Source organism: Micromonospora cabrerizensis (assembly GCF_022230955.1).
In the GTDB taxonomy this organism is placed as follows: domain Bacteria; phylum Actinomycetota; class Actinomycetes; order Mycobacteriales; family Micromonosporaceae; genus Micromonospora; species Micromonospora cabrerizensis.
The window spans coordinates 57,099-105,165 of the sequence record NZ_JAKKFI010000079.1 but is presented as its reverse complement, the minus strand read 5'-3'; the positions used below and the strand labels follow the sequence as shown (position 1 = coordinate 105,165).

At 72.5% G+C, this 48,067-nt stretch carries 46 protein-coding genes (1 of these 46 running past the window's edge); 25 read left to right on the top strand and 21 right to left on the bottom strand.

Annotated features, from left to right (window positions below; genetic code table 11):
* Together LADH09A_RS20805 and LADH09A_RS20800 are read left to right on the top strand one after the other, a co-directional pair.
* A partial coding sequence (locus LADH09A_RS20805; protein WP_238647152.1) for an ALF repeat-containing protein occupies positions 1–2,088 on the top strand: 2,088 nt, incomplete at its 5' end.
* Positions 2,089–2,095: 7 nt separating this feature from the next.
* Complete coding sequence (locus tag LADH09A_RS20800; RefSeq protein WP_238647151.1) at positions 2,096–2,584, top strand: hypothetical protein; 489 nt, start codon at positions 2,096–2,098, stop codon at positions 2,582–2,584.
* A gap of 10 nt (positions 2,585–2,594) precedes the next feature.
* Here the strand turns inward: LADH09A_RS20800 and LADH09A_RS20795 are convergent, their stop codons facing one another.
* A complete protein-coding gene (locus LADH09A_RS20795) occupies positions 2,595–3,113 on the bottom strand; it encodes a hypothetical protein (RefSeq protein WP_238647150.1) in 519 nt (172 codons plus the stop codon).
* Between the two features lie 125 nt (positions 3,114–3,238).
* The gene (locus LADH09A_RS20790; RefSeq protein ID WP_238647149.1) at positions 3,239–3,433 is read right to left on the bottom strand and encodes a DNA repair protein; all 195 of its coding nucleotides are present in this window, start codon (positions 3,431–3,433) and stop codon (positions 3,239–3,241) included.
* Positions 3,434–3,604: 171 nt separating this feature from the next.
* On the opposite strand from LADH09A_RS20790, the gene LADH09A_RS20785 reads away from it, so the two are divergent.
* A complete protein-coding gene (locus tag LADH09A_RS20785) occupies positions 3,605–4,267 on the top strand; it encodes a GNAT family N-acetyltransferase (protein WP_238647148.1) in 663 nt (220 codons plus the stop codon).
* Positions 4,268–4,486: 219 nt separating this feature from the next.
* On the opposite strand, the gene LADH09A_RS20780 is transcribed toward LADH09A_RS20785, so the two are convergent.
* From LADH09A_RS20780 to LADH09A_RS20765, 4 genes are all read right to left on the bottom strand, one after another.
* Positions 4,487–5,185, bottom strand: coding sequence for a TetR/AcrR family transcriptional regulator (locus LADH09A_RS20780; RefSeq protein ID WP_238647147.1), 699 nt, complete (start codon positions 5,183–5,185; stop codon positions 4,487–4,489).
* Positions 5,148–5,642 carry a thiol-disulfide oxidoreductase DCC family protein gene (locus LADH09A_RS20775; RefSeq protein ID WP_238647146.1) on the bottom strand — a complete coding sequence of 165 codons (495 nt, stop codon included), beginning with the start codon at positions 5,640–5,642 and terminating at the stop codon, positions 5,148–5,150. The genes LADH09A_RS20780 and LADH09A_RS20775 overlap by 38 nt, the downstream gene beginning before the upstream one ends.
* Positions 5,639–6,220, bottom strand: coding sequence for a hypothetical protein (locus tag LADH09A_RS20770; RefSeq protein ID WP_238647145.1), 582 nt, complete (start codon positions 6,218–6,220; stop codon positions 5,639–5,641). Before LADH09A_RS20770 ends, LADH09A_RS20775 begins: the two co-directional genes overlap by 4 nt.
* A gap of 134 nt (positions 6,221–6,354) precedes the next feature.
* Entirely contained in the window at positions 6,355–7,809 is a 1,455-nt protein-coding gene (locus LADH09A_RS20765; protein WP_238647144.1) for a glycoside hydrolase family 3 N-terminal domain-containing protein, read from the bottom strand.
* A 169-nt stretch (positions 7,810–7,978) separates the two neighbouring features.
* Between LADH09A_RS20765 and LADH09A_RS20760 the strand changes: the two genes are divergently transcribed.
* On the top strand, positions 7,979–9,154 hold the full coding sequence (locus tag LADH09A_RS20760; RefSeq protein WP_238647143.1) for an ROK family transcriptional regulator: 1,176 nt from the start codon (positions 7,979–7,981) through the stop codon (positions 9,152–9,154).
* 121 nt (positions 9,155–9,275) lie between these two features.
* Here LADH09A_RS20760 and LADH09A_RS20755 read toward each other — a convergent pair whose 3' ends face one another.
* Positions 9,276–10,292 carry an ABC transporter permease subunit gene (locus LADH09A_RS20755; RefSeq protein WP_238647142.1) on the bottom strand — a complete coding sequence of 339 codons (1,017 nt, stop codon included), beginning with the start codon at positions 10,290–10,292 and terminating at the stop codon, positions 9,276–9,278.
* Positions 10,289–11,290: an ABC transporter ATP-binding protein gene (locus LADH09A_RS20750; protein WP_238647141.1), complete on the bottom strand. Its 1,002-nt coding sequence runs from the start codon at positions 11,288–11,290 to the stop codon at positions 10,289–10,291. The genes LADH09A_RS20755 and LADH09A_RS20750 overlap by 4 nt, the downstream gene beginning before the upstream one ends.
* A gap of 131 nt (positions 11,291–11,421) precedes the next feature.
* On the opposite strand from LADH09A_RS20750, the gene LADH09A_RS20745 reads away from it, so the two are divergent.
* A complete protein-coding gene (locus LADH09A_RS20745; protein ID WP_238647140.1) occupies positions 11,422–12,264 on the top strand; it encodes an ABC transporter ATP-binding protein in 843 nt (280 codons plus the stop codon).
* Between the two features lie 24 nt (positions 12,265–12,288).
* Positions 12,289–13,185 (top strand): ribokinase, encoded by an 897-nt coding sequence (locus tag LADH09A_RS20740; RefSeq protein ID WP_238647139.1) that lies wholly within the window; start codon positions 12,289–12,291, stop codon positions 13,183–13,185.
* Positions 13,186–13,273: 88 nt separating this feature from the next.
* Here the strand turns inward: LADH09A_RS20740 and LADH09A_RS20735 are convergent, their stop codons facing one another.
* The 4 genes from LADH09A_RS20735 to LADH09A_RS20720 form a co-directional block, all read right to left on the bottom strand.
* Positions 13,274–14,002, bottom strand: a complete 729-nt coding sequence (locus LADH09A_RS20735; RefSeq protein WP_238647138.1) for a hypothetical protein — start codon at positions 14,000–14,002, stop codon at positions 13,274–13,276.
* A 47-nt stretch (positions 14,003–14,049) separates the two neighbouring features.
* Positions 14,050–14,439: a DoxX-related protein gene (locus tag LADH09A_RS20730; RefSeq protein WP_238647137.1), complete on the bottom strand. Its 390-nt coding sequence runs from the start codon at positions 14,437–14,439 to the stop codon at positions 14,050–14,052.
* On the bottom strand, positions 14,436–14,918 hold the full coding sequence (locus tag LADH09A_RS20725; RefSeq protein WP_238647136.1) for a DUF6232 family protein: 483 nt from the start codon (positions 14,916–14,918) through the stop codon (positions 14,436–14,438). Before LADH09A_RS20725 ends, LADH09A_RS20730 begins: the two co-directional genes overlap by 4 nt.
* A 173-nt stretch (positions 14,919–15,091) precedes the next feature.
* Positions 15,092–15,571: a DUF6232 family protein gene (locus LADH09A_RS20720; RefSeq protein ID WP_238647135.1), complete on the bottom strand. Its 480-nt coding sequence runs from the start codon at positions 15,569–15,571 to the stop codon at positions 15,092–15,094.
* Positions 15,572–15,669: 98 nt separating this feature from the next.
* On the opposite strand from LADH09A_RS20720, the gene LADH09A_RS20715 reads away from it, so the two are divergent.
* Positions 15,670–16,443: an enoyl-CoA hydratase/isomerase family protein gene (locus LADH09A_RS20715; protein ID WP_238647134.1), complete on the top strand. Its 774-nt coding sequence runs from the start codon at positions 15,670–15,672 to the stop codon at positions 16,441–16,443.
* 117 nt (positions 16,444–16,560) lie between these two features.
* Positions 16,561–18,183 (top strand): acetolactate synthase, encoded by a 1,623-nt coding sequence (locus LADH09A_RS20710; protein ID WP_238647133.1) that lies wholly within the window; start codon positions 16,561–16,563, stop codon positions 18,181–18,183.
* 79 nt (positions 18,184–18,262) lie between these two features.
* Here the strand turns inward: LADH09A_RS20710 and LADH09A_RS20705 are convergent, their stop codons facing one another.
* The 3 genes from LADH09A_RS20705 to LADH09A_RS20695 are packed head-to-tail and all read right to left on the bottom strand — an operon-like array spanning position 18,263 to position 19,401.
* A complete protein-coding gene (locus tag LADH09A_RS20705) occupies positions 18,263–18,679 on the bottom strand; it encodes a PLD nuclease N-terminal domain-containing protein (RefSeq protein ID WP_238647132.1) in 417 nt (138 codons plus the stop codon).
* A 27-nt stretch (positions 18,680–18,706) separates the two neighbouring features.
* Entirely contained in the window at positions 18,707–19,012 is a 306-nt protein-coding gene (locus LADH09A_RS20700) for a DUF202 domain-containing protein (protein ID WP_238647131.1), read from the bottom strand.
* On the bottom strand, positions 19,009–19,401 hold the full coding sequence (locus LADH09A_RS20695) for a YidH family protein (protein WP_238647130.1): 393 nt from the start codon (positions 19,399–19,401) through the stop codon (positions 19,009–19,011). The genes LADH09A_RS20700 and LADH09A_RS20695 overlap by 4 nt, the downstream gene beginning before the upstream one ends.
* 41 nt (positions 19,402–19,442) lie before the next feature.
* On the opposite strand from LADH09A_RS20695, the gene LADH09A_RS20690 reads away from it, so the two are divergent.
* The 4 genes from LADH09A_RS20690 (at position 19,443) to LADH09A_RS20675 (ending at position 22,592) form a co-directional block, all read left to right on the top strand.
* Positions 19,443–20,240, top strand: coding sequence for a GNAT family N-acetyltransferase (locus tag LADH09A_RS20690; protein ID WP_238647129.1), 798 nt, complete (start codon positions 19,443–19,445; stop codon positions 20,238–20,240).
* Positions 20,241–20,242: 2 nt separating this feature from the next.
* Positions 20,243–20,650 (top strand): hypothetical protein, encoded by a 408-nt coding sequence (locus LADH09A_RS20685; protein ID WP_274529852.1) that lies wholly within the window; start codon positions 20,243–20,245, stop codon positions 20,648–20,650.
* 187 nt (positions 20,651–20,837) lie between these two features.
* The gene (locus LADH09A_RS20680; RefSeq protein ID WP_238647127.1) at positions 20,838–21,617 is read left to right on the top strand and encodes an electron transfer flavoprotein subunit beta/FixA family protein; all 780 of its coding nucleotides are present in this window, start codon (positions 20,838–20,840) and stop codon (positions 21,615–21,617) included.
* Positions 21,618–21,632: 15 nt separating this feature from the next.
* Positions 21,633–22,592, top strand: coding sequence for an electron transfer flavoprotein subunit alpha/FixB family protein (locus LADH09A_RS20675; RefSeq protein ID WP_238647126.1), 960 nt, complete (start codon positions 21,633–21,635; stop codon positions 22,590–22,592).
* A gap of 96 nt (positions 22,593–22,688) precedes the next feature.
* Here the strand turns inward: LADH09A_RS20675 and LADH09A_RS20670 are convergent, their stop codons facing one another.
* Both LADH09A_RS20670 and LADH09A_RS20665 read right to left on the bottom strand, forming a co-directional pair.
* Positions 22,689–23,618 carry an anti-sigma factor gene (locus LADH09A_RS20670; protein ID WP_238647125.1) on the bottom strand — a complete coding sequence of 310 codons (930 nt, stop codon included), beginning with the start codon at positions 23,616–23,618 and terminating at the stop codon, positions 22,689–22,691.
* On the bottom strand, positions 23,572–24,174 hold the full coding sequence (locus LADH09A_RS20665; RefSeq protein WP_238647124.1) for an RNA polymerase sigma factor: 603 nt from the start codon (positions 24,172–24,174) through the stop codon (positions 23,572–23,574). The genes LADH09A_RS20670 and LADH09A_RS20665 overlap by 47 nt, the downstream gene beginning before the upstream one ends.
* A gap of 231 nt (positions 24,175–24,405) precedes the next feature.
* Here LADH09A_RS20665 and LADH09A_RS20660 point away from each other — a divergent pair, with 231 nt between their 5' ends.
* The 7 genes from LADH09A_RS20660 (at position 24,406) to LADH09A_RS20630 (ending at position 30,932) form a co-directional block, all read left to right on the top strand.
* Positions 24,406–25,236, top strand: coding sequence for a DUF4397 domain-containing protein (locus LADH09A_RS20660; RefSeq protein WP_238647123.1), 831 nt, complete (start codon positions 24,406–24,408; stop codon positions 25,234–25,236).
* The gene (locus LADH09A_RS20655) at positions 25,233–25,886 is read left to right on the top strand and encodes a class F sortase (protein WP_238647122.1); all 654 of its coding nucleotides are present in this window, start codon (positions 25,233–25,235) and stop codon (positions 25,884–25,886) included. The genes LADH09A_RS20660 and LADH09A_RS20655 overlap by 4 nt, the downstream gene beginning before the upstream one ends.
* Positions 25,887–25,993: 107 nt before the next feature.
* Positions 25,994–27,169: a cysteine desulfurase family protein gene (locus LADH09A_RS20650; protein ID WP_238647121.1), complete on the top strand. Its 1,176-nt coding sequence runs from the start codon at positions 25,994–25,996 to the stop codon at positions 27,167–27,169.
* Between the two features lie 205 nt (positions 27,170–27,374).
* Positions 27,375–28,448 (top strand): tRNA 2-thiouridine(34) synthase MnmA, encoded by a 1,074-nt coding sequence (mnmA, locus tag LADH09A_RS20645; protein ID WP_238647120.1) that lies wholly within the window; start codon positions 27,375–27,377, stop codon positions 28,446–28,448.
* A 37-nt stretch (positions 28,449–28,485) separates the two neighbouring features.
* A complete protein-coding gene (locus tag LADH09A_RS20640; protein ID WP_238647119.1) occupies positions 28,486–29,490 on the top strand; it encodes a methionine synthase in 1,005 nt (334 codons plus the stop codon).
* 36 nt (positions 29,491–29,526) lie between these two features.
* Positions 29,527–29,892 (top strand): VOC family protein, encoded by a 366-nt coding sequence (locus LADH09A_RS20635; RefSeq protein ID WP_238647118.1) that lies wholly within the window; start codon positions 29,527–29,529, stop codon positions 29,890–29,892.
* Positions 29,893–29,921: 29 nt separating this feature from the next.
* Positions 29,922–30,932, top strand: coding sequence for an ADP-ribosylglycohydrolase family protein (locus LADH09A_RS20630; protein WP_238647117.1), 1,011 nt, complete (start codon positions 29,922–29,924; stop codon positions 30,930–30,932).
* A 753-nt stretch (positions 30,933–31,685) separates the two neighbouring features.
* Here LADH09A_RS20630 and LADH09A_RS20625 read toward each other — a convergent pair.
* Positions 31,686–32,222 carry a type II toxin-antitoxin system PemK/MazF family toxin gene (locus LADH09A_RS20625; protein WP_238647116.1) on the bottom strand — a complete coding sequence of 179 codons (537 nt, stop codon included), beginning with the start codon at positions 32,220–32,222 and terminating at the stop codon, positions 31,686–31,688.
* 364 nt (positions 32,223–32,586) lie between these two features.
* Between LADH09A_RS20625 and ligA the strand changes: the two genes are divergently transcribed.
* From ligA to LADH09A_RS20595, 6 genes are all read left to right on the top strand, one after another.
* A complete protein-coding gene (gene ligA, locus LADH09A_RS20620) occupies positions 32,587–34,722 on the top strand; it encodes an NAD-dependent DNA ligase LigA (RefSeq protein ID WP_238647115.1) in 2,136 nt (711 codons plus the stop codon).
* 157 nt (positions 34,723–34,879) lie between these two features.
* A complete protein-coding gene (locus tag LADH09A_RS20615; RefSeq protein WP_238647114.1) occupies positions 34,880–37,594 on the top strand; it encodes a bifunctional diguanylate cyclase/phosphodiesterase in 2,715 nt (904 codons plus the stop codon).
* 157 nt (positions 37,595–37,751) lie between these two features.
* Positions 37,752–38,057 carry an Asp-tRNA(Asn)/Glu-tRNA(Gln) amidotransferase subunit GatC gene (gene gatC, locus LADH09A_RS20610; protein ID WP_088946529.1) on the top strand — a complete coding sequence of 102 codons (306 nt, stop codon included), beginning with the start codon at positions 37,752–37,754 and terminating at the stop codon, positions 38,055–38,057.
* Positions 38,054–39,529, top strand: a complete 1,476-nt coding sequence (gatA, locus tag LADH09A_RS20605; RefSeq protein ID WP_238647113.1) for an Asp-tRNA(Asn)/Glu-tRNA(Gln) amidotransferase subunit GatA — start codon at positions 38,054–38,056, stop codon at positions 39,527–39,529. Before gatC ends, gatA begins: the two co-directional genes overlap by 4 nt.
* Positions 39,530–39,542: 13 nt before the next feature.
* Positions 39,543–41,042: an Asp-tRNA(Asn)/Glu-tRNA(Gln) amidotransferase subunit GatB gene (gene gatB / locus LADH09A_RS20600; RefSeq protein ID WP_238647112.1), complete on the top strand. Its 1,500-nt coding sequence runs from the start codon at positions 39,543–39,545 to the stop codon at positions 41,040–41,042.
* A 122-nt stretch (positions 41,043–41,164) separates the two neighbouring features.
* Positions 41,165–43,522 (top strand): thiamine pyrophosphate-binding protein, encoded by a 2,358-nt coding sequence (locus LADH09A_RS20595; protein ID WP_238647111.1) that lies wholly within the window; start codon positions 41,165–41,167, stop codon positions 43,520–43,522.
* Between the two features lie 309 nt (positions 43,523–43,831).
* Here LADH09A_RS20595 and LADH09A_RS20590 read toward each other — a convergent pair whose 3' ends face one another.
* From LADH09A_RS20590 to LADH09A_RS20580, 3 genes are all read right to left on the bottom strand, one after another.
* Positions 43,832–45,397 carry a metallophosphoesterase gene (locus LADH09A_RS20590; protein WP_238647110.1) on the bottom strand — a complete coding sequence of 522 codons (1,566 nt, stop codon included), beginning with the start codon at positions 45,395–45,397 and terminating at the stop codon, positions 43,832–43,834.
* 61 nt (positions 45,398–45,458) lie between these two features.
* Positions 45,459–46,631, bottom strand: coding sequence for a PQQ-dependent sugar dehydrogenase (locus tag LADH09A_RS20585; RefSeq protein ID WP_238647109.1), 1,173 nt, complete (start codon positions 46,629–46,631; stop codon positions 45,459–45,461).
* Positions 46,632–46,723: 92 nt separating this feature from the next.
* On the bottom strand, positions 46,724–48,067 hold the 3' portion of the coding sequence (locus tag LADH09A_RS20580; RefSeq protein ID WP_238647108.1) for a SpoIIE family protein phosphatase. Its footprint extends 474 nt past the window's final position; the window shows 1,344 of its 1,818 coding nt (coding positions 475–1,818); its start codon lies beyond the right edge, outside the window; its stop codon occupies positions 46,724–46,726.

Genomic DNA, 48,067 nt, shown 5'->3' with positions numbered 1-48,067 from the left:
CGGGCCCGCGCGGCAGCCGAGGCGGCACAGCGCAACGCCGCCGCGGCGACCCGTGCGGCCAACCAGGCGGAACGGTTCGCCCGGCAGTCGGCGCAGGCAGCAAACCAGGCGTACCAGGCGGCGATGGACGCGGCAGCGCACGCCACCGCGGCGGCGGCCGCGGCGGACGACGCCGCGGCGCACGCCGGTGACGCCGCGACCGCAGCGGCCAAGTCCACCCAGCACGCGGCGGGCGCGTTGGCCGCGGCCAACACCGCCACGACGGCGGCGACCCAGGCCGCAGCGGTGGAGGAAGCCGCGCGGGTCGCGGACGTGGAACGGCTGGCGGCCCAGACGGAGGACGGCATACAGCTTGCGAAGGAGGCCCGACTCGCCGAGCAGGCGGAGCTGGCCCAGGCTGCGGACGACGCGGCCGAGGAGGCCCGGCTGGACGCGCAGACGCAGCAGTGGCTGGCCGAGGCGAGCGCAGCCGGGGCACCCTCGGCAACCGTCCTGTCCAGTGGCCGTCTCGCCGCCGCGCGACTCGCCCGCACCGGCGGTAAGTGGACCCAGAAGGCGGCCGCAGAGGCCCTCGCGGGTTCCGAGGCCGACCTGCGAGCCTTCCTGGCCACCGGTCGCGCCGTGGCGGCGGACGAGGACGACCGCGCACGGGTACGGCACATCGGTGCCCTGGGCAAGCCCGCCCTTCTCGACGCGGCCAAGGCAGCTCTGGCCGGTGACCACGACGATGTGGTCGAGTTCCTCAGGACCCGGAACTACGTGGGTAAGGAGCAGGACGACCGCATCCAGATCGGCCAGTTGATCACCGCAGGTGGGCCGACCATGAAGGCCAGGGGACAGGCGGCGCTCAACGGCACGGAGGCCGACCGGCACGCGTTCCTGATGACCGGGCGGTACGCCGCGGCCGAGATTGACGACCGGATCAAGGTCGGCCAGATCATGTCCGCCGGTGGCCCCGAGGTGAAGTCAGCGGCTCAGGTGGCCCTGGAGGGGTCCCGAGCGTTCCTGACGGACTTCCTCACCGACGGGCAGTTCCGGGCGCAGCGTCGTGATCTGGAGGCGGTCACCCACGTGGCACGGGTGCGTGGCCTGGTCGCGGAGGCGGCCGGTTACGCCGCCAATGCGCGGAGGGACGCCGCCGAGGCGGCACGGGTCGCGGCGGTGGCCCGGAAGGCGGCCGAGGACGCGGCGCGCTACGCGCAGGAAGCCCAGCAGGCGGCCAGCCAGGCTGCCGGCTACGCCACGCAGGCGCTCCAGTCGGCTCAGGCAGCAGCGGCATCGGCGATCCAGGCGGCGCAGTCGGCCCAGGTCGCCAAGGCGGCCGCCGCCTCCGCGAGGCAGAGCGCACGAAACGCTGCCGCGTCGGCTGCCCAGGCCAGCGACGCCGCGGCACGGGCGAGCGCCTACGCCAGCGCTGCGTACGACGCCGCCGACCGGGCCCGCGCCTCGGCGCTGGCCGCCGGCCGCAGTGCCGACCAGGCCGCCGCGGAGGCTTCGGCGGCGCTTGCCGCAGCGGTCACCCTGCAGCGTCAGGAGGCGGCACAGAACCCGGGCGGGCCGGCGGACGGACCGCCGCTGGACCAGCCCACCGGCGAGGACCCGAGGCGGTTGGGAAATCAGGTATTGGGCAACAACGGCCTCGCCCAGGCGGCATTGCTTCTCTGGGGAGGCGAGTGCTTCACCGGAGCGAAGCAGATCATCTGCACAGGTGTGGATACGCCGAATGAGCGTACGATGACGATCGGCGATTACATGCTCTACCACGACTCCCGCGAGCAGCTCAGGCTCGACTTGAAAGAGGAGGAGTGGGATCGGGACCTGTTGCGGGCAAGGGGCGTGGATGCCAGCACCTACGGCCCTGACCTACTCGAGCACGAGGCACGACACTCCGATCAGTGGCAGTGGCTGCCACCCGGCCAATTCCTTACCTTCTACGCCCTCGGTAGCGGCGCCTCTTGGCTGCTCACGGGTGATGACAGTAATGGCAACCCTTGGGAGGTCGGAGCCAACCCGTACAAGGGCGAGTACTGGTACTACGGCCAGTCATATGTTGACAGGTCCAAGTGCTGGCTCATTGTTTGGTGTTGAGCGGAGAATGTCGAACCGACTGAGTATTCGTGCGGCGAGCGTCCTGGTGACGCTCGCCGCCCTGGCGGGGCTCTCCGCCTGTAGCCCTGCAGACAAACCAGTGATCGCGGTGAGCGAGATCGACGGTCAGCCGACGCTGGTCCTGGCCGAATGCGCTGCCTTCACTCCGACGAGGATCAGTGTCTTCACCCGTGGCGCGACGCCGGCTACGAATTGGACGATCTACCGCGACGGCGGGGAGAAGCTCACGGCGGTGACCATGTTGCAGCCACCACTCGGCTGGGCGATTGATACGGATTCACCACTCGTTGCCTTCCAGGCCGACGTTCAGTATTCGGTTGTCGCCTACGGCATCGAGCACAACTCCCGAACCGTCGATTTCACCCTGGATGAGGTGACTCGGCTCGGCGTGAAGCAGGTCCTCGTCGGCTCGGGGGACGATCGGAAGGCGGTCACCGAGACCGCCTTCCGCGACAAGGCGAAGAAGGCCTGCTGACGCAGTTGGGTCAGGAGACGTCGGGGAAGCCGTAGCGCAGGGCGTGCTCCGGATCGGCTGGGTCGATCTGGCGCACGCCCGCGTCGGCGAGGCGCTTGTTGACCTCGTCGAGCTGCTCGCGAACCAGCCGGGCCTCCTCTTCGGTGACCCGTCCCCGGTGCGGTTTGCCGGCGTTTTCCAGAGTGCCGTAGTCGATCTTTTCTACGCTCTTGCGGGCCTTGGGCGGTCGGACCCGCTCGGCGGTCTTCAGCAGCTGCGCCATCGGCACGTCGGTGGCCATCGCGTCGAACTCGCTGGCGGTCAACACCACCCGGCGGGGCTCGCCGCCGCCGTGCCGGTCATGGATCTCCACCACCGCCACGTCCAGCGCGGCGTCGTCGAGGTTCTCCACCTCGGTCGGGGTGGCGTCCAGCTGCACGGGCCCGGCGACCAGGTCCGGGTGCTCCAGCACGACGACGCGGACCACCTCGTCGTCCTGCTGTAGGACCGTGCCGCTGAAGTCGGAGACGTGGATCGTCTTCTTGCCCATGCGCGGAGCTTCTCCTGTCGGTGGCCGGAAGTCGGACCACAAGAAATTACCCGACAGGTGTGCGAATGCCCTCGCTGGACCTCCCCGGTGTGTCGCCCCGCGCAAACGTCAGAGGCCGCTCTGCGTCAGTGGGTGTTCAGGCGGTGCCTGCCGGAGCTGCCGACGGACAGCTTGTTCAGCCCGGACCAGGACAGGGTGCCCCGGCCGACCGCCCGGGGGTTCCGGTAGCGCGGCTGGGGCGGGACGCCGCCGACGGTCTCCGCTGCCTGCCAGAGTCGCTCGGGGTCCTGCTGGTAGCGGTCGTTCGGCTGAATCGGCATGCGTTCACCGTCCCAAATAAAGGTGTCCAGGTATGGAAATACATATGACGGTCGATAGGTGAGGCTGGTTCCCCCGGCGCTCGGCCGGCTCGGCCCTGACGGTTCGTCCGCCCGGCCGGGCCGCCGGGCGTACGGTGATCCACGACGGGCCGGGCGACGGGGGAGGTCTGCATGCTCGACCGGCGGCTCCAGCTGCACCTGGCCACGTGGCTCGGGCAGTGGCCGGCTGGGCCGGGGCTGCACGTGGTCGCCTCGCATCGGCGGGCCAGGCCGGCCTGGGACGGCCGACTGCGCCCCGCGCTCGCCGTGGACACCGGGCGGAGCGGAGTGCTCTCCGTGGCGCCGGAGCGGGTGGCGGCGATCCGCTCGCTGGTCCGGCGTACACCGGATCGGCTGCTCGCCGCGCTGCCGGAGGCCGTCGGGCTGCCCGACTGGTGCGTGCACGACGGCCCCTTCCGGTGGAGTGTCGCCCCCGCGCCGCTTCCCGACGTGGGGGAGTGGACCGAGTCGACGGCTCCCGGGTTGCCGCCCTGGCTGCGGCTCTTCGACCGGCCCGTGCTGGTGGTCCGTGACCCGGACGGCAGCTACCTGGCGGGTGCCGGGATCAAACGGCACGACGCGTACGGGCACGAGCTGGCTGTGGGCACCGCACCGGCCGCCCGGGGTCGCGGCCTCGCCCGCCGACTCGTGGCGCAGGCGGCACGCAGGGTCCTCGACGAGGGGGCGGTGCCGACCTACCTGCACGAGCGGGACAATCACGCCTCCGCCCGGGTCGCTGACGCGGCCGGTTTCCCCGATCGGGGCTGGCGTGCGTACGGGGTCTATCCGCGCTGAACCGGCAATGGGCGCGGACCGTGGACCCCGGGCCGGATCCACGGTCCGCAACCTCCCCCCAGGTCCCGGTTCCGGTGTACCGGTAGCGCTCTGCGCGGGCCGGGACATGTCGATCACGCTACGTATCGAACAGGCGTGGGGCAAGGGTCGAGCTGTCGGTTCGGAGTGTCTAAAAGTGGACTTGACCTGCTTCTTCGCGGTCGAGCGGTGCCGGCCGGGTCAGTGACGGAGCGTGCGAATCAGGTCGAGCACCTGTCGGGTCACCGGCCGCAGGACCCGGAGCCGGGACAGCGCCACGAGCCGGTCGACCAGTGGTACGGCCCCGTCGATCAGCTGGCGGGTCTTGGTCTGGCCGGGCGATCGGTCGTGCACCCAGTAGAGGATCACGCCCATGTACGCGAGCCAGAGCAGCTCGGGCAGCTGTGGGCGCAGCTCGGCGTCGACCTTGGCCGTCGAGCCCGTCAACACCTCGCCGAAGAGGTCGATGGCCGCCTCCCGGGGCCCGGAGGACTCCGCGGAGAAGGGGCTCAACGGGGAGGTGGGCTCCGCCGCTGTCTTGAAGAAGGTCGCCGCGAATTCGTGCGAGGGCGTCAACACGTCGATCCCCGCGTGCAGCACTCCGGCGAGCCGCGGACCGAACGCCTCCTCCCGGTCGAGCACGGGCTGCGCGGCGGCCCGGTGCTCGATCTGTGCCTGGGCGTAGAACTCCTGGATCAGGTGGTCCTTGGAACCGAAGTAGTAGTAGGCGTTGCCGACCGCCACGCCGGCCTCCTGCGCGATCGCCCGCATGGTGGTCTGGGCGTAGCCGCGTTCGCGGAACAGCCGCAACGCGGTGTCCCGGATCAGCTGCCGGGTCTGCTCGCCTCGGGCGGTGGCAGGGTCACCCGCAGTGGTCGTCTGCGCAGGCTGCTCGGTCATCGGGGCCACCGTATCCCGCCGTTTCGTCGGTCGGCTCGGCCGACGGGTCGCGGATCCGTTCCCGCATCGCCGAGGCGGCGGCCACCGTCTGCCGGGCGAGGGGCAGCAGGGCCGGCCGGGCCAGCCGCTCGGCCATGGACCGATGGTCGGCCAGTGCCCAGAGGCAGGCGAACCAGGCGCCGTCGCCCGCGTACACCTCGCCGGTGTCGGCGATCACGGTGAGGTCGCGCAGCGTCGCGTCGTGGTCCAGGCCGGGGAAGCGCCGCCGGGCCTCGGCGGACCCGGCCGGCACGAACTCCAGGGGTACGAGTTGGGCGCGGGACGACAACCAGCGGCGGGCGGCCCGGCAGAGTGGGCAGGCCGCGTCGAACAGGACGGTGAACCCCCGGATCCCACCGCCGGCGTGAGCGGTGGGATCCGGGAGCCGGCCGACGCCCTCGGTCGGGGGCACGGTCATCGGGTCGGCGGGTTGCTCGTCGGTCCGGCCTGCTGCGGTCCGGCCTGCTGCGGTCCGACCGGCCGTGGACCGGTTGGCTGGGGTCCTGCCGGGTACGCGCCGGTCGGCTGTGGTCCCGCCGGGTACGCGCCGACCAGCTGCGCCCCGGGTGGGGCGGGCGGCATGGGGAGTCGACCGATCGGGGCGAGCGGGGGATGGGTGGCGAGCTGGCGAAGTCGGTTGCGGCGGTAGCGGCCGAGTGCGAAGACGTTGAAGAAGTGCAGCGCGCCGAGCACCAGCAGCACCAAGCCGATCTTGAGTGACAGCTCCTCCATGGCCTGGCTGGTCGATTCCACCGGGTCGGAGTGCTTCATCGCCACCGTGACGTAGCCGAGGTTGAGCAGGTAGAAGCCGACCACCAGGAGACTGTTGACCGCTCGGGCCAGCCGTTCCTCGGCGAACACCTCCTCCAGGAAGACCTGCCCGTTGCGGGCTAGTGCCCGAGCCACCCAGATGGTCAGGCCGACGCTGACCGCGAGGTAGATCACGTACATCCAGACCTTGATGTCCATGTGGACGCCCTTCTTGAACGTGTTCAACTACCGACGCCATCAGCCTAGGGCGAATATTGAACATGTTCAAGAACGGGCGACCAGTGACTGTGGACACTGTGGCGGAGGTTGCGGCGCGCCGATCCGGCCGGGCCTGGAGCCCGGCCGGAGGACGTCGTGGCTCAGTCGGTCAGGCCGAGCGCCTCGGCAGCCGCGCGGCCGTTGGCGTGGCTCGCGCCGTACGTGGTGACGAAGGCGCGTACGCCCTGCGGGCGCCACTGTGCCGGCCACCCCATCTCCACCACGGTCACCGGATGCTCGGCGGCCAGGCCGGCGATCAGCTCGGGACCGCCGGGCAGCCGGTGCAGGTGCCGCCCGACCAGCACGATGGGCCGGTCGCCGGCCAGCCCGCGCAGCCTCGACGGGTCGGTCTCGGTGGCGATCACCCGGAGCTCCTGCACCCCGTTCAGATGTGGACCGAGACCCCACGGCACGCGCCCCTCGGCCATCGTCGACTCGGTGTGCAGTTGCACCACCAGTGGTCGGTCCAGGCCGTTGAGCACGCCGTCCACCCGGACCGCGCGGCGCGCTGCCGCGTACCCCAGGTCGGTGTCGCTGGCGGCCGTCGACCCGACGGCGGCCCGGGTCCAGGCGGCGAGGTCGGCGGCCCGGCCGGCTGCCTCCTCGACCCGCGCGGTCGCCAGCCGGCCGTCGGTGAGGGCGTCGACGATCTCGGCGGCGACCTGCTCGACCAGGTGGGCGTCGACCTTCGCGCCGATGCAGAGCAGGTCCGCGCCGGCGGCCAGGGCCCGGACCGCGGCCGGCCCGACGCCGCCGGCGGCCACCGCCGCCCCCTTCATCTCCAGGGCGTCGGTGATGATGGCGCCGGTGAAGCCGTACTCGGTGCGGAGCAGGTCGACCAGGACGGCTCGGCTGAAGGTGGCCGGGTCGGTGCCGGTCAGCGCCGGTACCCGGATGTGCGCGGTCATCACGGCGCGGGCCCCGGCGGCGACGACCGCCGCGAACGGCGGCAGGTCCCGCTGCCGCAGCAGGGCCAGCGGGGCGTCCACGGTGGGCAGCTCGTGGTGGGAGTCGGTGACGGTGGCGCCGTGCCCGGGGAAGTGCTTGGCGCAGGCGGCGACGCCGGCGGCCTGCAACCCGGTCACGGCGGCGGCCGAGTGGGCGGCCACCCGCACCGGGTCCGCCCCGAAGGACCGGGTGCCGATCACCGGGTTGTCGTCGGCGGTGTTGACGTCCACCGTCGGGGCGAGGTTGACGGTGATGCCGAGCGCGGCCAGCTCGGCGCCGATCGACTGGTAGACCCGTCGGGTGAGCGCCACGTCGCCGATCGCGCCGAGAGCGGCGTTGCCGGGGTACGGGCTGCCGGTGGCGTGCGCCAGCCGGGTCACGTCGCCACCCTCCTCGTCGATCGCGATCAGCACGTCCGGCCGGCCGGCGCGCAGCGCGGCGGTGCTCGCCGCCACCTGCGCGGGGTCGTGCACGTTGGTGCCGAACAGGGTGTGCCCGGCCAGCCCGTCGGCCAGCAGGTCGACCGCCCAGTCCGGCGGGACGGGCCCCGGGTACGCGGCCAGCAGTGTGCCGAGCGCCAGCCGGCGCAGTCCTGGATCCAGCCCCACGTGATCTCCCCCTTCGGTGCCCCAGCGGGTACGAAACGTCGTACCGGTGGGGGTGTTCGCCCTGCCGAGTCGGCCGAGCGCCCCACTGTCGGGTGGCCGTTACGCTACGGCTACCCGTTCGCAGGTCGGTTTACAGTTAGCAAAGTTTACTAAAACTAGAGGACGTGTCATGAGTGCGACCCGGCTGCCCGGCACCCCCCGTCTGTTGCGGGCGCTCAACGACCGTGCCGCGCTGGAGCTGCTCCTCGAACGCGGCCCGCTGACCAGGGCCCGGCTCGGCGAGCTGACCGGGCTGTCGAAGGTCACCGCCTCCCAGCTGGTCGAGCGGTTGGAGGAGCGCGGCCTCGTCACCCGGGTCGGCGAGCAGGCCGGCGGGCGGGGGCCGAACGCCCAGCTCTACGCCGTCCGCCCGAGCAGCGCGCACGTGGTCGGCGTCGACGTCGGGCCGGATCGGGTCGTTGCCGCCTGCGCCGACATCACCGGCGCGGTCATCGGCCGGGTCGAGCAGTCGACCAGGGACACCGACGACCCGGTGGGCGTGGTGCACAACGCCGTGGTGCAGGCCGCGAGCAGCGCCCAGGCGCAGCTGAGCAGCGTACGGCGGATCGTGCTCGGCACGCCGGGCCTGGTCGATCCCGGCACCGGCGACATCACCTTCGCCTTCAACCTGCCGCGCTGGCACAGCGGTCTGCTGGCCGCGCTGCGCGACGACCTGCACACCCCGGTGGTGTTCGAGAACGACGTCAACCTGGCCGCGGTGGCCGAGGCGCAGTCCGGCGCCGCGCAGGGGGTGGCCGACTTCGTCCTGGTCTGGGTGGGCGCCGGTGTCGGTCTGGCGATCATGCTGGGCGGCCGGCTGCACCACGGCAGCAGCGGTGCGGCCGGTGAGATCGGCTACCTGCCGGTGCCCGGCGCGCCCATTCCGCGCGACGTCTCCCGTCGTGCCAAGCCGGCCTTCCAGCAGTTGGTCGGCGCGGACTCGGTGCGCGCGGTGGCCCGTGAGCACGGGTACCCGGACGCCGACGCCGCCGAGGCGGTTCGCGCGGCCGTCGCAGCCGGCCCGGACGGCGGCCCGATGCTCGACGAGTTGGCCCGCCGGCTCGCCCTCGGTGTGGCCAGCACCTGCGTGGTGCTCGACCCGCCGCTGGTCGTGCTCGCCGGCGAGGTGGGTCAGGCGGGCGGCGCGGCGCTCGCCGACCGGGTGCAACACGAGGTCGCGGCGATCACCCTGGTGCAACCCCGGGTGGTGCCGACCGGGCTGACCGAGGAGCCGATCCTGCGCGGCGCGCTGCGTACCGCGCTGGACGCCGTACGCGACGAGGTGTTCGGCTCCACCGTCGGCTGAGCCCGCTGCGGCGGCCACGTGAAGGAATATTTCACCGCCAGTCGGCTCACTGCAAGCCCTTGCCGAAAGCGCTCCGGATCCGGCGGGCCGCCCGTGTCACGACGGGCGGCCCGGTGAGACCTCAGATCAGGTCGCGTCGGCGGAACACGGCGAACGCCGCCGCGGTCAGCCCGCCGGTGATCCCGAGCAGCACCAGCAGCGACGGCAACCAGGACAGCGTGTAGAACCCCTGGCAGTTGAAGCCGATGTCGCCGCCCCGGCAGATCTGTTCGTCGTAGAAACGCGCCTCGCCGTTGAGCCACGCGCCGACGTGGCTGGTGAGCATGAACAGGTCCGACTGTGGGGCGTCAACGATCTCCAGGACCAGCCGGGCGCCCAACTCCCAGACCACCACGTACGCGGCGAGCGCGCCGAGAGCCGCCGAGGTGTGCCGACCCAGCGTGGCGATGGCGAAGCCCACCGCGGTGGCCAGCAGCACCAGCACCAGGCCACGCCCGTGCACCGCACCCAGCTCGCGCCAGAACTCACCGCTCAACTGGCCGGCCAGCCCGGCGGTCTGCCCGATCACCCAGAACGTGGCGAGGTAGGCCACCGACGCCAACAGGGCCAGGACCAGCACCGTGCCGAGCAGGGTGCCCAACTTGGTCGCGAGCACCGTCAACCGGCGTGGTCGCCAGAGCAGCAGGTTCACCACGCCGCCGGAATTCAGGTCGGCGCCGATGTAGGAGGCCCCCACCAGGAACCCGAACAGCACCAGGAACGCGATGAGGAAGAAGAGCAGCGGCCGCGCCTGCTGGGCGAAGCTGAACACCCCCGGCAGGAAGTCGGCGGCGATCGGCAGCCGATCCTGAAGGACCGGGTCGATCTGGGAGCAGTCGTCGGGCAGGAACGACCCGCCGTCCTCCGTCGGCTGCGCGCCGTCCCGGCGGGCCACGCACTCCTGGAACGCGGTCTCCATGCTCTGCCGGGCCTCGGTGGCCTGCTGCCGCGCCGAGTTCAGCTCACTCGCGCTCGGCTTGTGGGAACCCGCGAGGGTGGTCGCCGCCGTCACCGCGAACGCAAACGCCAGCAGGACGACCATGAGTTGCACGAAGCGACGGGCGGCCAGTCGCTCCAACTCGGCACGGACCAGGTTCACGCGTCCACTCCCCGATCGAGATCGATCACCGCATCGCCCTGAGCGGCGTACGGCAGCGCCGAGTCGTCGACCTGCCGGGGCACCGACGGGTGCGCACCCGTCAGCTCCAGGAAGACGCTCTCCAGATCCGGCCGCAGCGGCGTCAGCTCGCCGACCCACAGCCCCTGCTCGCCGAGCACCCGACTGATCACCGTCGGGTCGCTCGCCCCACTCACCACCAGCGCCTCGCCGTCGACGACCGCCGTCAGCTCGGCCGCGTCCAGCAGCTCGGCCGCGCGCTGCGGGTCGGCCACCCGCACCAGGAACTCGTGCCGGTCGTAGCCCGCCAGCACCTCGTCCACCCGGCCGGACGCCACCCGACGTCCCTGCGAAATGATCGTGACGTGGTCGCAGATCAGCTGGATCTCACCCAGGATGTGACTGGACACCAGCACGGTCACCCCGGTCGCCGCCAGCGACCGCATCAGGTCCCGCATCTCCCGGATGCCCGCCGGGTCCAACCCGTTCGCCGGCTCGTCCAGGATGAGCAACCGCGGGTCCTTCAGCAGCGCGGACGCCACCGCCAGACGCTGCTTCATGCCCAGCGAGTAGGCCTTCACCCGCTCGTCGCCCCGATCGCGCAGGCCCACCAGATCCAGCGCCTCGTCCACCCGCGAGACCGGCACGCCACCGGCGCGGGCCAACAACCGCAGGGTGCGGTACCCGGTGAAGTTGCCGAAGAACTGGGGGCTCTCCACGATGGCGCCGACCTGGCCCGCCACCCGGGGCAGCAGCTCCGGCGACGGCTGGCCCAGCACGGACATCCGGCCGCTGTCGGCTCGTACCAGCCCGAGCAGGGCACGCAGGGTGGTGGTCTTGCCGGAGCCGTTGGGGCCGAGGAAACCGTGGACCTGGCCCTCCTCGACCAGCAGGTCGAACCCGTCCACCGCCACCCGCCGGCCGTTGCGCATGCTGTGGAAGGTCTTGCGCAGACCCTCGATCTCGATGACCGCGCTCATCCGCGCGGCTCCGTACCTCGACGGGGCATGGACCGTCCTCCGGACTCGGTGATCAACGACACGGCGCTTCACCCTATTGCCGGGGCGCCGCCCATGGGGGGCGCCCCGGCGCTGCGTGGTTGGATGGAGCGGTGACTGGTGACCTGATCCCCGGCGCTGCCGGCGCCGCGCCTGCCGCCGCTCCCGTGGACCCGGATCTGGTGGTCAGCCTCGACGGCGTCGGTGTACGCCGCTCTGGCACCGCCCTCCTCGAGGACCTGACCTGGCGGGTCGAGCTGGACGAGCGGTGGGTCGTGCTCGGCTCCAACGGTGCCGGCAAGACCACACTGCTCAACCTCGCCGCCGGCCGGCTGCACCCCACCACCGGTGTCGCGCACGTGCTCGGCGAGCGGATCGGCCGCACCGACGTCAACGAGCTGCGCACCCGCATCGGGCTCACGACCGCCGCGCTGGCCGAGCGACTGCCCGCCGACGAGCAGGTCAGCGACGTGGTGGTGACCGCCGCCTGGTCGGTGGTCGGCCGCTGGCGCGAGAGCTACGAGCGTGGCGACGTGGCGCGGGCGCTGGCACTGCTCAGCCAACTCGGCGTCGGTGGCCTCGCCGAGCGCCGCTACGGCACCCTCTCCGAGGGTGAGCGCAAGCGGGTGCAGATCGCCCGTGCCCTGATGCCCGACCCGGAGCTGCTGCTGCTCGACGAGCCGGCCGCCGGCCTCGACCTGGGCGGTCGGGAGGACCTGGTCGCCCGACTGGCCGAGCTGGCGTACGACCCGGACGCCCCGGCGATGGTGCTGGTCACCCACCACGTCGAGGAGATCCCGCCGGGGTTCACCCACGCGTTGCTGCTGCGTGAGGGCGGCGTGGTCGCCCAGGGTCTGCTCGCCGAGACGCTGACCGGTGACAACCTCTCCAAGACCTTCGGTCTGCCGCTGGTGGTCGAGCGCAGGGGCGACCGCTACACCGCCCGGGCCGCCTGAGCGTCGGCCAGGGCGGAGACGACCGTGCCGCAGACCCGGGTTGCCGTCGTGGGCAGCGCCAACATGGACCTGGTCGCGATGGCACCCGCGCTGCCGCGACCCGGCGAGACCATGCTCGGCACCGACTTCGTGATGGTGCCCGGCGGTAAGGGCGCCAACCAGGCCGTCGCCGCGGCCAGGGCCGGCGCGTCGTGCGCCTTCCTCGGCGCGATCGGCTCGGACGCCTTCGGCGTCACCCTCCGGGCCCGCATCACCGCGGCCGGCGTGGACACCAGCCAACTGCGGGTGGTCTACGGCACCTCCGGGGTGGCGCTGGTGATGGTCAACGCACAGGGAGAGAACGCCATCATGGTGACCCCCGGCGCCAACGACGCGCTGGTCGGCCTCACCGAGGAGGAACTGGCCACGGTGACCGCTGCGGACGTCCTCGTCGCCCAACTGGAGATCCCGGTGCAGACCGTGACGGCCGCCGCGGTGGCCGCCCGCGCCGCCGGCACCCGGGTCATCCTCAACGCCGCCCCGGCGCGCGACCTCCCACCCGAACTGCTCGCCTCGATGGACCTGCTGGTCGTCAACGAGGGCGAGGCGCAGGCGCTTGCCGGCCGAGGTCGGGAGGAGCCCAGGGCACTGCTCGCCCTGGCCCCCCGGGCCGTGCTCACCCTCGGCGGCGAGGGCGCCTGGTACGTCGACCGGGACGGCGCCGAGGTGCACGTGCCGGCGGTACGCGTCGACGTGGTCGACTCCACCGCCGCCGGTGACGCGTTCACCGCCGCGCTGGCCGTCGGCTGGGGCGAGGGGCGTGACCTGGTCGACGCGGTGCGCTGGGCGTCGGCGGCCGGCGCCGCGTGCGTACGCAAGCTCGGTGCCTCGGTGGCGCTCCCGCAGCGGGCCGAGATCGACGAGCTGTACGCGCCGGTCTGACCCACCCGGCCCACGCCGGTCCGGAAGCCCCTGCGCGCGACGATCACCTGCGACTGTTGATCCCCGTACGCCCGCAATCGGGCGGGGCTCAGCCGGCGGGCTCGTCGGCGAGCTTCTCACCGCGTCGACGCAACATGCCCAGCCCGGGGATGCCGGCCACGGCGAGCTTGAGGTCGCGGGTCACGTCGAGCAGGTCGTGCAGGTCGGGCCCGACCCGGTCCAGCGTCGCCAGGATCGGCAGGATGTCGGCCGTCAGGTGTTCCTTGAGCTTGGGCAGCTCGTCGATGAGGTGGATCGCCGCGCTGATCTCCTCGTGGCTCAGCTCCTCCACGAACCTTCCCGCCATCGGCGCGGCCCGGCGAAGCGCCGGCTCGTACGCGGCCAGCAGCTCGGCCGCCGTGGCGGCGGCCTCCGCCGCGGTACCCACGGTGACGGCGGCCCGGCCGGCCACCCCGTCGGCCTCGGCGACCACCGTGGCGGCGGCCCGGGCGACCCGGTCGGCGTCGGCGACCACCACGGCGGCTGCGGTGGCCACCTCGGTGGCGGTGTCGATGGCGGTGGTCGCGGCGGCGCTGATGACGGCCACCTCACGGACGGCCGCCTCGGCGTCGGTGAGCACCTGGTCGGTCCGGTCCAGGGTCGTCTCGATGCGGTCGACCACGCCGTTGATCCGGGCCAGCAGCGCCTCCACCCCGTCCAGCACCGCGAACGCGCGGGTGGGCACGGCGGCGAACGAGGCGGCCGAGCCGAGCGCCTGGTCGAGAGCGGATCGGGTCAGGCCGACCACGGCGGTCGGGGTGGGGAGGGGAATCGCCATGGGATCAAGTGTGCGTCGGCCGCACCACAACCGCTCAACGGCGCTTGTCAGCGTCGCCCTGCGCTGGTTGCGCCGCTGCGGGCGACGCGCAGGGCCCACCAGATCAGCGGCACCTGCATCGGCACCCGCCCGTAGGCGATGGCCCGCTTCGTCGGGCGGCGGTGCCGCCAGTCCACCGCCATCTTCACGTTGGCGGGCAGCACGGCGACGAAGAGGGCGGCTGCCGCCCGACCGCCGGCCCGCCGGGTGGTCGGGTGCGCCACGGCCGCCGCCACCGCCAGCTCGGCGACCCCGCTGGCGTACGTCCAGAAGCGGGCCGGGCCGGGCAGCGCGCCCGGCACGATCGGGTCGTACACGCCGGGTCGCAACAGGTGGGTGACGCCGGCCGCGGCGAGCAGGCCGGCCAGCGCGGCGGCCTCGCCGCGACGGGTGCTCATCGGTGGTCTCCCTGCTGTTCGACGGCGCGCTGCACGGCCCGGTAGATCTGCCCGAACCGTAGCGCGTCCGGCGTGCGCACCAGCAGATCCTCCCGGCCGTGGTGCTGCACCCACAACTCGTGCACATGGCTGCCGCGCTCGTAGGAGCGGTCCAGCCACCCGAGAGGGATCTCCAGGAACGGCAGCGCCACCAGGGCCCCCACCGCGCAGGCGGCGAGGATGATCAGGGCCAGCTTCCAGTTGCCCCGGTCCTGTGCGGACCAGGCCAGCGAGACGACGCAGACCAGGGCGACCAGCGGCGGCAGCGAGAGCAGCAGCACCAGGACACCGCGACCGAGCACACGGCCGCGAACGGCGAGGGTCTTCTGCCCGCGCGCGTGCCACACGAACGTCACGTCGGACAGGGCGATCACGTGACCGCCCGCCCGGATCGACTCGGAGGTCACCTGCACCGCGTCGTCCCGGTAATAGAGGGTCATCACTAAGCCTAACCACCGCGAGGCAACTTCGCCCTCCGGTGCGGTCCCCTCAGATCGTGGACACTGACCGTCCGCGTCGAACGGTAAGTGTGCAAGATCTGAGTTGGTTGCGGCACGCCCGCGCGGTCTCGACCTGCTGCCGGACGAGCCGATCCGGTTCGGAGCGTGGGCCGCTAGCGGCGGGTGACGGGTCGTGCGGGTTGGCTGTGCTCGACCGCGCGCTGCACCGCCCGGTAGATCTGCCCGAAACGCAGCGCGTCGCCGGTGCGCAGCAGCCGCACCGGCTGACCGCGCCAGCGGGCCCAAATCTCCAGTTGGCGGCTGCCCCGGGCGTACGAGCGGTCCAGGTGTTCGAAGAGGAAGTCGGCGACCGGCCCGACGGCCAACCCGACCAGCACCGACGCGCCGACGATCGCGATCGTCACGGTGGGCGAGCGGTGCAGCCAGACGGCCACGCCGATGCCGAGCACCGCCGCGACCAGCGGGCCGGCGAGTGCGGCACCGATCGCGCCCCGCCCGACGAGCACGCGCCACGAGCGGGTGCCCCGGCGGTGCCAGATCAGGGTGATGTCGGCAAGCGCGTAGGCGCGGCCATCGACGCGGACGGTGGTGGAGGTGACCTGCACCGACCTGTCGTCGTAGTACGTCGTCATGGCTGGACTCCCGCCCACGGGGCTGACACCACACTACTTACCCAAACGAGCCGGGTCGTAAGGTTGGCACGCGACTTCGACGAGGAAGTGAGGGCAGCGTGGGCGAGTTCGTTCGGCTGGAGACCAAGGACGGCATCGGCACGATCCGGCTGGAGCGGCCGCCGATGAACGCGCTCAACACCCAGGTGCAGGAGGAGCTGCGGGCCGCCGCCACGGCGGCCACCGCCGATCCTGAGGTCCGCGCCGTCATCGTGTACGGCGGGGAGAAGGTCTTCGCCGCCGGCGCGGACATCAAGCAGATGGCCGACATGTCCTATGTCGACATGGCCGACCGTGCCGCGAACCTGTCCAGTGCGCTCGGCGCGATCGCCCGGATCCCCAAGCCGGTGGTCGCCGCGATCACCGGGTACGCCCTCGGTGGCGGCTGCGAGCTGGCGTTGGCCTGCGACTGGCGGGTGGTCGCCGAGGACGCGAAGCTCGGCCAACCGGAGATCAAGCTGGGCATCATCCCCGGTGCCGGGGGCACGCAGCGGCTGGCCCGCCTGGTCGGCCCGGCCCGCGCCAAGGACCTGATCATGTCCGGCCGGATGGTGGACGCGCAGGAGGCGCTGCGGATCGGTCTGGCCGACCGGGTCGCCCCGGCCGCCGAGGTGTACGACACGGCCGTCGCGCTGGTCACCCCGTACCTGACGGGGCCCGTGCAGGCCCTGCGGGCGGCGAAGCTGGCGGTCGACGGCGGCCTGGACATGGACCTCAACTCGGGCCTGGCCTGGGAGAGTCAGCTCTTCGCGGCGCTGTTCGCGACCGATGACCGGCGTGAGGGCATGGCGGCCTTCGTGGAGAAGCGCAAGCCGGGCTTCACCGGCCGCTGACCGGTGGGCTCGACGGTCCCGGACAGCCGCTGCGACGGTTAGCCGAGAGCGGTTCACATTCCGGCTACCGGCCAGTAGCGTGTGACTTCGGCCATGATCGAGGAACAAGGAGCGGCGATGACGGAGCGGATCGAAGGTCACGGCGGGGAGTTGGCCCTCGCGGCGTTGCGGGCGCACGGCGTGCGGGAGATGTTCACCCTCTCCGGCGGGCACGTCTTCCCGCTCTACGACGCCGCGCACAAGACCGACTTCCCGATCTACGACGTCCGGCACGAGCAGTCCGCGGTCTTCGCCGCCGAGGCGGTGGCCAAGCTGCAGCGCCGGCCCGGTCTCGCCGTGCTCACCGCCGGGCCCGGTGTCACCAACGGCATCTCCGGCATGACCAGCGCGTTCTTCAACGCCTCCCCGGTGCTGGTGCTCGGCGGGCGCGCCCCCGCGTTCCGCTGGGGCTCCGGCAGCCTCCAGGAGATGGACCACCTGCCGCTGGTCGCCCCGGTGACCAAGCACGCCGAGACGGTGTTCAGCACCGACGACATCCCGCGCGCGGTGGGTGCGGCGCTCAACGCCGCGCTCACCCCGCACCGCGGCCCGGCCTTCCTCGACTTTCCGCTGGAGACGGTCTTCTCGGTCGCCGAGGTCGACCTGCCGGCCGTGACGGGCGTCGACCCCGTCGTACCGGACCCGGAGGAGGTCGGCCGCGCCGCGATGCTCATCGCCGCGGCCCAGCGACCGGTCATCATCGCCGGCTCCGACGTGTACGCGGGCGACGCGGTCGCCGCACTGCGCGAGGCTGCCGAGGCACTGCAGGTGCCGGTCTTCACCAACGGCATGGGGCGCGGCTCGCTCCCGCCGCAGCACCCGCTCGCGTTCGCCAAGGCCCGCCGGGCCGCGCTCTCCGGCGCCGACGTGGTCGTGGTGGTGGGCACCCCGCTGGACTTCCGGCTCAGCTTCGGTGACTTCGGGGACGCCAAGGTGGTGCACATCGTCGACGCGCCCAGCCAGCGAGCGACGCACGTGCAGCCGGCCGTCGCCCCCGCCGGCGACCTGCGTCTCATTCTCTCCGCGCTCGCCGACCACGCCGGCGACCGGGCCGACCACGCGGACTGGATCGCCGACCTGCGGGTCGCCGAGGACGCGGCGAAGGCCCGGGACGCCGCGGAGATGGCCGCCGAGACCGACCCCATCCGCCCGGCCCGGATCTACGGCGAGCTGCGTCGGGTGCTGGCCCCCGACGCGATCACCATCGGCGACGGCGGTGACTTCGTGTCGTACGCCGGGCGGTACCTGGAGCCGGCCCAGCCCGGCACCTGGCTGGACCCGGGCCCGTACGGCTGCCTGGGCACCGGCATGGGCTACGCGATGGGCGCCCGGGTCAGTCACCCGGACCGGCAGATCTGTGTGCTCATGGGCGACGGCGCGGCCGGCTTCTCGCTGATGGACGTCGAGTCGCTGGCCCGCCAGAAGCTGCCGGTGGTGATCGTCGTCGGCAACAACGGCATCTGGGGGCTGGAGAAGCACCCGATGCGGGCCATGTACGGCTACGACGTGGCCGCCGACCTCCAGCCGGAGCTGCGGTACGACACGGTGGTCAGCGCGCTCGGTGGCGCGGGGGAGACGGTCGCCAAGGCGGCCGACCTCGGTCCGGCCCTGCAGCGGGCGTTCGACGCCGGAGTGCCGTACCTGGTGAACGTGCTCACCGACCCGACCGACGCGTACCCCCGGTCGTCGAACCTGGCCTGAGTCGCACCCGCCGCCGTCGCCCCGCACGGGGGCGGCGGCGGTCGCGTCTTTCGGGAGGTCGGCGCGACCGCGCCGGTGCTCACACCTCCGGCCGGTCACCCTCGCGCGGCGGGTCACCGTCGCGGCGACGCAGGTCGTCCTCGCGCCGGCGCAGGTCTTCCTCCCAGCGCTGGAAGAGTTCCTGGTCCTGCTGCTTGGCGCGGTCCTGCACCGAACGCAGGAACTCCGGATCGTCGTCCGGCGCGACCGGCCGGGGGCGCTGCCGCTCGGGCGATGCGGCGCCGCCGGGCCAGCCCTTGCGGGCGTCGGAGCTGGCTTCCCGGCCGACGATGAACCAGGCGATCGAGCCGACCAGCGGGAAGAACAGGATGATCAGCACCCAGGCGATCCGGGGAAGGGCTCGGATCTTGCCCTCCTCGGCGGAGAGACAGCTGATCAGCGCGCAGACGGCGAGGACAATCTGCACCAGGAAGAGGAGTACGCCAAGCCGGGCCATGCACCCATGATGACGCACCGGATCGAGTCACCCTAGTCGGCGCAGAACCAGCAGCACTCCCAGTAGTGCGAGCCCTACGGTGCCGAGCGCGACCAGGGGCAGTGTGCGCCCGCCGGTGCGGGCCGGACCGGTGCCGGTGGCGCGGGGCCAGCAGAGCGCCAGCAGTGCGCCCCACACCACGACGGTGCTGCCGGCGACCAGTGCCCCGACCGGGTCGCCGGCCGACGCCAGCCGGGCGGCGAGCGCGGTCACCACGCTCGCCGTGAGCAGGGTGCGTCGCCAGGCCAGCCGGGTCCGCTCCGGTTGCAGCCCCGGGTCGCGTCCGGTGCTCACTGCCCGCCGATGGCGCGGACCAGGACGGCGACCACCAGCAGCACCGCCCCGGCAGCGAGAGCGAGGGCGAGGACGGCGGGAAACCGGGACGCGGGCAGTTCCTCGCCGAGCCGGATGGCCCGCTCGGTACGTGCCCAGTGGTCCACGGCGCGGATGGCGACCGCGCCGCCGAGCAGCAGCAGTGCCACCGCGATCACCTCCCGCAGATGGCTCATCGGCAGGGGCGGCAGGAACTGCGCGGTGGCCAGCCCGCCGCCGACCAGCGCCAGCGCGGTGCGCAGCCAGGCGAGGAACGTCCGTTCGTTGGCCAGGGAGAACCGGTAGTCCGGCGGCTCACCGATCGAGCGCAGCTCCGCCGGGTCGAACCATCGCCTGATCGCCTCCCACACGGAGCCGATTATCCGCTTCCCATCCCGCTTAGCCTGGGCCGGTGACTGATCTCGACATCCTGACGCTGCGTACCGCCTACGACAACCAACTCCGCCCGGAGATCCCCGACCCGGTTCCGGCCGGGGTGACGGTGGAGCGGGACGGGCCGCTGGTCCGGATCACCGGGCTCGACTCCGGTGGGTTCATCACCTACCGCGACCTGGGCGGGTTGACCGGCGACGCGCTGGACGAGCTGATCGCCCGGCAGGTGCGGTTGTGCCGTGAGCGGGGCGAGTCGGCGGAGTGGAAGCTCAACGAGCACGACGAACCGGCGGACCTGGCGGACCGTCTGCGCGCCGCCGGCTTCGTGGCGGAGGACCGGGAGACCGTCGTGGTCGGGCCGGTCGCGTCGCTGGCCGCCGCGCTGCCGGTCATCCCCGAGGGGGTACGCCTGCGTGAGGTGACCTCCCGCGCCGACCTGGAGCGGATCGCCGCCATGGAGGAGGAGGTCTGGCAGGAGGACCGCTCGCACCTGGTCTGGGGTCTGGCGAAGGAGATCGACGCCGACCCGCACTCGATCACCGTGGTGGTTGCCGAGGCGGACGGCACGGTGGTGAGCGCCGGCTGGGTGCGTTTCCCGGCGAACACGGGCTTCGCCACCCTCTGGGGTGGGTCCACCCTCCCGCAGTGGCGTCGCAAGGGCGTCTACCGGTCGCTGGTCACCTACCGGGCGCGGCTGGCCGACCAGCGGGGCCGGACGCTGTTGCAGGTCGACTGTTCCGAGGACAGTCGGCCCATCCTGCAGCGGCTCGGCCTCGTCGCGGTCACCACCACCACCCCGTACGTCTACACTCCGTGATCATGGAGCAGCGGTTGACGGACGAGGATCGGCTGACCATCAAGACCGGTGCCTTCGGCGCGGTCTTCCTGGTTTCCAACGCCGATCCCGGGGTGCTGGGGGTGATCCGGGAGAGCATCGCCGCGTCCGGCGCGCTCGCCGACGCCAGCGGTGCGGTCAAGGAGGCGTTGACCACCGGCCCGCTGCCGCGGCTTCCCCGGGACTCGCAGCTGGAGGTCGAGTCGGTGGTGCTACCGGCGTTGCGCCAGGCGGTGCTGATCCTGCGCGACAAGTCACCGTCGGACGTCGAGGCGTACCGCTCGGTGGTGTTGGCCGCGGCGGACCGGGTGGCCCGGGCGCACGACGGGGTGGCGGCCGCCGAGGCGGCGGCCATCGACCAGATCCGGGTGGCGCTCTCCGAGCCGACCTGAACGACCGCGCGTCGGTGAGCTGTGTCACTCTCGGTGCCTCGGGGGCGCAACCTACTGGCAGGTAACATTGCGCCGTGGGCAACTGCACAGCAGCCCACGGTTGACCTGACGTCGACCGACGCGCGACGCTGCGCCCCAGACCGGGCGAGCGAATCGCAACACCACACAGGAGGGTCGTCGAAGCGCGATGAATATCGTCGTACTCGTCAAGCAGGTGCCTGATTCGGGCGCGGACCGCAACCTGCGCAGTGACGACAACACCGTCGACCGCGGTTCGGCGAACAACGTGATCAATGAGATGGACGAGTACGCCATCGAGGAGGCGCTGAAGATCAAGGAGGCGCACGGCGGCGAGGTCACCATCCTGACCATGGGTCCGGACCGGGCGACCGAGTCGATCCGCAAGGCGCTCTCCATGGGCCCGGACAAGGCCGTCCACGTGCTGGACGACGCCCTGCACGGCTCCTGTGCCGTCGCCACCTCGAAGGTGCTCGCCGCCGCCCTCGGTCAGCTCAACGCCGACCTGGTCATCTGCGGCGCGGAGTCCACCGACGGTCGGGTCCAGGTCATGCCACACATGATCGCCGAGCGGCTGGGCGTCGCGGCGCTCACCGGCGCCCGCAAGCTCACCGTCGACGGCGCGACGCTGACCGTCGAGCGGCAGACCGAGGAGGGCTACGAGGTCGTCACCGCCTCCACCCCGGCCGTGGTCTCCGTCTGGGACACCATCAACGAGCCGCGCTACCCCTCCTTCAAGGGCATCATGGCCGCGAAGAAGAAGCCGGTGCAGACGCTGTCGCTGGCCGAGCTCGGTGTCGCGCCCGCCGAGGTGGGCTTCCACGGTGCCACCAGTGCCGTCGTCGAGCACACCAAGCGCCCGCCGCGCTCCGGCGGCGCCAAGATCACCGATGAGGGCGAGGGCGGCGTCAAGCTGGTCGAGTTCCTCGCCACCGAGAAGTTCGTGTGAGAGGGGGGTTCTGACATGTCTGAGGTTCTCGTCGTCGTCGAAGCCACCAAGGAATTCGGCGTCAAGAAGGTCACCCTGGAGATGCTCACCCTCGCGCGTGAGCTGGGCACCCCGAGCGCGGTGGTGCTCGGTGGCGCCGGCGCCGCCGAGGCGCTGAGCGGCAAGCTGGGCGAGTACGGCGCGGAGAAGATCTACGCCGCCGAGGGTGACGACATCGACGGCTACCTGGTGGCGCCCAAGGCCACCGTGCTGGCCGAGCTGGTCAGGCGGGTGCAGCCGGCCGCCGTGCTGCTGGCCTCGGCCCAGGAGGGCAAGGAGATCGCCGCCCGCCTCGCCGTCAAGCTGGACAACGGCATCCTGACCGACGTGGTCGGCCTGGACGCCGACGGCACCGCGACCCAGGTCGCCTTCGCCGGCTCCACCATCGTCAAGGCCAAGGTCACCAAGGGTCTGCCGCTGGTCACCGTGCGACCCAACTCCGTCACCCCCGCCCCGGCGGCGGCCACCCCGGCGATCGAGCAGCTCACCGTGTCGGTCACCGACACCGACAAGCTGGCCACCGTCATCGAGCGGGTCGCCGAGCAGAAGGGCTCCCGCCCCGAGCTGACCGAGGCCGGCGTGGTCGTGTCCGGTGGTCGCGGTGTCGGCAACGCCGACAACTTCAAGCTGGTCGAGGAGCTGGCCGACCTGCTCGGCGGCGCCGTCGGCGCGTCCCGGGCGGCCGTCGACTCCGGCTTCTACCCGCACCAGTTCCAGGTGGGCCAGACCGGCAAGACGGTCTCCCCGCAGCTCTACGTCGCGCTCGGCATCTCCGGTGCCATCCAGCACCGGGCCGGCATGCAGACCTCGAAGACCATCGTCGCGGTCAACAAGGACGGCGAGGCGCCGATCTTCGAGCTGGCCGACTTCGGCGTGGTCGGCGACCTGTTCAAGATCGTCCCGCAGGCCGCCGAGGAGATCCGCAAGCGCAAGTGACCCCGCGCTGAGACCAGTGGCCGCCCTCGACGGGGGCGGCCACTGTCTGTGGATGGGAGCTGATCGGCGGGCCGGGGAGCTGAGCCGGCCCACCGATCAGCCCGTCAGGGTGCCCCTCAGCAGGCTGTCGCCGGAGTGGCGGGTGTTGTTGTCGTACTGCTCGGCGGAGACGTCGACCACCGAATAGCTCGCGAGGTCGACATTCGGGGGCAGGGGCAGCAGCGCATCTGAGCCGCCACCCAGGGTGCCCACAGAGAACATCTCCATCGTCGCCGGATTGATGAGCCAGACCTCGTAGTACCCCGGGACGCGCGGGAGATTCGCCACATGCAGATGCAGTTGGCCGTCCCGGAGAACCCGGGCGTCCCCCTTGGCCGTCGGCGGCGTCGATCCGTACGCCGCCAGCGGCGCGCTCGCCACCACCACCTGCGTCGGAGCGGGTGCCGGGTCGTCCGGCCGCAGCACCGAGACCGTGCCCAGCACACCGACCGCCGCAGCGGCTGCCGCGGTCACCGCCGTGGCCGCCCAGCGCGACCAGCCAGAGCCCCGACGGGACCGGCGCGCCGAATCCAGCCGGGTGACTGGACGCTCGGCCGTCGTGCCGGTTACCTGCCCGGCCGTCGTGCCGGTTACCTGCCCGGCCGTCGTGCCGGTGGCCTGCCCGGCCGTCGTGCCGGTGGCCTCGGCGGTCGTCGTGCCGGTGGCCTGCCCGGCCGTCGTGCCGGAGGTCTGCTCGGTCAGGGTGCCGACGGCTTGACCGGGGACCTGCTGCGGACCGGCCTCGGCCCGGGACGGCTCGGCCTCGGCCGCCCTGACCTGGGCGGCAATGCTCTGCCAGACGTGCTCCGGCGGGTCGGGCAGGTCAGCCAGACCCTGCGTCTCGGCGCCGAGCCCCGCCACCTGCGCAAGGGTCGCCATCTCCGCACGGCAGAGCGCGCAGGTGCCGAGGTGGGTGCTCTCCCCGTTGTCCGCCTCGCTCTCACCGAGTGCCAGAAAGACCAGCCGGTCGTGGTCCAGGTGCTGCACCGTCCACCTCCCATCTGCGTTTCAAGCTCGCCATGCCGCGCCGGATGTGGCTCTTCACAGTGCCCAGGGGCACCCCGGTCACCGTGGCTATCTGCTGGTGTGTCAGGTCGTCGTAGAAGGCCAACTCCAGCATGCGTCGCTGGTCGTCAGGAAGACGGGCCAGCTCGTCGGCGATCACCAACCGGTCCACCACGCGATCGGGGTCCGGCCCGGCCGGCGCAGGCTCAGGCAGCTGCCGGACCGTCTCCACCACCCGGGTCTCCCGGGCCGAGGCGCGCATCCGGTCGATCACCTTGCGCCGGCCGATGCCGAGCAGCCAGCCGATCAGCGATCCCTTGGCCGGGTCGAAGGTGTCCCGACCCAGCCAGGCGGCGACGAACGTCGCCTGGGTGACGTCCTCGGCGTCGCTGCGGTTGGCCAGCATCGAGGTGGCCAGGTGGAACACGGCACGACCGTACCGGTCGTACGCCTCACGCAGGGCCACGTCGTCACCCGCTCGGAAGCGGACGTCGAGGTCGTCCACCGGAGGGTCCGGTTCCTGTCGTAGGGCCGTCATCGGGCGGCTCGCCTTCGATGGGGCATACCCGACTGTAGCTGCCACAGTCTTCGCCCCACTCTCCCCGGTCGATGTCATCTCACCAGCTCTTCGTTTCCCGGGCCCGCTCCGGATGCAGTCGGGGCCGGAAAAGAAAAGTGCGTCCCGAGCGCATCCACCCGTCGGAGAGCCGGCGTAACCCGTTCTGCAAGCCAGGCCTGACGAATCAGCAGTTATCAGCAGGAGGCAGACATGCAGCTCTCGTACTTCCGTCGGGTCGCCGCGGGCGGGGCGGTCGCCGCGCTGGCGTTCGCCGGTGTCGGCGCGCTCACCGCCACCCCCGCGTACGCCGCCACGTCGAAGGTCTCCGTCGTGCACGGCATCCCGGACACCCCGGTCGACGTCTACGTCAACGGCAAGAAGACGCTGGACAACTTCAAGCCCGGCGACGTGGCCGGCCCGCTCAACCTGGAGGAGGGCGACTACGACATCGCGCTCACCAAGCCCGGCGAGCCGATCGGCAGCGCGATCCTCAAGGTCGACAACGCGGCCGTCCCGGGCGGGGCGAACATCAGCATCGCGGCCCACCTCGACGCCGCCGGCCAGCCGAAGATCACGCCGTTCGCCAACGACGTCTCGAAGGTCGCCGCAGGCAAGGCCCGGCTGATCGTCCGGCACACCGCCGCCGCCCCGGCCGTCGACGTACGCGCCGGTGGTACCCCGGTCTTCGAGGACCTCACCAACCCGAACGAGGCCAAGGGCGACGTCGACGCGGGCAACGTGAAGGCGGACGTGGTGCTCGCCGGCACCGACACCGTGGCCATCGGCCCGGCGGACCTCAACCTCAAGGAGGGCACGGCGACGATCGTCTACGCCATCGGTTCCGCCGAGGGCAAGACGCTCGGCGTGGTGGCGCAGACCATCACCGGCCTGCACTCCGCTCCCGGTGGCGTGCCGAGCGGTGACGGTGGTCAGGCCGGCACGGGCGTGGACACCTGGTGGTACGTGCTCACCGGCGCCGGCGTACTCCTGCTGCTCGGTGGTGGGGTGCGGATGGCGACCGCGCGGACCGGTCGCAAGTGACGGTGCGCAACCGCGGCGCGCTGGCGGCCCTGGCCGCCGGCGTTGCCGCGCTCACCGTCGCCGCCCTGGTGGCGTGCGGCTCCCAGCCGGCCGGGAACGTCGGTGCCGAGAAGGCGAGCACGCTGGCCAGCACACCGCCGGCCACCGCCAGCGGGCCGTCGGTCCCGGTGACCGCCGGTGAGCTGCCGGCCGACGCGGCGATCATCCCGCCGGTACGGCTGGTGATCCCGGGGATCGACGTCACCGCCACGGTCAACGCGGTCGGCATCAACGAGCGGACCAACGAGTTCGAGGTGCCGCCGAGTGTCGACCAGATCGGCTGGTACCGCCACGGCCCCGGCCTGGAGGCGGACGCCGGCTCGGTGGTCATCGCCGGTCACGTGGACAGCGCCAAGCAGGGCAAGGGGGCGTTCTTCCGGCTGCGCGAGCTGAACCAGGGCGACACGTTGACCGCGACCGGCAGCGACGGCGAGGCCCGGCGCTACCGGGTCGTCGCGCGGGAGGAGTACGCCAAGACCAAGATCCCACTGGACCGGTACTTCGCCCGGGACGGGAAGCCACGGCTGACCCTGATCACCTGCGGTGGGCCGTTCGACGCCAAGGCCCGCAAGTACCGCGACAACATCGTCGTCACCGCGGTGCCCGCCTGACCGGGGGCCGCCCGCATCGGGCCGGGGTGGGACTCCCGCCCCGGCCCGAAGCGCTGCGTCCCCTCCGGCATTCGGCCCCCGAGGTGTCGGCCGTAGGCTGAACGGTGATGGCATACCTGGATCACGCGGCGACGACTCCGATGCTCGACGAGGCACTGGAGGCGTACCTCGCTACCGCCCGCGAGGTCGGCAACGCGTCCTCCCTGCACGCGGCGGGTCGCCGTGCCCGTCGCCGGGTCGAAGAGTCGCGCGAGCGGATCGCCGCGGTCCTGGGCGCCCGGCCGTCTGAGGTGATCTTCACCGGTGGTGGCACGGAGAGCGACAACCTCGCGGTCAAGGGCATCTTCTGGGCACGCCGGGGAGCCGGCCCCGACCGCCGCCGGGTGGTCTCCAGCGCCGTCGAGCACCACGCCGTGCTGGACGCGGTCGACTGGCTGGCCCAGCACGAGGGCGCCGAGGTGGGCTGGCTGCCCGTGGACGCCGCCGGTCGGCTCGACCCGGAGGATCTGCGCGCCGAGCTGTCCGCGCACGCCGACCGGGTGGCCGTGGTCACCGCGATGTGGGCGAACAACGAGGTGGGCACCGTCCAGCCCGTCGCCGAGCTGGCCGCCGTCGCCGCCGAGCACGGTGTGCCGTTCCACACCGACGCCATCCAGGCGGTCGGTCAGGTGCCCGTCGACTTCGCCGCCAGCGGGGTCGCCGCGCTGACCGTGACCGGGCACAAGTTGGGTGGCCCGACCGGGGTGGGTGCGCTGCTGCTCGCCCGTGACGTCGCCGCTACGCCGCTGCTGCACGGCGGCGGGCAGGAACGCGACGTACGCTCCGGCACCCTGGACACCGCCGGCATCGTCGCCTTCGCCGTTGCCGTCGAGTCGGCGGTCAAGGGCCAACAGGAGTACGCGGCCCGGGTGGCCGCGCTCCGGGACGACCTGATCGAGCGGGTCCGTCGTGCGGTGCCCGAGGTGATCTACAACGGTGACCCGACCGACCGGCTGCCCGGCAACGCGCACTTCTCCTTCCCCGGCTCCGAGGGCGACGCCCTGCTGCTCCTGCTCGACGCGCAGGGGATCGCCTGCTCGACGGGGTCGGCCTGCTCGGCGGGCGTGGCCCAGCCGTCGCACGTCCTGCTGGCGATGGGCGCCGACGACGACCGCGCCCGCTCCTCGCTGCGCTTCACCCTGGGCCACACGAGCACCCAGGCCGACATCGACGCCCTGGTGGCGGCCCTCCCGGCAGCGGTGGACCGAGCCCGCCGAGCCGCAGCCCTCCGCACCCCCCGCTAACCCCGCCGCCCCCGCCGCCCCGCCCCCTTCCCTTGTCGATCAAGGAGTTGTGGTGGGTGGCAAAGGTCGCTAATCGCCTCATTCCTGGCACCACAACTCCTTGATCGACCGGCGGCGGTGGCGGGGTCGGTGCGCGGGCGTGGGGAGGGGTTGGGGTGGTGGATAGGGTTGTCGTGGGGAACTGGGGTGGGAAGGGAGTGGGCTGGTGAGGGTTCTGGCGGCTATGTCGGGCGGGGTTGACTCGGCCGTGGCGGCGGCGCGGGCGGTGGCGGCCGGGCACGACGTGACCGGCGTGCACCTGGCCCTGGCCCGCAACCCACAGACCTATCGGACCGGTGCGCGGGGCTGCTGCACCCTGGAGGATTCCCGGGACGCGCGGCGGGCCGCCGACGTGATCGGCATTCCCTTCTACGTGTGGGACATGGCCGACCGCTTCCACGAGGACGTGGTGGACGACTTCGTCGCCGAGTACGCCGCCGGTCGAACGCCGAACCCCTGCCTGCGCTGCAACGAGAAGATCAAGTTCGCGGCGGTGCTGGACCGGGCGGTGGCCCTGGGCTTCGACGCGGTGGTCACCGGTCACCACGCCCGGCTCGGCCCGGACGGGCTGCTGCGGCGCAGCGTCGACATCGCCAAGGACCAGTCGTACGTGCTGGCCGTGCTCACCCGCGAGCAGCTGGACCGCTCGATCTTCCCGCTGGGCGACTCGACCAAGGCGCAGGTCCGCGCGGAGGCCGCCGAGCGTGGCCTGGCGGTGGCCGACAAGCCCGACTCGCACGACATCTGCTTCATCGCCGACGGCGACACCCGCGGCTTCCTGGCCGGACGACTCGGCGAGGCGCCCGGCGACGTGGTGGACGCGAGCACCGGCGCGGTGGTCGGCAGTCACAGCGGCGCGTACGCGTACACGGTGGGGCAGCGTCGCGGCCTGCACCTGGACCGGCCCGCCCCGGACGGCCGACCGCGCTACGTGCTCTCCATCACCCCGAAGACCAACACCGTGACCGTCGGCCCCGCCGAGGCGCTGGAGGTGTCCGAGGTCCGCGCCGTCCGTCCGGTCTGGACCGGCGGCGCACGGCCGGACGCGCCGGTCGAGTGCGAGGTGCAGCTTCGCGCGCACGGAAGCGTGGTGCCGGCGACCGTCGCCCTCGTCGGCGACACGATGCACGCCGAGCTGCGCCGGCCGGTACGCGGTGTCGCCGCCGGTCAGGCCGTGGTCGCGTACCGGGCGGATCCGGCTGGCGACGTGGTCCTCGGCTCCGCGACCATCACCGGCTGACCGCACGGCCCGGGTGTTCGCGGGATAGCCTTCGGCCGTGACAGATCAGGCGTGGCCCTGGCCCGCCGGCGCGGCAACCGGAATTGGTTCGCTGCCCGGCACCGACATCGGCGAGGCGCAGCGGGTGGTCCTCGGTGAGCTTCCCGAGCTGCCCCACCTGCCCGAGTTGCCGGCACGTGGTCCCGGCGCGGACATGATCGGCCGGTCCGCCGGGCTGCTCGTCGAGCTGCCCGTCGAGGTGTACGCCGGGCGGTGGCAGGTCGCCCCACGCCCGGGCCGCGACCTGCGTCGGGCCCGCGACCTGATGGAACGCGACCTGGACCAGCTCGCCGAGCAGGCCGAGGGGTACGCCGGGCCGATCAAGGTGCAGGCCGCCGGCCCGCTCACCCTGGCCGCCTCCCTGGAGCTGCCGATCGGTGGCCGTCTGCTGCGCGACCCCGGCGCGGTCCGCGATCTGACCGGCTCCCTCGCCGAAGGGCTGCGCGCGCACGTCGCCGCGGTGGCCCGGCGGCTGCCCCAGGCGTCGGTGCTGCTCCAGTTGGACGAACCGTCGCTGCCGACCGTGCTGGCCGGGCGGGTGCCGACCGAGAGCGGGCTGGGCGCCTACCGGGCGGTCGACCCGCTGGATGCGGCCGCGCTGCTGCGCACGGTCGTCGAGGCGGTCGGCGTGCCGACGCTGGTGCACTGCTGCGCCCCGGACGTGCCGCTGGAGCTGATCCGCTCCACCGGCGCCGTCGCGGTCGCCCTCGACCTCGACCTGGTCACCAAACTGGACCCGCTGGGCGAGGCGATCGACGCCGGCCTCGGGGTGCTGGCCGGTGCCGCGCCGACCCGGCCGCCGTCGGCCGGTGGCGCGCCGACCTCCGCGCAGATCGCCGATCGGGTACGCCAGGTCTGGGACCGCCTCGGCTTCCCTCGTCGGCAACTGGCCGAACAGGTGGTGGTCACCCCGGCCTGCGGACTCGCCGGTGCCACCCCGGAGTACGCGCGCGTGGTGCTCGCGGCCTGCCGGGATGCCGGCCGGCGGCTCGCCGAGGATTGAGGTTTCCTGTCGTACCCGGTGGGCAGGATGACGGTCATGATTGGACAGCTGCGTTCAGTGGTGATCGACTGCCCGGATCCGCGGGCGTTGGCGGCGTTCTACGCCGAACTGCTCGGCGTTCCTTTCGCCGAGGGTGACTCCGACGACGACTGGGTGGTGCTGGGCGGTCCGCCCGGCCACCAGCCCCGTCTCGCCTTCCAACAGGCGCTCGACCTGCGGCCCCCGGCCTGGCCGGACCCGGAGCGCCCTCAGCAGTTCCACCTCGATGTCACGGTGGACGACATCGAGAGTGCGGAGAAGGCGGCGCTCGCGCTCGGTGCCCGGCGGCTGCCCGGTGAGGGCGAGGGTTTCCGGGTCTATGCCGACCCGGCCGGCCACCCGTTCTGTCTCTGCTGGGACTGAAACTGACAGGGTTGCGGCGGCCGGGCATCATGGCCGCCGTGATCCCCACCTCCCCGCTGCGTGCCTCCGGCTCGCTCTTCGGCCTCGCCTACGGTGACGCGCTCGGCAAGCCCACCGAGTTCCTGACCGTCGCCGAGATCGAGCACCGGTACGGCCCGACCGGTCCCCGTGAGCTGACCGGCGAGCCGGCACTGGTCACCGACGACACCCAGATGGCGCTCGCGGTGGGTTGGGCGCTGCACGAGGCGCCCTCGCTCACGCCGGAGGCGGTCGAGCCGCTGCTGCGGCAGCGTTTCCTGGCCTGGGCGGTCAGCCCGGACAACAACCGCGCCCCGGGTATGACCTGCCTGCGCGCCTGTGCCGAGCTGACCCAGGGGGCGCGCTGGCAGGACGCCACGGTGATCGGGTCGAAGGGGTGCGGGGCCAACATGCGGGTCACCCCGGTTGGCCTGCTCGACGTCAACCTGGACACGCTGGCCGGCCTGGCCCAGCTCCAGGCCGGGATGACCCACGGCCACCCGACCGGGCTGGCCGCCAGCGAGTTGACCGCGTACGCGGTCCGCGCGCTGCGCGCGGGCGCCACGCTGCCCGAACTCCCCGCGCTACTCACCGAGCGGGCGCTCAGCCAGCGACTGGTCTACCGGGATCAGTGGCTGGGTGACCTCTGGCAGCGCGCCGGTTCGCATTCCCCGCAGGAGTTCATCGCCCACGGCTGGGACGAGTGCCTGGCGGTGCTGGGCCGCCTGACGGACGCCCTGCGCCAGCCGGACGACGGCGGCGACCCGTGCCGGGCCACCGGTGAGGGCTGGGTCGCCGAGGAGGCGCTGGCCACCGCGCTGCTCTGTGCCGTCCGCCACGCCGACGACCCGGTGGCGGCACTGGCCCGGGGCGCGACCACCGCCGGTGACTCCGACTCGATCGCCGCGCTGGCCGGCGCGTTCGTGGGCGCATCCGCCGGGATGAGCGCCTGGCCGAGTGGATGGGCCGACCGCATCGAGTACGCCGACCAACTCGCCACCCTCGGTCAAGCCTGGGACTGATCCGCCCACCCGGCCGCGGTCTGACCTCGGCCCCGGTCCGGGCCTCGGCGCCGGTCTGACCTTGGCTCCGGTCTGACCTTGGCCCCGGTCTGACCTCGGCTCCGGTCCGACCCGCTGTGCGGGCTTGATTCACTCGTCTTTCTGAAAGTCGGGGTCTCCCGTGGTGTCGGATGCCGCGTTTTTCAGGAACCCGAGTCGATCACGCCTCCTGGCCAGGCTGGCACGGTTCAGGCGGCTGGTTTGCGCCTCTGGCCACCCGGCGGTTGATCTGCGGCCTTGCTCACTTGCCCGCCCGCTTGCTTGCCCGCCTGCCCGCCGGCCGCCTGCCCGCTGGCCGCCTGCCCGCCTGCCCGCTGGCCGCCTGCCCGCCTGCCCGCTCACCTACCCGCTTGCTCGCTTGCCCGCTCGCCCGTCGGCTGGTTTGCGCCTTTGGCCCGTCTTGTCCGTCTGCCAAACCTTGCCCTGCGGCGTGATCCACTCGGGTTTCTGAAAGTTGGGGTGTCCCTGGTGTCGGATGCCGTGTTTTTCAGAAAGCCGAGTCGATCACGGCCCCTCGTCAGGGCGACGGGCTGGTCAGGACGACCGGGTGGTTGGCACGACTGCGGTCAGGGCGACCGTCGACGGGCCGGGGCGACCAGGTGCTGGGTGAGGGCGACCGTCGGCGGGCCAGGTCGACTCGGCGGTGGGCCAGGGCGGCGAGGCGGTGGGTGAGGTCGACTCGGCGGTGGGCCGGGGCGGCGAGGCGGCGGGTGGTCAGGGGGTGGGCAGGTGGCGCAGGCTGCGGACCTTCTTCCACAGCTCGGCGTCGCAGCGCCCGGCGTGGTCCGCGAAGTTGGCCGAGCTGAGTCGGATCGGCTCGGTCAGGCTGAGGTAGCTGTCGTGCTCCGCGCCGGGGTCCCAGTCGAGGGTGGGGATCCGCACGTGGTCGTCCCGGTCGCTCTTGTCCTGGCTGGTGATCTTCAGGACGTCGGCGCCCCGGGAGTCGGCACGCAGCACCAGGCAGGGGCGCACCTTCGACCCGCTGCCGTCGGCGTACGGCACGTCGGCCCACCAGATCTCGCCCGGTGCCGGAGCACCGGCCGCCCGTCCGGTGTCGCGCGAGCGCGGTTTGGTGGCCGGTCGATCGCTGCCGCGTGGCCTCGGTGCCGTCGAACGACGGCCAGGGCGGCTGCCCCGATCCGGCCGGGTGCCCGGACGGCGGTTGGCCACCCGGTGCCGCCAACTGTTCCACGCCCAGCCGGCGGCCACCACCAGCAGGATCGCCACCGCCCAGAGCAGCGCCTCGGGCATGCGTACCTCCGCCTCTCGGCGACCCTCCGGGTCGCACCGTCCGGCGATCCTCGCACGCCGCCGTCCGTGCCGCCCGGCAACCACCCCGCGCCCGGCAATCACCCCAAGCCCGACAACCACCCCCAAGCCCGGCAACCACCCCCGCAGCTGCCACCGCTGCTCGGTACCCCTCGGTCACCCGTGACCACCTGATGCCGGGTAGCTGAATCGGCCCGTCGCCCACTACCGCCCATCCCATGACCAAGCGCGCAACCGAGGGAGACGTCGCTGCGGGTGCGGGCGGGCGACGGATTGTCCCACCGGCCCGATACCGTGCCGGAGTAGCGTGATCAGGGAGGTCGCAGGCGTGTCCGAAGGTGGCGGTGTGTCCGAGGAACAGATCGGTCAGCAGGTCAGCCCGGCTCAGGAGGCGGCGGCCGGTGCCGAGCCGACGTCGCAGGCCCGCGAGCGGCACGCCACGCTCAGCCAGGAGCTGACGGAGCACCAATACCGTTACTACGTGTTGGACGCGCCGATCATCACCGACGCCGAGTTCGACAAGCAGCTGCGCGAGCTGGAGGCACTGGAGGCGGAGTTCCCGGCTCTGCGGACGCCCGACTCGCCGACGCAACGGGTTGGCGGCACGTTCTCCACCGACTTCACCCCGGTCACCCACGCCGAGCGGATGCTCTCGCTCGACAACGCCTTCGCCGACGAGGAGCTGGCGGCGTGGGCCGAGCGGGTCGAGCGGGACGCCGGTGGCTCGGTGCCCTACCTGTGCGAGCTGAAGGTCGACGGGTTGGCGATCAACCTGACCTACGAGAAGGGCCGGCTGACCCGTGCGGCCACCCGGGGTGACGGCCGCACCGGTGAGGACGTCACCGCCAACGTCCGCAGCATCCGGGACGTGCCCGGCCAGCTCACCCCGTCCGCCGACTTCCCGGACGTGCCCGAGCTGGTGGAGGTCCGGGGCGAGATCTACTTCCCGGTCGCCGCGTTCGCCGACCTCAACGCGGGCCTGGTGGAGCAGGGCAAGGCGCCGTTCGCCAACCCCCGCAACGCCGCAGCGGGCAGCCTGCGGCAGAAGGACCCGCGGGTCACGGCCTCCCGGCCGCTGCGCCTGGTGGTGCACGGCATCGGCGCCCGCCGTGGGTTCCAGCCGACGGCCCAGTCCGAGTCGTACGCGGCGCTGCGGTCGTGGGGGTTGCCGACCAGTGACCGGTGGCGGGTCGTGCCGGACCTGGCCGGCGTGGCGGAATACATCGCCTACTACGCCGAGCACCGGCACGACGTCGAGCACGAGATCGACGGCGTGGTGGTCAAGGTCGACCCGGTGTCCATCCAGGGCCGGCTCGGCTCGACCAGCCGCGCGCCGCGCTGGGCCATCGCCTTCAAGTACCCGCCGGAGGAGGTCACCACCAAGCTGCTCGACATCGACGTCAACGTGGGCCGCACCGGGCGGGTCACCCCGTTCGCGGTGCTCGAGCCGGTGCGGGTGGCCGGCTCCACCGTCGCGCTCGCCACCCTGCACAACGCCCGTGAGGTCGAGCGCAAGGGGGTGCTGATCGGCGACACGGTGGTGCTGCGCAAGGCCGGCGACGTGATTCCCGAGGTCCTCGGCCCGGTGGTCGACCTGCGGCCCGCCGACGCCCGGCCGTTCGTCATGCCCACCACCTGCCCGGCCTGCGGCACGCCGCTCGCGCCGTCGAAGGAGGGCGACGTCGACATCCGTTGCCCCAACACCCGTAGCTGCCCGGCCCAGCTGCGCGAGCGGGTGTTCCACCTCGCCGGTCGTGGTGCCTTCGACATCGAGGCACTCGGCTACAAGAGCGCGGCGGCCCTGCTGGACGCGGAGGTCATCGCGGACGAGGGCGACCTGTTCCAGCTCGACGCCGAGCAGTTGTCCCGGTCCCCGTTCTTCGTCAACAAGGACGGCAGCCTGGGCAGCAACGCGGCCAAGCTGCTCGACAACCTCGCCGTCGCCCGGGAGCGTGACCTGTGGCGGGTGCTGGTGGCGCTCTCCATCCGCCACGTCGGCCCCACCGCCGCGCAGGCCCTCGCCCGGCACTTCCGCTCGATGCCGGCCATCGACGAGGCCAGCGAGGACGAGCTGTCCTCTGTCGACGGGGTCGGGCCGACCATCGCGGCCAGCATCCGGGAGTGGTTCGCGGTGGACTGGCACCGGGAGGTCGTCCGTAAGTGGGCCGAGGCGGGCGTACGGATGGCCGAGGAGGCTGTCGACGAGGGGCCGCGCCCGCTGGAGGGGCTGACCGTGGTGGTGACCGGCACGCTTGCCGGCTACTCGCGGGACCAGGCCGCCGAGGCCGTGCAGAGCCGGGGCGGCAAGCTCAGCGGGTCGGTCTCCAAGAAGACGAGCTTCGTGGTCGTCGGCGACAACCCGGGGTCCAAGGCCGACAAGGCGGCCAGCCTCAAGGTGCCGGTGTTGGACGAGGACGGGTTCCGACTGCTGCTGGACGCGGGCCCGGACGCCGCACGCGAGGTCGCCCAGCCGGGTGGTTGATCCCGATCGCGGCGTGCGGCGGCGACTGGCCGCGTATACCAACTTAATTACGACTACGACCGATTCGTGACTGTCATACCGGGAAACTGGGGGCCGAGGGCGTTTCATTGGGTCACGGCGTGCCACACCGGCACGACGACGGTCGTCGGGAGGTGTGGTGGAGGTCGCCGATCCACGCAACTCGCTCCCCCCGGGGCGGGCCACACCGTTCGCCACCTTCGTCGTCGGCATCCTGGTGGTCGCCGCGCTGACCGCCGCCGTACCCCTCGCGTCCCTTCCGGACGACGTGTCCCGGCTGCCGGTGGCGTTCTGGACGATGGCGGCGCTCGCCGTGGTCTGCGACGCCCGTCCGTTCGTGCCGCCGGGGCGCCGGCAGACCTCCGCGGTCTTCCCGTCCACCTGTTTCACCTTCGCGATCCTGCTCGGATGGGGCCTCGGCCCCGCGGTGGTGGTGCAGGCGGTGGGGGTGATCGTCTCGGGCTGGCGGATGCGGCACGCGGCGTGGCGGACGGCGTTCAACGTCGGCCAGTACGCGTGCGCCCTCGCCGCCGCGTACGGGGTGATCCAGCTCGGCTCGGGCACCATCTTCTCCGACGGGCGGTTGCACTGGACTGACGTGGCTGCCGTCGGCGGTGCCACGTTGGCGTGGTTCGTCGTCAACTACGGGCTGGTCAGCTGGGCGGTGCGGCTGCGTTTCGGCGACCGGTGGTGGCCCACGCTGCGCCAGGGCCTCGGCTTCGAGTTGCTCTCCACCGGTTCACTGCTGCTGCTCGCCCCGGTGCTGGTTGCCGCCTCGCGGGTCAGCGCGGCGCTGATCCCGCTGGTGCTGGTGCCGCTCTTCGCGGTCTACCGGATGGCCCGGCTGACCGTCGAGCAGCAGCACCTCGCCGCCGCCGACCCGTTGACCGGTCTGCCCAACCGCAAGGCGCTGCTGGCCGAGGTGGCGGAGCAGGTGCACCTGCACGCCGAGCGGACGGCCCGCGGCGAACCCGGCGGGCAGCTGGCGCTGCTGCTGATCGACCTGGACCGTTTCAAGAACGTCAACGACGCGCTCGGGCACGCCGTGGGCGACCGGCTGTTGGTCGAGGTCAGCGCCCGGCTCACCGACGTGCGGCCCCGACCACAGATGATCGCCCGGCTCGGCGGCGACGAGTTCGCCATCGTGATGACCGGCCTGACCGACGTCGGTCAGGCGCGGGAGCTGGCCGACCAGGTGGTGCAGGCGCTGGCCGAGCCGGTGCCACTCGACGGGCTGCCGTTGGATGTGGGCGGTTCGATCGGGATCGCGCTCTTCCCCGAGCATGGGGAGGACTTCGCCACCCTGATGCGTCACGCCGACGTGGCGATGTACGACGCCAAGCACCGCAACGACACCGTGGCCGTCTACGCCCCCGAGTCCGACCACAACTCCGCCGAGCGGCTCGGTCTCCTCGCCGACCTGCGCCGGGTGTTGGAATCCAGCCCGTCGACTGAGCTGTTCGACGCCGATCCGGCAGACCAGGCCGACGCGTCGTTCGACGCCGTCCCGACGGACCAGCGCCCGACCGAGCACGCCGGGCAGAGCGGGCTGGGCCGGCACGCCGAGCACGTCGAGCACACCGACGGGCACGCCCGGGAGGTGGTGCCGAGCGGCGCGGAACCGGCTGTCGACGTACCCCTTGCCGCGACGGCGGAGGTTCGCGGCGGTGACGGTGCGGCGCTGCCCATCGGGTCCCCGGCCGAGGCCGCGCCACACGCGGACCCGGCACCGGCGGTCGCCACGGCACCTCCGGCCGGCAACCGGTGGTGGGGACGCCGTCGGCGCAACGACGCCGAGCTGGTGCACGCCGACGAGCTGATCAACCGGATCGCGACGGGGGCCGACCCGATCCGGGGCCGCGGCTCCCGCTCCACGGTCACCGGCACCCGCTCCGGCCCGCCCCGAGAGCGACGTGCGGGGGCCGGCAACGGCCGCCGATCGCCGAACGGGAGCGGGGTGCCCACGAGGGGCAACGGCGGCTTCGGGCGGCGGCGGGACACCGCGACAGGCGGCCCGAGCCAGCCGGTCGAATCGACGGGGTGGGCGCACGCGGACGGTGACGCGGCGGACGACGCCGGGGAAATCACCATGTACTACCAGCCGCAGATCGCCATCGCGACCGGCGAGGTGGTCGGTGTCGAGGCCCTGCTGCGGTGGCGGCATCCCCGGCGGGGCATGGTCGACCCGGAGGAACTCATCCGGGTCGCCGAGCAGAGCGCGGTGATGCGACTGCTCACCCGGCGGGTGGTCGACGACGTGGTGGAGCAACTCGCCAAGTGGTCGGCGGCCGGCATCGGCCTGCGCGCGGCGCTGAACGTGAGCGTGCGCGACCTGCACACCGGCGACGTCGCCGACCAGATCGCCGACCGGCTGGCCCGTTACGGGGTGCCCGCCGACCGGTTGCAGGTGGAGATCACCGAAGGTGCGTTGATGGCCGACCCGCGCCGGGTGCTGGCCACGATCTCCCAACTGCACCGGATCGGGGTCGCCATCTCGTTGGACGACTTCGGCACCGGCTACTCCTCGCTGCAACACCTGCGCCGGTTGCCGCTGTCCGAGGTGAAGGTGGACCGGTCGTTCGTGCTCGGCATGGCCGAGGACGCCGACGACGCGGCGATCGTCCGATCGATGATCGAGTTGGCCGGTGCGCTGGGGCTGCGGGTGGTCGCCGAGGGCGTCGAGGACGAGCGGACCTGGCGGCTGCTGCACGCCGCCGGCTGCGACGCCGCCCAGGGCTGGTTCTACGCCCGGCCCATGCCGGCCGAGGAACTGGTCACCTGGCTGGCCCGGTACCGGCCGGTTCGTCCGAGCGGTCCCGCGCAGGCGGACATCGGTCGCCGCCCCACCCGTTGACCTGTCCGCCGACACGGCATCACGGCCGTCGGAGGGGGAGTCGGGGACGCGGCACCGGAGCGGAACAATAGACTCGCTGCGGTCACCGCGCGTCACGCTCCACCCGCCGCGCGGCCGGCACACCGCCCGACCAGCAGGACATCAGAAGGGGGCACGGATGGCCGCCATCTCCCGCGAGGAGGTCGCGCACCTGGCGCGCCTGTCGCGGCTCGCCGTCACCGAGGAGGAGCTGGACATGTTCGCCGGCCAGCTCGACGTGATCCTCCAGGCGGTCGCTCAGGTCGGCGAGGTCGCCGCCGCGGACATTCCGCCGACCTCGCACTCGGTGCCGCTGACCAACATCTTCCGCGAGGACGTCGTCACGCCGTGCCTGACCCCGCAGGAGGCGCTGTCGGGCGCACCCGACGCCGAGGACCAGCGGTTCCGCGTACCGCGGATCCTGAGTGAGGATGTGGCCTCGTGAGCGACTTGACCAGAATGACCGCGTCGGAGATCGCGTCCCTGGTCGCCGGGGGCGAGACCTCCGCCGTCGAGGTGACCCGGGCGCACCTGGACCGGATCGCCGCGGTCGACGACCGGGTGCACGCCTTCCTGCACGTCGACACCGACGGCGCGCTCGCCGCGGCCCGCTCGGTGGACGAGCGTCGGGCCGCCGGTGAGGAGCTGGGCCCCCTCGCGGGTGTGCCGGTCGCGGTCAAGGACGTGCTGGCCACCCGGGGCGTGCCGACCACCGTGGGGTCGAAGATCCTGGAGGGCTGGCGCCCGCCGTACGACGCGACGATCGTGCAGCGGCTGCGCGAGGCCGGCACGGTGATGCTCGGCAAGACCAACATGGACGAGTTCGCGATGGGCTCCTCCACCGAATACTCGGCGTACGGCCCGACGCACAACCCGTGGGACCTGAGCCGGATCCCGGGTGGCTCGGGCGGTGGCAGCGCCGCCGCGCTGGCCGCGTACGAGGCGCCGCTGGCGATCGGCTCGGACACCGGCGGCTCGATCCGCCAGCCCGGCGCGGTCACCGGCACCGTCGGTGCGAAGCCCACCTACGGCGGCACCTCCCGCTACGGGCTGGTGGCCTTTTCCTCGTCGCTGGACACTCCGGGCCCGTGTGCCCGTACGGTGCTCGACGCGGCCCTGCTGCACCAGGTGATCGGCGGGCACGACCCGCGTGACTCCACCTCGATCCCGCAGCCGGTGCCGGACGTGGTGGCGGCGGCGAAGCTCGGGGCGACCGGCGACCTGACCGGTGTGCGGCTCGGCATCGTCAGCGAGTTCGTCGGCGAGGGCGCCGAGCCGGGCGTGATGGCCGCGTTCCGCGAGTCGGTGGACGCCCTCGCGAAGCTGGGCGCGGAGATCGTCGAGGTGTCCTGCCCGACTTTCGCGTACGCGCTGCCGGCGTACTACCTGATCGCCCCGAGCGAGTGCTCCTCCAACCTGGCCCGGTTCGACGGCGTCCGGTTCGGCCTGCGGGTCGGCGACGACGGCAACCGGTCGCTGGAGGAGGTCATGTCGCTGACCCGCGAGACCGGCTTCGGTCCGGAGGTCAAGCGTCGCATCATGATCGGCACGTACGCCCTGTCGTCGGGTTACTACGACGCGTACTACGGGCAGGCGCAGAAGGTCCGGACGCTCATCACCCGGGACTTCACCGCCGCTTTCGAGCGGGTCGACGCGCTGATCTCGCCGACCACCCCGTCGGTGGCGTTCCCGATGGGGGCGCGGACCGCCGACCCGTACCAGATGTACCTGGCCGATCTGTACACGATCCCGGCCAACCTGTACGGCGGGCCGGGCATCTCGGTGCCCTGCGGCATCTCCGAGGGGCTGCCCGTCGGCCTGCAGGTGATGGCCCCGACGATGGCCGACGACCGGATGTACCGGGTCGCCGCCGCGTTGGAGTCCGCGATCGGCACGTTCACGCCACCGGCACTGTGAGGCAGGAGCCCCGATGACGACGACACTGCCCGCGTACGACGAGGTCGTTGCGCGCTACGAACCGGTGATCGGCCTGGAGACCCACGTCGAGCTGGGCACGAACACCAAGATGTTCTGTGGTTGCCCGACCGACTTCGGTGGCGAGCCGAACACCCGGGTCTGCCCGGTGTGCCTGGGCCTGCCCGGCTCGCTGCCGGTGGCCAACAAGGCGGCCATCGAGGCGATCATCCGGATCGGCCTGGCGCTGAACTGCTCGATCGCCGAGTGGTGCCGGTTCGCCCGGAAGAACTACTTCTACCCGGACATGCCGAAGAACTTCCAGATCAGCCAGTACGACGAGCCGATCTGCGTCGACGGTTACCTGGACGTCGAGGTGGGCGGCGAGACGGTGCGGATCGAGATCGAGCGGGTGCACCTCGAGGAGGACACCGGCAAGACGCTGCACGTCGGTGGCGCGACCGGCCGCATCCACGGTGCGACGGAGTCACTGGTCGACTACAACCGGGCCGGCATCCCGCTGGTCGAGATCGTCACCAAGCCCATCCCGGGCACCGGTGCGCTCGCCCCCGACGTGGCCAAGGCGTACGTCACCGAGCTGCGCGACGTGATCCGCACCCTCGGCGTCTCGGACGTGCGGATGGAGGAGGGTTCGCTGCGTTGCGACGTGAACACCTCGCTCAACCTGCCGGGGCAGGAGTGGGGCACCCGTACGGAGACGAAGAACGTCAACTCGCTGCGGTCGGTGGAGCGGGCGGTCCGCTCGGAGATGCTGCGGCAGGCGTCGGTGCTCGACGCGGGCGGTCGGATCACCCAGGAGACCCGGCACTTCCACGAGGACAGCGGCGACACCACCCCGGGGCGTTCGAAGGAGACGGCCACCGACTACCGGTACTTCCCGGAGCCGGACCTGGTGCCGATCGCCCCGGACCCGGCGTGGGTCGCCGAGCTGAAGGCCGCCCTGCCGGAGCTGCCCCGGGTGCACCGGCGTCGGCTCCAGCAGCAGTGGGGGCTCTCCGACCTGGACATGCAGTCGGTGCTGAACGCCGGCGCGGTCGAGCTGATCGAGGCCACGGTGGCCGCCGGCACCACTCCGGCGGCGGCCCGCAAGTGGTGGTTGGGTGAGCTGTCCCGTCGGGCCAACGAGAGCGGTGTGGAGCTGGCCCAGATCGGTGCCACGCCCGCCCAGGTCGCCGAGTTGCAGGGGCTGGTCGACGCCGGCAAGCTCAACGACAAGATGGCCCGCACGGTGCTGGAGGGCGTGGTCGACGGTGAGGGCTCGCCCACCGAGATCATGGCCAGCCGGGGCCTGGAGGTCGTGTCGGACACCGGCGCGCTGACCGCCGCCGTGGACGAGGCGATCGCCGCGAACCCCGGCATCGCCGACAAGATCCGCAGTGGCAAGGTCGCCGCGGTCGGCGCGCTGGTCGGCGCGGTCATGAAGACCACCCGGGGTCAGGCCGACGCGAAGACCCTGCGGGAGTTGATCCTGGAGCGCCTCGGCGTCCAGGGCTGACACGCACCTGGAGCAGGCCGCCGCCGGGACCCGGCGGCGGCCTGCCGCCACCCCCTGTCGACTACGCGGCCACCCCGTACCCCTCGCGAGGGCGTCAACGGCGACGCCTGGATGGAGCCACCGTGACCCAGCACGACCTCGATGTCCTCGACGAGATCCAGCGGCGGGTGCTCTGGCTCGCCACCCGGATCGTGGACGCCGCCAACCACGACCGGGCCACCGGCGACGGTGTGAAGGTCGGCGGTCACCAGGCGTCCAGCGCCTCCCTGGTCACGGCGATGACCGCGCTCTGGTTCGCGCACCTGGACGCCGAGGATCGGGTCGCGGTGAAGCCCCACGCGTCCCCGGTGTTCCACGCCATCCAGTACCTGCTCGGTAACCTGGACCGCTCCTACCTGCCCCGGCTGCGGGCCCGGGGCGGCCTCCAGTCGTACCCGTCGCGGACGAAGGACCCGGACGAGGTGGACTTCTCCACCGGCTCGGTGGGGCTGGGCGCTGCCGCGCCGCTCTTCGCCGCCGCCACCCGCCGTTACGTCGACGCGCACTTCGGGGCCCGGCCGCACTCGCGGTTCGTGGCGCTGATCGGCGACGCCGAGCTGGACGAGGGCAACATCTGGGAGGCGGTCGCCGACCCGGCGACCACCGGGCTGGGCAACGTCATGTGGCTGGTCGACTTCAACCGGCAGTCGCTGGACCGGGTGGTCCCCGGCATCCGCATCAACCAGTGGCGGGGGCAGTTCGAGGCGGCCGGCTGGCACGTCGTGGAGGTCAAGTACGGTCGCCGGCTCGCCGAGGCGTACGCCCGACCGGGCGGCGAGGCGCTGCGCGACTGGATCGACGCGATGCCCAACGAGCAGTACCAGTCGCTGTTCGGGCTGACCGGCCCGGTCCTGCGCAAGCAGTTCCTGGACGGCGCGCCGGCCGGCATCGACGAGCTGATCGCCCACGTCGACGACGAGGAGCTGGGCCCGCTCGTCACCGACCTGGGCGGGCACGACCTTTCCGCGATGCTGGACGCGTACGCCCAGTGCGACGCGGTGACCGACCGGCCCAGCGTCGTGTTCGCGTACACCGTGAAGGGTTGGGGTCTGCCCATCGCCGGCAACCCGCGCAACCATTCCGCGCTGCTCAGCTCGGAGCAGGTCGACACGCTGCGGGCCGCGCAGGGGTTGACCGCCGAGACCGAGTGGGACCGCCTCGACCCGGCGTCACCCGCCGGGATCCAGGCCGGCGCCCGCCGGGAGGCGCTGTCCCGCGCGCCCCGCGAGCGCGCGCTCGGGGTCACCGTCCCGGAAAGCACGGGAGTACGCGCAACCAAGCCCACCTCCACGCAGGAGGTCTTCGGTCGGGTGCTGGTGGACCTGGCGCGCAACCGGGAGGTGGGCCGCTACCTGGTGACCACCGCCCCGGACGTGGCCACCTCCACCAACCTGGCCGGGTTCATCAACAAGACCGGGGTGTTCGCACCCACCGAGCAGCGCTCCTGGACCGAGGACCGGATGCTGCGCTGGACGGAGAGCCCCGCCGGGCAGCACATCGAGCTGGGCATCTCGGAGATGAACCTGTTCCTGCTGCTGGGTCAGCTCGGCCTGTCCTGGGACCTGTCCGGGCAGCCGCTGCTGCCGGTGGGCACGGTCTACGACCCGTTCGTGCTGCGCGGTCTGGACGCGTTCCTGTACGGCACGTACTCCGGCTCCCGGTTCGTGGTGGCCGGCACCCCGTCGGGCATCACCCTGGCTCCGGAGGGCGGCGCCCACCAGTCCACCATCACCGCGTCGGTCGGCCTGGAGCTGCCCGGGGTGACCTTCCTCGAACCGGCGTACGCGCCCAGTCTCGACTGGTTGCTCTGCGACGCGCTGGGGCAGATCGCCGGCGGGTCGACCCCGGCCGCGACCGCCGCGCCGACCGAGGACGGGGCGTACTACTTCCGGTTGAGCACCCGCCCGCTGGACCAGGCGCCGTTCGAGGCGGCCCGGACCCGGCTCGGCGACGCGGTCCTGCGTCGGCAGGTGGTCGCCGGGGCGTACCGGCTGGTCGACGCGCACCAGGCGTACCCGCACCTGGTCGACGCCCCGGTGGTGCAGCTGGCCGCCTCCGGCGCGGTGCTGCCCGAGGTGCTGGCCGCCGCGGCGGAGCTGGCCGACGAGGGCGTCGCCGCGCACGTGGTGGACGTGACGAGTCTCGACCGGCTCTACCGGGCCTGGCAGCGGACCCTGCGCCAGGGTGTGCGGACGGCCACCGTGCCCAGCGTGCCGGGCGCGCTGCGGTCCGCGTTCGTCGATCGGGTGCCGGTGGTGACCGTGCACGACGCCGCGTCGCACGCGATGGCCTGGCTCGGGTCGGCGCTCGGCGCGCCAGCGGTGCCGCTCGGCGTGGACGAGTTCGGCCAGTCCGGCACCGTCGCCGAGCTGTACGAACTGCACGACCTGCTGCCCGGCAGCATCGTCAACGCCGCGCTGGCCGCCATCGCGCTGCGCTGACCGGGGCGGGGAGCGTCATCACACTGAGTGAGTCGCAGAGGAAAGAACGCCCTTGCAACTCGCTGTAATCGTCCCTGTCACCCAGACCACTGTCGTTTCCTCCCTTTGCTCTGCAGCCGCGGATGCGCCACCCGCTCTGAACAGCGCGAACCGACCGTTGCTCTATCGGCGTCGTGCCGTGCGGGGCGCACCGACAGTGACTGGTGCAGATTGGGCTGCAGAGCAAAGGGGGAAGCAGGGGTCGTGGGGGCTCGTCTCTCTTGACTCTCTGTCGCACTCGAGGGGCGGCGGTCGCCCTTCGACGCCGCGTCAGCGGGTCGGGCTGGTGGTGGGCGAGGGGGACGCCACGGTGGGGTTCTCCACCAGGCGTCGTTCCAGGTTGACCTGGGCCTGCCCGGTGCCGCCGACGGTGATGGTGTCGTACGCCTGGAGCATCTTCTGCTGGTCGAAGTACAGCACGCTCATCGACAGGGGAGTCGGCTTCTCGCCCTCCAGGCCGCGCAGCCCTGCACCGCCGGTCGAGCCCTCGACCATCAGCGTGGTGGGCTGCTGCCCGGGCGCCTGCGGCAGCTTGGAGACCTGCCGCGAGTGGGTGTGCCCGGCCAGCACCAGCGGGCAGGTGCCGGAGAGCGGCCCGGCCGACGCCGGGTCGTGCACCAGCGCGATGTTCACCGGTTGGGGTGAGCGGCGCACGGTGGTCGCGAGCTGCTCGCCGACCCCGGTCACCTGGTCGGCGACCTGCTGGGTTAGGCCGCTGCCGGCGGGGGAGGTGTTCTTGTCCGGGGTGAAGCGCGGGTCGCCGATGCCGGCGATGGTCAGCCCCGCGACGGTCGTCGTCGAGTTGTTCAACACGATCGCGTTCGGTTGGCGGGCCACCGCGGCGGCGGTCTTGCCGGAGTCGTGGTTGCCCCGGATGAAGACGTACGGCTTCTTGAGCAGGCCGATCGAACCGACGAAGGACGCCTCCGGCTCGCTGCCCCAGTCGGTGATGTCGCCGGTGTCGATCACCACGTCGATGCCGAACTGCTCCACCACGGTGCGGATCAGCTGCCAGCCGGTCGGGTTGAGGTGCATGTCGGAGACGTGCAGCACCCGCGTGGTGCCCGGGGTCGGCTCCAACAGCGGCAGCGCCGAGACGGTGGTGTAGAGCTGGCTGACATTGCCGACCAGGCGTTGCAGTTGCTCGGCGTACTTGGTGTAGTCGTTGGCGATCCGGCGGGCGTCACCGACGATGGCCGGCGCGTTGACCAGCAGCCCCTCGTAGCGTGGTTCCTCGATCGCCTGGGGACGCAGCGTGGCCGCCGCCGTGCCGAGGCTGCCGGCGGTGATCAGCAGTGCGAGCCCACCCGCCCAGGCGGTCCGTCGGGCGTTGCGGAAGATCAGCCCGGCCAGGATCAGGGTGACCAGCACCGACGCGCCGAGGGTCCGTAGGCCGAGCCGCATCACCCCGGAGCGGACGTCCTCCACGGCGCTCTGGCTGGCCCGGCTGATGCTGGCCGGGTCGTCGATCAGCGCTTCGGTGCGGCCCTGGTCGAGTGCGCCCAGCCGGACGGTGAGGTGGGTCGGCCCGTCGTGGCTGTCGAGCAGCAGCGCGCCCAGCGGCGGGATGTCGACGGTGGTGCCGCCGTCGCGCGCGGGGGAGATGCTGAGGTTGGCGCGGAACGGGCCGATGTCGGTGTCCACCCGACCGCCGGCCAGCACCCCGAGCACCGCCCCGGCCAGGGCCACGGCGAGGACGGCGACGACCAGCCCGATGCGGCGAAGCGGCCCGGCGGACCCGAGCGGTCGAGTGTTCGGGCGCGGCCGGTCGCCGCCGGTCGCCGGGTCGTCCCGGTCGTCGGCGTCGTCGTGCTGCTCGTCGCGTTGCCCGTCCATGCTGAAAGTCTGACCTGCCCAACGAAAGATCTTGGCAAACCTGAAGGGATGGTGACGAACGTCAGCTGCGGCCGCCGTCGTCCCCCGCGAAGACCACCCGCAGGAGCCGGTCGTCGTCGCCGGCGGGGTCACCCCGCCCGTCGTGGTTGGAGGTGCCTACCCAGAGCGACCCGTCCGGTGCCGCGGCCACGGCGCGCAGTCGGCCGTACCGGTTGGTGAGCAGCTCGCTGGGCTGGCCGAGCAGCGTGCCGGTGTCGGTCAGCTCCATCACCCAGAGGCGCTTGCCGCGCAGACAGCCGGTGACCAGCAGCCGGTCCGTGGCGGCCAAACCGGAGCAGGAGGCGTCCGAGGTGGCCCACTGCGTGATCGGGTCGGTGAACCGCCTGTCGCCGGCGCGTCCCTCGACCTCCGGCCAGCCGTAGTTGCCGCCCTTGGTGATCTGGTTGATCTCGTCCCAGGTGTTCTGGCCGAACTCGACGGCGTACATCCGCTTGGCGGCGTCCCAGGTGAAACCCTGGACGTTGCGGTGGCCCAGTGACCAGACCGGGGAGTTGGGGTACGGGTTGCCGGCGGACGGCTTGCCGTCCGGCGTGATCCGCAGGATCTTGCCGCCGAGGCTCTTCACGTCCTGGGAGGAGGGGCGCTCACCCGCGTCGCCCGTGCTGACGTAGAGCTGCCCGTCCGGGCCGAAGCCCAGCCCGCCACCGTTGTGCACGTTGGCCTTGGGGATGCCGGTGAGGATCGGCGTGGGCTGACCGCCGAGTTGCAGCCGGGCGACCCGGTTGTCCTGTGCGGCGGTGTAGTAGACGAAGAGCGTCCGGTCCTGCGCGTAGCTCGGGGAGGCGGCGATGCCGAGAAGACCGCCCTCGCCGGCCGCAGCCACCTCGGTGATCGTCTGCACCGGGCGGACCCGCAGCCCGTCCGGCCCGGACTCCGGGCCGACCTGGAGGATCCGGCCGTTGTCCCGTTCGGTGACCAGCGCGCCGCCGTCCGGCAGGAAGGCGATGCCCCACGGCACCCGCAGGCCCTTGGCGAGCACGGTCGCCACCGCCTGCTGACCGGCGCCGCCAGCGCTCGCCGGCGCGGACGGGGTGGGCAGGTTGGGCGGCTCACCGGCCGGGTCGGGTTCCGGTTCGCCGAAGCTGCAACCCGAGGCGAACAGCAGCGCCGCGCAGGACGCCGCGACGGTCGCCCGGAGGCGGCGGACGCGAGGGTACGGGGGACGGGCTCTCACCCGGCCCAGGGTAGCCCGCTGGACGGCCGGGCCGGGCCCGTCGGGATCCGACGGGTGCCGGTGAGCCCGCCCGGCGGTTACCGGTGGACCGCTCACCGTGCCCGTACGGCCAGCAGCGCGGTGTCGTCCTCACGGTGGTGGATCGAGGCGAGAAGCAGGTCGCACAGCTCGTCGAGGGGCAGGGTGTCGGTGCCGGCCAGCCGGCCGGTCAGCTCGGCGAGGCCGTCGTCGATGGACCGGTCCCGCCGCTCGATCAGCCCGTCGGTGTAGAGCAGCAGGGTGTCGCCGGCGGCCAGGTTGGTCGACTGACTGGTCCGCGGCGACGGCCGGGCCAGCCCGAGCAGCGGCTCCGGGGTGGCCTCCAGGGCCTCGACCGCCCCACCGGCGCGCACCACCAGGGCCGGCGGGTGCCCGGCGTTGGACCAGGTCACCTCGTGGACACCGCCGCGCTGCGGGCAGATCCGGACCAGCGTCGCGGTGGCCGCGATCGGCAGCCGCAGGCCACGGATCGCGCCGTCCAGGTTGCTCATCAGCGACCCGACCGTGTCCGGCCGGCCGAAGGCGTTGCCCCGCACCAGGTTGCGGAGCTGACCCATGGTCGCCGCCGCCTCGATGTCGTGCCCGGCCACGTCGCCGATCGCCACGATCACATCACCGTCGGGCTGGACGAAGGCGTCGTACCAGTCGCCACCGACCTCCACCCGGTCGGCCGCCGGCTGGTAGCGGGCCGCGAGCTCCAGCTCCGTCACGATCGGCAGCCGGGGCAGCATGCTGTGTTGCAGGACCTCGGCGACGTGCCGCTGCTCGCCGTACATCGAGCTGTTGCCCACGGCCTGGCCGGCCCGGCGGCCGATGTCGACAGCGGTGAGCAGGTCGCGGTCGTCGAACTGCTGACGTTGCGCGCCGTTGACGAGGGTGATCGCGCCCAGCACGGTGCCGCCGGCGCCCCGCACCGGCACGCTCAGGTAGGAGGCGATGCCGAGACGTTCGGCGATCGTCGCCATCTCCGGGTGCGTGGTGCCCCTCGTCACGTCGGCCAGGGACGCCACGCTGCCCAGCCGGGGCTGACCGGTCCGCAGGACCGCCCGGATCATCGACTCCGGGCTCAGCCCGGTGCGCAGCAGCTCACCGAAGCGGTCGACGTCCGTCGCCCGGACCGGGTCGCGGTGCACCGAGACCACCTCACGGGGCAGGCCGGTCGGCCCGATCAGGGTGAGCAGGCACCAGTCGGCGAGCAGCGGCACCATCGCGGCGGCGAGCCGGCGCAACGCGGTGCCCACGTCCAGTGTGCCGGCCAGCGTCTCGCTCACCCCGGCCACCAGCTCCAACCGCTCGTGCGCCTGCACGATCCGCCGCCCGGCCTCCTGAGCGCCGTCGAGCGCGATCCGCAGTCGCAGCTCCGACGAGCAGGCGGCTGCCAGGTCGGCCAGTGTCCG

Bases quoted from the DNA above. Each gene is read 5' to 3' on its own strand.
- LADH09A_RS20790 (WP_238647149.1), bottom strand. From the start codon at position 3,433: ATGCCGATTCAGCCGAACGACCGCTACCAGCAGGACCCCGAGCGACTC.
- LADH09A_RS20795 (WP_238647150.1), bottom strand. From the start codon at position 3,113: ATGGGCAAGAAGACGATCCACGTCTCCGACTTCAGCGGCACGGTCCTA.
- LADH09A_RS20735 (WP_238647138.1), bottom strand. From the start codon at position 14,002: ATGGCGATTCCCCTCCCCACCCCGACCGCCGTGGTCGGCCTGACCCGA.
- LADH09A_RS20720 (WP_238647135.1), bottom strand. From the start codon at position 15,571: ATGACGACGTACTACGACGACAGGTCGGTGCAGGTCACCTCCACCACC.
- LADH09A_RS20680 (WP_238647127.1), top strand. From the start codon at position 20,838: ATGAATATCGTCGTACTCGTCAAGCAGGTGCCTGATTCGGGCGCGGAC.
- gatC (WP_088946529.1), top strand. From the start codon at position 37,752: ATGGCCGCCATCTCCCGCGAGGAGGTCGCGCACCTGGCGCGCCTGTCG.
- LADH09A_RS20630 (WP_238647117.1), top strand. From the start codon at position 29,922: ATGGCCGCCGTGATCCCCACCTCCCCGCTGCGTGCCTCCGGCTCGCTC.
- LADH09A_RS20780 (WP_238647147.1), bottom strand. From the start codon at position 5,185: ATGACCGAGCAGCCTGCGCAGACGACCACTGCGGGTGACCCTGCCACC.
- LADH09A_RS20665 (WP_238647124.1), bottom strand. From the start codon at position 24,174: ATGACGGCCCTACGACAGGAACCGGACCCTCCGGTGGACGACCTCGAC.
- LADH09A_RS20685 (WP_274529852.1), top strand. From the start codon at position 20,243: ATGGAGCAGCGGTTGACGGACGAGGATCGGCTGACCATCAAGACCGGT.
- LADH09A_RS20730 (WP_238647137.1), bottom strand. From the start codon at position 14,439: ATGAGCACCCGTCGCGGCGAGGCCGCCGCGCTGGCCGGCCTGCTCGCC.
- LADH09A_RS20650 (WP_238647121.1), top strand. From the start codon at position 25,994: ATGGCATACCTGGATCACGCGGCGACGACTCCGATGCTCGACGAGGCA.
- LADH09A_RS20660 (WP_238647123.1), top strand. From the start codon at position 24,406: ATGCAGCTCTCGTACTTCCGTCGGGTCGCCGCGGGCGGGGCGGTCGCC.
- LADH09A_RS20775 (WP_238647146.1), bottom strand. From the start codon at position 5,642: ATGACCGTGCCCCCGACCGAGGGCGTCGGCCGGCTCCCGGATCCCACC.
- LADH09A_RS20750 (WP_238647141.1), bottom strand. From the start codon at position 11,290: ATGAGCGCGGTCATCGAGATCGAGGGTCTGCGCAAGACCTTCCACAGC.
- gatB (WP_238647112.1), top strand. From the start codon at position 39,543: ATGACGACGACACTGCCCGCGTACGACGAGGTCGTTGCGCGCTACGAA.
- LADH09A_RS20725 (WP_238647136.1), bottom strand. From the start codon at position 14,918: ATGACCCTCTATTACCGGGACGACGCGGTGCAGGTGACCTCCGAGTCG.
- LADH09A_RS20785 (WP_238647148.1), top strand. From the start codon at position 3,605: ATGCTCGACCGGCGGCTCCAGCTGCACCTGGCCACGTGGCTCGGGCAG.
- LADH09A_RS20710 (WP_238647133.1), top strand. From the start codon at position 16,561: ATGACGGAGCGGATCGAAGGTCACGGCGGGGAGTTGGCCCTCGCGGCG.
- LADH09A_RS20635 (WP_238647118.1), top strand. From the start codon at position 29,527: ATGATTGGACAGCTGCGTTCAGTGGTGATCGACTGCCCGGATCCGCGG.
- LADH09A_RS20625 (WP_238647116.1), bottom strand. From the start codon at position 32,222: ATGCCCGAGGCGCTGCTCTGGGCGGTGGCGATCCTGCTGGTGGTGGCC.
- LADH09A_RS20705 (WP_238647132.1), bottom strand. From the start codon at position 18,679: ATGGCCCGGCTTGGCGTACTCCTCTTCCTGGTGCAGATTGTCCTCGCC.
- LADH09A_RS20590 (WP_238647110.1), bottom strand. From the start codon at position 45,397: ATGGACGGGCAACGCGACGAGCAGCACGACGACGCCGACGACCGGGAC.
- LADH09A_RS20760 (WP_238647143.1), top strand. From the start codon at position 7,979: ATGAGTGCGACCCGGCTGCCCGGCACCCCCCGTCTGTTGCGGGCGCTC.
- LADH09A_RS20800 (WP_238647151.1), top strand. From the start codon at position 2,096: ATGTCGAACCGACTGAGTATTCGTGCGGCGAGCGTCCTGGTGACGCTC.
- LADH09A_RS20675 (WP_238647126.1), top strand. From the start codon at position 21,633: ATGTCTGAGGTTCTCGTCGTCGTCGAAGCCACCAAGGAATTCGGCGTC.